This is a genomic window from Cytobacillus sp. MT66 (genome assembly GCF_058792595.1).
The window spans coordinates 1-57671 of record NZ_JBXAFB010000006.1 but is presented as its reverse complement, the minus strand read 5'-3'; the positions used below and the strand labels follow the sequence as shown (position 1 = coordinate 57671).

The window sequence follows — 57671 nt, the reverse complement described above, 5'->3', positions numbered from 1 at the left end:
CTGGGTGAACATGCCGCGGCGGGCCGTTTCAAGCCCCATAAAGGTTGAACGCATGTGGGTGTTCCTCCGTTCTGTTACGCTTTCGAATTAAACATGCCTAAAGGGCTTGCCACAGATGTCTGTTTGCTTTTTGAAGGCGGGCCGTAGTTGATTTCTGTTGGCTGTGGTCTCAGTAAGTCCATGGAAAGATGCACAAATTTTAGTGAATGATGAACAAGCTGTTGGTTTAGGTGGTTTTGTTCTTTTAATTGAAGCACCACTTTTGCTAGCTCGTCAGCTAATTTGACGAGGTGGTTTTGTTCAGGTTCATCAAGGTGTTTGATGCAATCCGAGATTGCTGGATGCTCCACCTCTGGTGCTATCGCCTTCGCTGCCTTTTGCCGTCCCTTTTCCATCTGTTCAATGGCAGCGATATGGGTCTGCTCGTCCTTTAAGATTTGATTGAGGGCGTCCATGTCCCCGTTCTTGATGATGTCGGTTTTCCTGACAGCTAGCTCATACAGGCTCTGATGGAGCTTTAACAGCTTATCAAGTGTTGTGATTAATACGTCAGCTGACATTGGCGGGCCCCTCCTGTCTTACTTTTTATAAAAGTTGAGAATGCTCTTGGCAACCTCATTTGGGTTGATTTGATATGTTCCATTTTCAACCTGGAGCTTTAATTCCTCCACCTTCGCTTTTCGCTCATTGGCAAATTGGGAAACCTGCTGCATTTCCTTGGCGGCTGAGGAGATTTCCACACGGTCTGCGGATTTGCCCGGTGTTTTAGCTGCATTGTCCATTTTGTTCATCTGACGCTGATACGGATTCATCCCAGATGGTCCAATGTTATTAATTTTCATTGCTAACCCTCACTTTCTGCCGATCTTTTTTCTCTATTTTTATTATCGGTTAAAAGTGTCGATTTTTTAACAGTATTTTTGGACTAGATTTTTTTCCTATTTTCGCGGCCGGATTTTATCCTCCACAGCAAAGTAAGTAATGGCTTTCTCGCGGTTTTCAATTTCCTTTTTACGCTCTTCCTCTTTATGATAGGTATCCAGCTCTTGGCGAAGCTCGTCCGCACAATTTTCACAGAGCTTACCCTCGCGGATGATGGCACCGCATTTATCACACGGATAGCCAAGATTAGGAAACTGCGTTAATTTGAGGCGGCCCGTTCTGATGAATTTTAATAGAAGCTCCTCTTCCACTCCTGTCGCTTCAACAACCTGCGTGATTGTTGCCGCACGGTTTTCTCTTTTTCTAATAAACTTGTAAACCGTATCGAACGCGGTTTCCTCCTCTTTCCAGCAGTTTTCACATATATCTCGGAATTGAGTTTTTACAAAGATTCCGTTGCATTTTGGACAGTTTGACAGTTCAGGCATTTGCGTTGCCTCCTTATGTAAAATTTTCTACTTCAATTATAGCCCGAGTTTTCATTTTGTCATATGTCAGATTGGTTAACCTCTCGCAAGTGTTAATGAGCTGACTGTTTTGGCACCCGCTTCCTTTAATTGCTTGGCTGCATGCCGGAGGGTGGATCCTGTTGTGTAAATATCATCAATGAGGAGGATACTTTTTGCTGTGGCTTCTCCTTGTATTTGAAAAACCTGCGGGAGGTGAATCCGCTCGGAACGGGATTTTTTTGATTGTTTTTCTGTGTGGGTTCTTGTGAGTAGATGGGCGGGTTCAAGCCCGCATGCATGGATTAACGCTTCTGATTGGTTGAAGCCTCGTTCGTAGAGGCGCTCCTCACTTAGAGGGATGGGGACAATGGCGTCGAAAGTGAGGGAATGCAGTTTGTTTTTTATAAGGGGCGCGAACGCATGGGCAAGGACATAATCCCCTCGGAATTTGAAGCGCGCAATGACCTCTTGGGCAAAGTCGTTATAGGTGAATAGAGAGTGGTTTTTTTCTAGAACACCTGCCCATTCGGGTTCTTTTTCCCAGCGGACGCAGTCTAAGCATTGGTCCTGGACCTTAAATTTTGGATCTACGTTGGTTAACGGTCTGTCACAGGTGCGGCATGTTTCACCGTCTATTTTTGAAAAATTCGCTTGGCAGACTGCACAGATTTGGGCTTGGCTTTCTTTTGAAAATAAAGTAGTCCAGCTAAGTTGCGATGATATTTCTGCATGGCAAATCAAACAATGGTCAATAATCGATCAGTCCCTTCTTTTTCGCTTCTTCGTTCATTTTTTGGATTTGCTTTCTCGCTTTGAGCATTGCTTCCGTTTTTCCATAGTGAAAAAAGGTGATGTCACCGCTTGGCGCTTGGGCGCTCCTGCCGACACGGCCAGCAATTTGCACAAGGGCACTTTCCGTAAATATTCGATCCTCCGCTCCAAGGACAGCCACATCTATATTTGGAAAAGTGACACCTCTTTCGAGAATGGTTGTTGTGAGCAGCATTGGCGTTTCCTTGTTTCGCATGGCCTGGACCTTTTCTTTCCGTTGCGGGTCTTCGGCATGTACGGCCTCTATTTTTGGATGGAGTGTGCGGAGAATCGGAAGGATTTTTTCCATTTTATTGATCTTTGGAAGAAACAGCAGACACTGCTTGTTTGCGTTGATGCGGGTTTGGATCCATTGGAGCACGTTTGCTGGGAGGCGGTTCTTTTTCAGCCGCTTTTCCCAATTTCCGCACCACTGGAATTTCGGTACTGGCAAGGGATGGCCGTGGTATCTTGCCGGGATCGTGACGTAGTCTCTTTTTCCTCGGCGGAAATCGGCCTGCCAGTTGGTGTTTGGCGTAGCGGTGAGGTAGATCATGGATGAGGTTGGCTTTCTCGCTTGGGTGACGGCATATTGGAGGGATTCATCGACGGAGTACGGGAATGCATCAACTTCATCTAGGATGATTGTGTCAAAGGCTTGGTAGAAGCGGAGAAGCTGATGTGTGGTTGCGATGGTGAGCGTTGCGTTGAGATGTCTGTCTTCGCTACCGCCATATAGGGAGGCGACCTGAATTTTTGGAAAAACTGCTCTGAGCCTTGGGGTTAATTCTAGGACGACATCTGTTCTTGGGGTTGCCAGGCAGACTCGCTTTCCATTGGTGAGTGCGTGGTCGATTCCTTGGAAGAGTACTTCGGTTTTTCCCGCTCCGCATACCGCCCAGACGGTTAGCTCTTTGTTGTCTTGGATGGCTTGTACTACTCTGTTGGAGGCGGTTTGCTGGCCTGGGGATAGGGTGCCGGTCCATTGGAGTTGGGTGATTGCAGGGTGCTTTGGGATCTTTGAGACTGCACATTCAAGAACGGATCGTTTTGATTCCGGGGCCGGGCTTTGAGGATCGATGTTTGCAGATAGCCACTGGAGTTCTGGGCCGGTCCAGCTGACTAGCGGTGTGCACTCGCTGATTCTGCCCATCATGATGCAGTTCCGGCAGTACAGGCAATCCTCGCCGCAACGAGCACACGGGAATTTAGCAAAAAGATGGTGGCTCCTATTGCCGCATCGAGTACAGGTAGGTTTGTTTTTTTCGGTGATAATTCCTTTTCTATATATGAGATAGCCATTTTCGTAGTGTTCTTGAATTTCGGATAAAGGGACAGGGAGTTCATCGATGAGTAGCTGTTTTCCGGAGAGCTGGTATTGTAGATCGGTGTTAAATGGGTAATGTTTGTTTAGTGGCTGCTGTGGAAGCTGTTCAATGGAGGAAATGCGAGTTGTTTTAGCTGGGTTTTCTAGCAGTTTGTCGGGGACTATTTTATTTTCGAATACAGCAAATCTCATTGGATCACCTTTTTCTTTGTTTTTTTAATCGATGCTGGTGCTAAGATTTCATATCATGGACTCAACTCTCTGATTCTTGCTAATCTTTGTTTATTAGAACCTTGCTCATGGACACTTTGCTTTCGTTCTTGCTAAACCTTGTCCATTAGAACCTATCTCATGGACTCTTAACTCTGATTCTTGCCCATCTTGTCCATTAGAACCTCGGTCATGGACAATCCGCTCTGATTTTTGCTCAATCTTGTCCATTAGAAACCCCCTCATGGACAATCCACTCTGATTTTTGCTAAACCTTGTCCATTAGAAACCCGCTCATGGACAACCCGCTCTGATTTTTGCTAAACCTTGTCCATTAGAAACCCACTCATGGACAATCCGCTCTTATTCTTGCTCAATCTTGTCCATTAGAAACCCGCTTATGAACAATCCACTCTGATTCTTGCTCAATCCTGTCCATTAATCCTCTTTCATAGACGTTATCGCTTTAAAGCACCGGGGGTCAGGCCCCCGCTGCTTTAAAGTGCTAAACAAAAATCATTTTTTCACCCAGCCAAGCCCCATAGCGCCTTCGCCCAGATGAGTCCCGATGACTGGCCCAAAGTAGCTGATCATAAATTCTACATTCGGAAATTTGGCTTCGAGCTCGGCTTTCCATTCCATTGCCTCTTCTTCGCGATTGGCATGAATAATTGCCGCTCTGTAGGGCTCGCCGCTCTTTGCATCTTCTTCTAGCAAGTCAACGATTCGTTTCATTGCTTTTTTACGAGTGCGGATTTTTTCAAATGGAACGATGACTTTGTCTACAAAATGGAGAAGCGGTTTAACTTGAAGCAGGCTGCCAATCAAAGCTTGCGCACTTGATAAGCGGCCGCCACGCTGCAGATGGGATAGATCATCAACCATAAAGTAGGCGCGGACGGATTTCTTCATTTCCTCGAGGCGCTCTAAAATCTCTTGCGGAGTTTTTCCGGCAGCTGCCATCTCTGCCGCCTCAATAACATAGAATCCCTGCACGATGCAGCTAATTTCTGAATCAAACGGGTAAACGTCAATCCCCTCAACCATATCTCCTGCAGTTACGGATCCCTGGTAAGTGCCGCTGATTCCGCTCGATAAATGGATGCTGATCACCGCATCGTAATCCTGTGAAAGCACCCCGAATAACTCAACAAACTGGCCAACTGGCGGCTGTGAGGTGGTTGGCAAATCTTTATGCTTTACCTCTTCATAAAACTGTGAAGCGGTAATTTCCACTTCCTCCTGGTACGTCTCGTTCCCGAAAATGACGCTAAGAGGGATCATATGTATATTTAGCTTTTCACGCAATTCCTTCGTAATATAGGCCGTACTGTCCGTGACTACTGCCGTTTTTACCATATATGTACCATCCTTATTTTTCTACTAATGTTCGTTTCCATTTTATATGAAATTAGGAAGAAATGCATTCTTTTTGGAGATTAAAAGAGGCAGGACAAGGTGCCTGTCCCTCTGTCCGCACCAGGACAAAGTGCCTGTCCACAAAAAAAGCTGCCGCAATAGAGCGACAGCTTATTCAAACAGGACAAAGTGCCTTTCCCCCTGTCCCTGCCACTTGGACAAAGAACAGGACAAGGTGCCTGTCCCCTTGTCCATTATCTTACTTCAACCCAGCCATTCTTGATTGCTACTACTACGGCTTGGGTACGGTCGTTTACGTTCATTTTTTGCAGGATGTTGCTGACATGGTTTTTGACTGTTTTTTCGCTGATGAAGATGGCTTCGCCAATTCCACGGTTGCTCTTTCCGTCAGCTAGGAGCTGAAGGACTTCACATTCACGGCGAGTAAGCAGGTGCAGTGGACGGCGTACATCCACGCGCTGTGTATAGTCACGGCCTTGTCCAGCTTCTGCCAATGCCAAACGGCGGTATTCATTAACTAGATTGTGCGTCACTTTTGGATGCAGGTATGATCCGCCATCAGCCACAACCTTTACGGCTTCGATTAATGCTTCTGCATCCATTTCTTTTAGCAGATAGCCGCTCGCGCCTGTTTTTAATGCGTGTGACACGTAATTTTCGTCATCGTGGATTGATAGGATGATGACCTTTGATTCTGGATATTTTTCAATTAATTGACGGGTTGCTTCCACACCGTTTATGTTCGGCATGTTGATATCCATGATCACGACATCTGGCTGATATTTTTCTACTAATTCAACCGCTTCGCTGCCGTCATCACCTTCAGCTACCACTTCAAATGATTTTTCAAAGTCAAGGATCCGTTTGACGCCCTCTCTGAACAACTGATGATCATCAATGATAACAATCTTTGTAGTCATTGTTTCCCCTCCAATAGTCAACTGCAGTAATCTCTGTCTTTATGTAGATCGTTTTTCCAACTATAACATGTCCAAATAGGCTAAACGACACTCAATGCTGACAAATTTTTATCAATTATTTAGAGGCACTTGAATGATAACAATCGTACCTCTGCCTGGTTTTGAATCAATCGAAAGCTGGCCCTCGAGCAGCTCTATTCGTTCTCTCATTCCCATAATGCCGAAAGAGTTCTGTTTCTTTTCGTTAATATCGAAGCCTTTGCCGTCATCTTTAATAATGGCTGTTACACCTTCATGGTCAATTTCTAATTTCACTGTAATTTCATTGGCATCTGCATGTTTAATCGCGTTTTGCACAGATTCCTGTACAAGCCTGAATAGAGCAACTTCATAATTAGAGGGAAGCCGTTTTTCTTCCTTCATATTTATAAAGCGAATCGTTAATGACTTATGATATTCTTCGGTTGTCAGCAGATATTTTCTGAGGGTAGGGACTAGTCCCAAATCGTCAAGAGCCATCGGACGCAGGTCATAAATAATCCTCCGTACTTCATAGAGGGCATTTCTGACCATTTTCTTCAGGCTTTTAATTTCCTGAAGGGCTTCAGCCCCGCCACGCTCCTTGTATACCCGTTCAATCAAATCAGACCGCATCATGACGTTGGCCATCATCTGTGCCGGACCATCATGAATTTCTCTGGACAGCCGTTTCCGCTCATCCTCTTGGGCTTCAATGATTTTCAACCCAAATTCCTGTTTTAGCCTAGCATCTTCAAGAACTTCCCCAACCTGCCGGAGGTCGCTCATTAAATAATTCATGACAACCGTAATCTGTGAGATCAGATGCTCTGCACGGTCAATCGTTTCATTTAAACCAACAAGTCTGCGCTCAATTTCATCCCGGCGGTCTCTCATCTGCTTTTCCCGCTGCTGATTCATCGTATGATCCATTTGCAGCTGATGCGCTCTCTCGTATGCCTCGCGTACCTGCTCTTCGGTATAATCCTGGAAGTGCATACTCACCTCAGAAAGGCGTTTCCTTGCAAATCGTGCCTTAACGTCTAATTTGTCTCCATCCTCTATACATTGTTTCACTTGTTCTTTGATTATTTTTAGTTCATCCGTTAATGCAAGATGATCTTGACGGCATTGCTCCTCAATGCGAAAAATTTCGTCCTTGCTCGTTCCAACCGTATCAATCATTTTTTGTAAAATAAAATCCAGTGCTTTTGTATCGAATTTTTTTATTTTGCTCATGGTTTACCCTCCATAATCGCATAGTGACTGGAGTTTTCTCTTTAATAGAACCCATCCTCTATTTAGTATCATTTTAGCTTGAATTGGCCCAATATACTATCTGCCAACCAGCTAAATTATACCATTTTCATAAAAATTCGATAAAAAGGCATAGACTTGAGCGTTCAACATAAGTCTAATATCCTATATAAAACACCTTCAAATAAGCAGGAACCAGCCTGATGCCACTAAACACCATCAAGATAGTGATATTATATCATGAGCTCAAAACAGCAGTATTAAAATTCCATTACAAAAATATTATGTTATACCAACACTTTACATTTATTTTAAACAATGGGTATGTAAATTGAAGTTTTCATGCATGTCGAATTATAATGAATAAAGGCGATTAGCCTCTTGCGGATATTTTTCCCTTTTGAAAGGAAAAAAATGAGCGTTATTTGTTAATTATTTGTCAAAAGAATAAAAAATGATTCCACTTTTAAAAAAGTGAATTTCAGCGAGGTCCAATTGGAATTTTTTATAGCCTGTTTTTCATAAGCTAAGAAAGGAGCGGTTTGTATGCTGCCCCGTTATTATACGGTTAAAGAATATGGTGAACATGAAATTGTCATTCAAAAATCACGCTTCATCGCCCATGTGGCAAGAGCGGAAACAGAGGAAAAAGCGCAGGATTTTATCCAGCAAATCAAAAAGAAGCATTGGGATGCCACACATAATTGCTCCGCCTATATGATTGGCGAGAATGATCAGATTCAAAAAGCCAATGATGACGGCGAGCCAAGCGGCACTGCTGGCGTGCCCATTCTAGAGGTGCTAAAGAAAAAGCATTTAAAAGACACCGTCGTTGTTGTCACAAGATACTTTGGCGGAATTAAGCTAGGTGCCGGCGGTTTGATCCGTGCATACGGAAAATCAGCTTCTGAAGGCATCAACGAGACAGGTATTGTTAAAAGAAAACTTATGAGAGTCATGCACACTAAAGTGGACTACACCTGGCTTGGAAAGCTTGAAAATGAATTGAGGTCATCTGTTTACAGCATCAAAGAGATCCATTATCTTGAGTCTGTTGAGATTGAAACCTTCGTTGAAGAGGAGCAAACAGAGAACTTTACCAATTGGATGGTAGAACTTACAAATGGACAGGCAGAAATTTCTGCCGGCGATCAGTTGTATTTGGAGGAAGAAGTGGCAAAATAATTATATTTACGATTGACAATAATTTAGGTAAAATTAACATCAAGGTTTGTCTCGAATATCGTTCTTTTTTGTCGAGAAACCCAGATTATTGAAAACCTTAAAAGAGATAGAAATCCGATTTTTTCATATTATATATAAAAAGTGGGGATAGAATGTCTAAATCCAGAACAAATAGGAGGAAAAAGGGCCGAAAAAAGCGTTTCTTGCGTAATTTTGTACTTTTTTTCCTGCTTATTGCCTTAGGTGGCGGAGGGTATTATGCCTATAATATCTTTTACCATGCAAAGCAAGCTTCTGATAATATTTATCAAGAAATAGACCGCGATAAAATAGCAAGTCACCGTGAAGAAGAAGTACAAGTAACGAAAGATCCGTTTAATGTGCTGCTGCTCGGAATTGAAGAGCAAGGCGGCGGAAAGCGTTCAGACGTTATTTTATTAGTAACCGTTAATCCGCAGACAGAACAGATTTATATGCTCAGCATTCCGCGTGACACAAGGACATATATTGAATCAGCGGGCTTTAAAACGAAAATAACTGAGTCCTATAGCTACGGCGGGCTGGAATCAACTATTCAGACGGTACAAGATCTGATCGATGTGCCAATCGATTATTATATTACAACCAACTTCGACGGATTCGAAGATATTGTCGATACTCTGGGCGGAGTTAGCGTGGATGTGCCATTTACATTTAAAGCCCAGCTCACTGGCAGCTTGAAATGGAAAACCTACCACCAAGGCGAAATGGAGCTTAATGGTAACGAAGCACTTGCGTACGTAAGAATGAGAAAAACAGATCCAAATGGCGATGCAGGCCGAAACGAGAGACAAAAGCAAGTCATCAGAGCAATCATCGACAAAGGGACATCCTTCAGCTCAATTACAAAGATTGATGATGTGATGGATGATCTAGGGGGAAATGTAAAGACCAACATCCCTCCATCCAAATTTGCTAGTTTCGTAAAATTATATACAAAGGTGAAAAACTCCGAAGTGCAAAACCTGACACTTGATGGATACAATCAGTATATAAATAACATTTCATACTTCATTCCAAATGAAGAATCCATTAACGAAATTAATCTCACCTTGAACAACACCCTGCAAAACAAAACAGAGCTAACTTCTGATGACCAGTCATCATCAGTTGATTATACGGAATCAGCGCAGGGTTATGAAAGTAATTAAGATAGTGAAGCCGTTTCTTGGAACGGCTTCTTTTTTTTGTGTTTTTTCGGCGGGGCTTTCAGTTCCCAGGACACGCTAGCTCCTTTCTCGTTCCCTCTTTAGCAATTTCCTCCGCTCCTCGGGCACGCTAGCACCCTTCTCGTTCCCTCATTAACAATTTCCACTGCTTCTTGGGCACGCAAACTCCTCTCCCGTTCCCTCTTTGGCAATTTACACCGCTTCTCGGGAACGCGAGCCCCTTTCCCGTTCCCGCAATAGCTCATCCCCCTACACCCCGGGCACGTAAACTCTATTTTCATTCCTTCAGCCCATTCTTCCGCTCAACAGACACTAGCCGCCAACCCCATTACAATATATCCCAATCATCATGGGGCACATAACCTACGTTTAAAATCGGTATCCTCCCGTCCACCCATGTCAAGCCCTTTCCCTTTCCCTGCTTAAGTGTATTTTTCCATTTTTTTATTAGTAATGTACTATATTTACATTTACGGGTTGGAACATCCAACAAATTTCGCTAAAATAGATAAGTGAGTGAAAAAGTCATGTCGACGGAGGGAAAATTGTGAAGAAAATTATCGCGACATCAGTTCTAGCCGCTGCGGCTTTGTTTCCTGCCATCGCACAAGCGGAAGGCCCGAATCTCCCAGCCAATATGTCTGCAGACCAAACGGTTGAGATCAGAAAAGGGGCAACCACCGCCTACCCTATCGTAACTTCTATTAAACAAGGACAAAGTGTCAAAATTATAGATGAATTCACGAATGCTGCCGGACAAAAGTGGTACCGGGTCGACTTGGGGAACGTGAAAGGATGGGGCCTCGCCGAACTATTTTCTGCTAGCCAGGCCACCGGAACGATTGAGACAGGAAAAATGGCAGTCATTACGGCTGACCAGGTAAATGTCAGAAAAGGGGCAACCACTGCCTATGATGTAGCTATAAAGCTTTCAAAAGGAAACGCTGTTAAAGTCCTAGATAGCTTTACTAATAGCTTAGGAGAATTATGGTATCGCATTGAATTTGGTTCGACAAAGGGATGGGTTATTCAAGACTACATAAGCCCTTCAGACGATTACAAACCGGCGCCACCGGTTCAAACACAAACAAAGACTGTTCAGGTGGACCGCTCGCCTGTCAGAAAAGGGGCAACTGATTCTTATCAGGTCGTCACATACGTCTCTAAGAATCAAAAACTTACGATTATTGATACTTTTAAAAATTCACAAGGCGAGACATGGTACCGCGCGGATCTTGGAAAAATCAAAGGATGGATTCACGAAAAAGCATTTGATGCCACGCAGAATCCAAAACCGCCAAGTCCTCCAGCCGAACTTCCTGAAATCGGCAGTCTCGTATACAGTCAAGTAGACGGACTAGATGTACGTAAAGGCGCACTGCCTACCTATCCATCAGTTATTAAATTATCGGCTAACCAGCAGGTTAAGGTCATTGATCATTTTGTGCACAAAGATGGCACAGCCTGGTTGAGACTGGAAGTCAATCCTTCATTAATGGGCTGGGTTCCTGCAGCATCTGTCAGCAAGGAAAAAGCTTTAAATATTACCTTGTTTGTTAATGTGGATGTAGCTAATTTACGAAGCGGCCCTTCCTTAAATGATTCTGTCGTCGATCAAGCCAAAAGAGGCGAACAGCTGCAAGCTGTTGAATCCCAGACAGACCTGGATGGACGCATTTGGTATCACGTCATGACATCCAGCGGCCAGCTTGCATGGGTCAGTGAAACGGTTGTATCAGAAGACTCAGTATTCGAACCTGGTGCTATCTTTATCGTAGGGGCATCCAATATCTCCCTTCGCTCCGGAGCAACTAATTCTTATCCGGTAAGGGAAGTACTTAAGAAGGGCACGAAGGCAACCCTTTTAGGCGATTTCACCAACGCTGCGGGAGAAAAGTGGTTTAATATTAAGAGTTCCTCTGGAAAAGCCGGGTGGATCTCGAATTCAAGCATGAATTCTCTTCAATTGCTGAAAAAAGAACTTGTGGCCCCAAGTGTTTCCACAGTAGATGGAAATCAAATGATCACTTGGAAAAAAGCTAGCAAGTTCGATATCTCCTATTCAACCCTGTCTTCCAATCGGTTAAAGATTTCAGGCGGGTTAACGGGTATTGATATTCCAAGTGGAAAAGTCAAAGGTATTCAATCCATTGAACCGGCTGGACAATCTGTCATCGTCACCTTTGAGCCTGGCTACTCTTTTACAATCCGTGACTACTCGGACAAGGTGACTGTGAAAGCTGTACCTTACGGGCTAGCTGGAAAAACGATTATTGTTGATGCTGGTCATGGCGGCAAAGATACCGGGGCCATTGGACCAAAAGGTACAAGAGAAAAAGATGTGGTTCTTGCAACAGCCATTCTTCTTGGACAGGAATTAGAGAAGTACGGTGCTAACGTTGTATTAACACGCAGCACTGATATCTTCTTGGAGCTATCTGAACGAACACAAATTTCCAATGCTTCACAGGCAGATGCTTTTATCAGTGTTCATGCGGATTCATTCTCTTCTACTTCAAAGGGATCCACTACGTATTTAAACACGACCGTTAATTTTAACGGACCTAGAAGCCAAACAATGGCCGAATCTGTTCAGAAAAACATGGTCTCTTCACTTAAGACGTATAATAGAGGCGTCAAAGAGCAAAACTTCTATGTGAATCGCATGAATGAGCTTCCTAGTATTCTCGTTGAACTAGCATTTATCTCCAATCCAAATGAAGAAGCACTGCTTCGTTCAGACGAATTCCGCCGTAAAGCCGCTGTGGGCATTACAAAGGGATTAGAGGAATACTTTAACAAATTTTAATAAATGGAAAACTATTTCCTAATAAAAAATAATATGGTAATCTACTATTGGTTCTAGTAATTACTAAAATAGGGCTTTGTTAATAGACTTGGTAATAACATGCTGCATTAGCAGCAAACTCCATGTTGGTTAACAAAGCCTTTCATTTACATATAAGGGGGAAAAAAGATGAACCGTTCGAAAAAGATAATTGCTGCCGGAGCATTAGCTATCGGTATTGGCGCAGGCGCCGTTATTTCTTCACCACAAGCAATGAATGCATCAAGCAATGTAGTTTTAGCAAGCGTGGACTGGGTAACTTCCCAGATCAATCCTATGAAAACTAAAATCTCTGACCTTGAGGCAAAAATTAATAGCCAGCAGCAAGAGATTAATAGCTTAAAAGCACAGCTATCTCAACCAGGCACGACACCGCCGCCTGTAACAACTCCACCAGTAACCACACCGCCAGCTAGCGGCGACCTTCCTTCTACTGTGTATGCGGCAAAAGGAACCGTTAAAGTCCATTCCGGTGCAACAACAAGCTATAAAGTCGTTGCAACAAAGGCGAACGGTGCTGCTTTAAAGGTTATTGACTCCTTCAACTCTGCAACAGGTCTCTGGTACCGCGTTGAAATTTCTTCTACTGTCAAAGGCTGGGTATTCTCTGGCGATGTAACGGTCAGCAAATCTTCTGCAAGCGCGCCTTCAAGCGTGGTTACATTCGGCGAAGTTCATTTACGCAAAGGAGCAACAACAAGCTACGATGTTATTCAGACCCTTCCAAAGGGAGCTAGCTTAAAATATATCTCAACCTTTACAAACGCTAAAGGCGAAGTCTGGTACAATGTCCAAACCTCATCTGGCATCAAAGGATGGGTATCCGGCACCCTCAGTGAGGTGAGATAACATTGAAAAAGGCTTTAGCGATAGTTAGCAGTCTTATCTTGCTGCTGATCTATCTTCCTAGTTATACAGAAGCAGCCGAAACGGCTCAATATCCCAATCAAGTTAAGGTTTCTATTTTTCTAAAGAATAGCGTGACCTTAACATTAAGCGGAAACTATCAGCTTAACAATCTAGATACAGGTGAGATTACCCCACTGGTAAAAGGGTCCTCATTAACAGCGGTAAAAGATGGATCCAATGTATCGGTGAGTTTCAGCGGAGAAACAAAAACGTCTGTCAAAGGATTTAATGTAGAAGAACTTGCAGATGGTAGCACATCTTTAACACGCGTCAGCAATGGAGTAACTTACCGAGGAAGCTTCTTTTTAAAACCAAACGGAACCCAAATTGAAGTTATAAATATCCTTGACATGGAAGACTACCTCAAAGGTGTCGTGCCAAGCGAAATGCCTGCATCCTGGCATAAAGAAGCGCTTAAAGCGCAAGCTATCTCTGCCAGAAGCTATGCTGCAAACATGATCATGCTGACAAGCACAGCGTCCAGCCAGGTATACCGCGGCTATTCAGGTGAGGATGCTAGAACGAATGCGGCGATTGAAGAAACGAGAGGTCTACTTGTGAAACATAACGGGAAGCCAATCCAAACCTTCTTCTTCTCAACATCCGGCGGAAAAACAGCCAATGTGAGCGATGTCTGGAATTCGAATCAAACGTACTTCCCATATTTAGTAGCGGTGGACGATCCTTATGAGTCTTCACCTTACAGCAACTGGACCGAAACCTTCTCGGCAGCAACGATTTTAAACTCTTTTAAAATGCCAGCCGATGCACAAATTTTAGATATGAAGGTTTCTAAAACTGGGGCTAACGGCGAAGTTCGCGGGATTACACTTAAAACAACCAAAGGGGATAAAACGATAAACGGAAACGAATCAGAAATCCGTAACCTATTCCCGATCAACAACCCAAATCTTTATAACAAACTGCAATCCAACTGGTTCACAATTGAAACTAGTGGTTCAGCGGCTGTTGTTGGACAGGAAGTATCTGTTCAAACCTCAAACGGAGTAACAACCATTAGCGATCTGAAAGGGCAAAAGGTCCAAACCGCCAGCGGCGAAATGACCCTTTCCGATTCCAACGTATCAATTCAAACAGCTACTGGAGTCGTTACTAACGAAGGAACTGGAACAGGGACTGGCATCACCACCATTACCCTTAAAGGAAAAGGCTGGGGCCACCGCGTCGGCATGAGCCAATACGGAGCCAAAGGATACGCCGAAAAAGGCTGGACAGCCGAGAAAATCTTAACGCATTACTTCCAGGGAACCACGATTTCGAGATAACTAATAGTAATGGGAATCTTACTAGGCCTTTGCGAGCCCAGGGGGTTCCCTTTTTTGTGCTGGTGAATGGGAATGATGCCCTTAGGTTGATAAAATACTATTGTTCGGGCATTGTTCTTCCTCTTCGATTCCCTCAAACTAGTAAAATCATGGCTCTCGGGCATCGTTCCACCCCTTCGATTCCCTCAAACCATTAAAATCATGAGGCTCGGGCATCGTTCTATCCCTTCGATTCCCTTTAGCCAGCAAAGTCATAATTCTTGGGCATCGTTCCACCCCTTCGATTCCCTTAAACTAGCAAAATCATGACCCAAGGGCATCGTTCCACCCCTTCGATTCCCTTAAACTAGCAAAGTCATGACCCAAGGGCATCGTTCAGTGCCCTTGCGTTCCCTCTTCACTCTAAAAATGGTAATCTCGAGCACGATTCCTGCCCTTGCGTTCCCTCCTCATTCTAAAAATCGTAATCTCGGGCACGATTCCTGCCCTTGCGTTCCCTCCTCATTCTAAAAATCGTAATCTCGGGCACGATACGCACCCTAGCGTTCCCTCCACCCTTTATAAACTCGTAACCTCGGGCACGCTCCGCACCCTTGCGTGCCCGAAACACCAAAAATCCATCACTCAAAGGAACGATTCCCAACAGCAACCGTACCGCACCACCACCCATTACCCAATAGAAAAAAGCCAATCCGCTCTACGAATTGGCTCTCTCAACTATTCTCTTTTTCTCATCTATATTATCCAAAATATCATCCACAATGCTCTTCCAAGAGTACTGGTCAATGGCTAGCTTGCGGCCGTTTTCGCCCATCACACGATACTCTTCGTCTGAAACCTTGGCAAGCTCAGCAACAGCTTCTGAAATCGCAACCGGGTTCTCCGGCAGCGCAATCTTTCCGCAGGTATGCTCTTCAAGAATCGCCGCACTCTCGCCGCTCCCGCAATACAGCACGGGCACACCAGACGAAATCGCCGGGAAAATTTTCGAAGGTCTAGCCCCTTTAAATAAATCAATATCCCGCAAGGAAACGACGCTGTAATCGGCAATCGAAAACATTCGAGGCATTTCCGAAACAGGAACAGACCCGTAAAAGGTGACGTTATCAAGCCCCAATTCCTCTTTCATCGCCAACAGCTTCTCCCGCTCCTGGCCATCTCCAACAAAAAGGAAATGAACATCAGGCAGCTTGTCCTTCAAAAGCTCGGCCGCTTTCAATACAGAATCTAATCCTTGCGCATAACCAAGAGCACCTGCATACATAAAGACCTTTTTCCCATCAATGCCGATTTCCTGCAACAAACCATGGTCCTTCGGCAATGGCGTAAACGTATCTGTGTTTACCCCATTCGGAAGCAGGAACACATCCTCCCGCTTTTTCCCTTTGCGGACCATGTATTCTAAAATCCCTTCAGTCGCCGTTGCAATCTTCCACGATTTCTTATAAAGGAACCTTTCAAGAATCTCAGCCAGCTTAATAAACTGTTTATTCTTCAAAATCCCAAGCTCAACCGCAGATTCCGGCCAAATATCCGCTACATTAAACACAAATTTAGCTCGCTTCATTTTCGCACCGATATACCCGGTAATCCCGAGAAACAGCGGCGGCGAATTCGTGATAATCACATCGGTCGGCTTTGATTTCATAATCGAATAAAAGGCACTAAAGGTAAAAGAAAAATACGAAGCGAGACGCTTCCAGAAGCTGCCCTTTGGAGATGGGTAAATCCATGACCGATGAACGGGAATTCCATCCCAGTTTTCAAACATATAAAACTTTCCCCGATATTCCTCTGGGATAATCCCGTGCGGATGATGAGGAAACGCTGTTATGACTTCCACCTGATGTCCTCTGTTGATAAGCTCCTTGCTCACTTCGTAGACACGAATCTGCGGAGCACCCGTTTCAGGGGGAAAATGCTGGCATAAGTAAATGACTCTCATTTTCCCATCTCCATTATTTCGCAATTTGTTTAATATAGGCTTCTAATTTATCCTTCAAATCCGGACGCTTCAGTGCAAAATCGATTGATGCCTGCAAGAAGCCGAATTTATCCCCTACATCATAGCGCTTGCCTTTTAAAATATAGGAGTAAATATCTTCTTTTTCCAATAAAAGATCAATCGCATCTGTCAGTTGAATTTCACCTTTTTTATCAGGCTTTCCTTGTTCAAGCAAATCAAAGATCGCTGGTGATAAAATGTATCTTCCGACAATCGCTTGCGTGGATGGCGCTTCTTCAATCGCAGGCTTTTCAACCAGGCTTTCCACCTTAAACAGCTCATCTACACTCTCGGAATACTGAACGATTCCATATTTATTCACTTCGGAACGCGGAACTTCATTACAGCCTAAAATGCTTGATTGTACTTTGTCGTACTGATCAATCATCTGCCGCAATGCCGGTACCTCGCTGTCGACAATATCATCGCCAAGCAGTACCGCAAACGGCTCATTGCCGATGAATTTCTTCGCGCATAATACCGCATGCCCAAGGCCAAGCGGCTCTTTCTGTCTAACATAATGGATATCCACTAAATTAGAAATCTGCTCAACAACCTCAAGCATCTCATGCTTGCCTGTTCTCTCTAAAAGCATCTCAAGTTCTACGGATTTATCAAAATGGTCCTCAATGGCCCGTTTATTTCTTCCTGTTACAATGATAATATCTTCAATTCCTGATTCCACAGCTTCTTCAATGATATATTGAATCGTTGGCTTATCAACGATTGGAAGCATTTCCTTCGGCTGTGCCTTTGTCGCAGGCAAAAATCTTGTGCCCAGTCCTGCAGCAGGAATCACTGCCTTTTTAATCATGATCTCATCCCCTTATTCAAGGTCTGATCGTAAAGCTCTAACATACCGTTTGCATTATCGATCCAGTTATAATTTTCCTTCACATGTTCTATTCCGGCAAGACCCATTGTCTTGCGTTTTTCCTCATCCTCAACCAAAGCCATCATCGCTTTAGCAAGTTCCTCCGGGTTCTCTTTTGGAACGACAAATCCTGTCTTTCCTTCAATAACAACCTCTGGAAGACCGCCAACATTTGAGACAACTACAGGCACCCCGCAGGCCATTGACTCAACCGCCGCGACCCCGAAGCTCTCACTGTCCTCTGTCGATGGCACGCCGAATACATCCATTTTATTTATGTATTCCGGAACCTTATCATTGGGAACCCTTCCGGTAAAAGTGGTTACGTGATCAATTCCCAAGTCTTTTGTCAGCTGTTCATACTCATTACGCTGCGGGCCGTCCCCGACGATCAGCAGCTTTGCATTCTTCTTTTCTGAAAAAATAGCCGCAAAGGCTTTAATCAAATCGCCAATTCCGTATTTATCTGACAGGGCCTTCACTGTTCCGATGGTCAGATCCTCATCAGACTTCAATCCTGGAATTGGTTTGAACTTATTCATATCCACACCAAACGGCGTGACAAAAACTTTTTTTCCGGTATACTTATTTGTCTCTTTAGCCATGATATGACTTGTAGAACAAACGACAGTGGCTTTCCCTAGTGTATACTCGACCATTTTTCGATTCATGCCGCCCTTTTGCGGAAACTGGAAGACATCTCTTCCCCAAACGGAAACATAAAAAGGCCGTCCGTCATTTGCCAGCGCGCCAACTAATCCATAGCTTGATACATAGTGGGCATGAAGAATGTCAGGCTGATACTCTTTCAGCACCTTCTTCAGCGCAAAAACACTGGAGATATAAGACAGCTTCCCTGGCAAAAGCTTTGGAAGCGTAACTGTATCAACTTCCTTGGCATTTTCCTCAGAATAATGATCAAAAAAGGTGACAACCTTCACATCAATGCCCTTATTTTGATAAAATAAAGCCCACTTATGTGTGTGTATCGATTTACTTGGAGCTAAAATTAATACCTTCATAGTTCCTCCTTGACCAAACTGCCCTTTACCTTCTCCACTCTTGCCATCCATGAATGTTTTTCTAAAAAGGTTTGTTGAATATTTTTCAAATAGCGGTCCGTATCTTTTGCCATTTCCGTGATCGCTCGCGCCATATCATAAGGGTTATCCTCACAAATAATTCCATAACCGTCTTTCTCTATTATTTCTTTCTGTGCCGCACAATATGTGGCAACAACAGGAAGTTCATTGGAAAGATACTCGACAAGCTTAACGGGAACAGCAAAATCATTGTACGTGCTGCGGTATCTTGGAATAAAGGCGAAGTCCGTCTCCCGATAAAGCTCGTTCAGCGCTTCTCCGCTTACATGCTTCACCTTCACACTAAGCTCCTGCAAACGGCGCTTCTTCTCTTCTGGCACTCCTGCATATTCATCCTCACGGCAGACCACAGTTAATTCACAAACAGCGCCTCCTCGGTTAGCAATGGCCAGAGCATCCAGCAACAAAAATAACCCATAATCTTCATTATTAATACCGCCAACGTATAGACCCTGTGAAACGGTTCCTGGTTTTTCTTTTCTCACAATGTCTTTCTTGCTTCCCCCAGGCGGAAGGGCAACCATTTTTTTATTAATATCAACGTAAATCCCCATTGCATCACTAGGCAGGAAAATCACGTCACAATATTTGTTGTAAAAATTCTCTTCCATGCGGTAGACGGTCTTCATGACTGTTTTCTTAATTCCCTTAAGCGGATACAGCTCATCAAACTTCCAATACACATCACGATAGAAGACGCCAACAGGGACATTTCGCTCTTTTAAAAACGACATCACCTTTTTATCAACAAACGGCTTTTTCGGCATATGTCCCGGGTCTGTCATCCAGAAAGGAATCGTTTGATTTTCCATATAGCAAAACCAGATATGATCCAGTTTCCCGGCCGCTTTCCATTCTTCAAAAAGGGCATCCCTGGCAGCAGAGTTTCCTGACAGAAGAAGAATTTCCACATTCTCGCGGTCACCCCACTGCTGAAATGCTTTATGAATTTCCTTTGGACGAAGCTTCGAGCCGCTATTGGCATTTTCCGCTACTTCAAATGGGTAGTATAGCAAAACTGATTTCATTTTGATTTCTCCTTATCATTACTGTACAGCTTTCCTTTTCGAAAGGTAGGCAAAGAAATCGATCCGAAGTCTGATGAACAGCAGAATTCCCACGAATAAGCAAGTGATGAAAATCCAGATCGGATTAAAGAGAAAATCAGCAAAGCCACCTACTAATGTCCGAGGAATATTGATTGCAAAATAGATAAACAAGCACAAGAATACCGGGTTTTTTGGCAGTCTGATAAAAATAATGTAAAGCAGCTGTACAAGCACCCCAACGTATATTACAGCTAGAATAATGCCTAAATACCCGAAATTGGCATAGGCTTCAGCGATGAAAAGGGTATTCAGCACCCCGCCCGTTCCATCTTCGATTCTGTTTGGAAAGGCGTTAGCCATAACAAGTCTCGCTGACCGCACCTGATCCATATCGAGCCAGCTGATAAATAAGGACGGCAAACTGCGGCCATTCAAATATGGCAGCGCATCTCCGAAGATATCGATGTGCAAAAAGGTCGGTGAAATCTGCGCCAGGATAATCCGGCCAATCGGCCCGGAGTTATAAGATAGAAACGATCCCAGATCCTTAACACCTTGGATAAACACATACATGAAGATGATTAGCCATACTCCGCTGATCAAATATCCATAGACCTTCCGCGTGCTGAGCTTCAATTTGCCGGCATAGATCCGCACAAAAATAAACATGATAATGTAAAAAATGATCGGAGATTTTGCCAGGTCATAGACACTGATAAGCACCGAACAGCCGAATAAGGCTAAGAATAAAAGCACCCACTTCGGCCGATGTGTTTTTGCTGCATATATATAGGCAATTAATGAGAGCAGCGGCGTCAAGGCAATCGCAAAGATATTTCTTATATACACATTCCCATGGAAGTTGCGTGCTGCCTCAATTCGCAGTCTGCCAAGCTCGGAAAAATTCCCCTTTAACAGTTCAATCAGCGGGACCTGGTTTGTTTTTAACAGCGTGTACGCAACCGCTAGCATACAAACAAGGGAAAGCCCCAGGAAAATCAGATAGAACTCATTTTTTTCCTTAAAAGGCTCTTCCACTGGTTTTTTCAGATAGCTGTTGAATTCCTGTTTCGCATCAAAGCCTGCTAGCTTGCTGACAATGTACATAGTTAATGGCATCATAACCATTACAAATGAAACGGCAGCAAAACCAATATATCTTGAGGACTCATGATCAAGCTTGTTGATCATATAGTAATGATCAATATCAAGCGCAATCAACAGGCTTCCGATATAGCAAGACACAAATAAGGAATAATAGAAAATCAGCGAATTAAGATTCGGTTTTAATAGAGAAAGGCTTCCAGATACTTTTTGAAAAAGAATAATGGAAAGCGTGGTGACGACAATCCAAACGACTAATGCCAGCATCTGTTAGCACCTACTTTTGGCTAATATATTCAGCAATTTTTTCAGAGGCCTTGCCATCGCCAAATACCTCTTGATATTCAGGGTTCACATCTTTTTTAACAGCCGCTAAGATCTTCTCTGTATCGGTTCCTGTTAAAATGTTCGCTTCGCCGTTCAGTGTTTCCACCCATTCAGTCTGCTCGCGAACCGTTACACAAGGTACCTTCATGAAATAAGCTTCCTTCTGAACGCCGCCTGAATCAGTAATAATTTTCTTCGCGCTTGCTTCAAGTGTCAGCATATCTAAATAGCCGACAGGTTCGATCACCTTTAAGTTTGGAATATCCTCAAGGCTTATGCCGTAGCTAGATAATTTGTTCTTCGTTCTTGGGTGAATCGGCCAAACCTTTGTATCTTCAATGTTGGCAAACGCATTAAGGATGTTTTTCATATTATCGATGTCATCGGTATTTTCGGCACGATGAATCGTGATTAAATGATAGTTTTTCTCTGTCAAGCCAGCCTCGCTAAGGATGTTGGACTTTTCTTTAGCCAGCTCACGATTGTAAAGAACAGCATCGTACATGACATCGCCAATATTAAAAACATTGTGCGTGATGTTTTCATTTGTTAAATTCTCCACGGCTGTGTCCGTTGGGCAGAATAAGAATTCAGACACGTGGTCTGTCATAATGCGATTGATTTCTTCTGGCATTTTTTTATTAAAGCTTCTAAGGCCTGCTTCAATATGAATAACTGGAACATGTAGCTTGGCTGCAACAAGCGCACCCGCTAATGTGGAGTTTGTATCTCCGTAGACCATAAGATAATCTGGCTGTTCGCTTAGGACGATGTCTTCAATCTTTGCCATCATTTCGCCTGTCTGCTTGCCATGGCTGCCTGAACCGACGCCAAGATTGTAATCTGGCTTTGGAATATGCAATTCTTCAAAGAAGATATCAGACATATTCGCATCATAGTGCTGGCCGGTGTGAACAATGATCTCTTCCACATGCTTTTGGAATGCTCTTGATACGGGTGCTGCTTTAATAAATTGCGGTCTTGCTCCGAGAATCGTTAGTACTTTCATTGCGAATCCCCCTTCAAGCTTTGAATATAGTCTTTTGCCAAAAATGAATTAATATTATATGGCTGATAATATTTTAGGCCGTTATGTTTAAAAGACAATGCCTTTAAGTATTCAGGATAGCTCTTATAGATCCCATACCATTCCATTGGCTCGGTATAATATTGCTGGTACAGTTTCTTTTTGTTGTATACCTTTTTCATGATTTTATAAAAAGGTCCGTACTTTTCTTTTAAGGAAGCAACTTTACCCGCAGGCTTTGCTGGCTCTGGGAAAAAGTCTGGATACATTTGATGCAAAGTGTAATCATAAAGATATTTTTTAAACCGAAGCTCGACAGGAACGGTTTTGAAAAATTCCATCATGCGGTCATCCCAAAGCGGAATCTCCCAGCCCTTTTGATAAAACTCATACACCCGTACAGAATTGATGATGAACTTTGCCTGTCTTTCTTTCCAGTCCCAATACTCAAACAAGGCGCTAGCCTGTTCGTTCGTTTGGAATTGCAGATCGTTAAAAGATCTTTTAATTTCTGCAAGCAGATCTGGAGCTGCCGTGTGGAGGCCATTAGCAACTTCCCACAGCTTATGGTGTTTTTGCAGAATGAATTGCACGACATCGTCGTCTGAGAATTGGCGATCAACAGTTATCTCGTAGGCTAAGTGGCTGCCTGCGACGAAATCACCGGAATGCCCTGGGATAAAGACAAAATCCTTATCCTGCTTGCTGACGATTTCTCGTACAGCCGGCCAATCCTGAAGGTGAGCCATCGAAGAACCATTAACAGCAAAATCCACGTACTGCTTCCATTCAGCGGAATGATACCATTTATGCCAGTCTTCCTTTTTGTACTCAATGAAGTCCCATTGGATGCCAAGGCGATTGGCGATATCCTTGCTGACCATGGCTTCTTTATTTTCTCTTTTTCCATATGTAAAAGACTGCATGTTGGTAATGCCGTATTCTTTTAGCATGAGCGCGATGATTCGGGAATCGTAGCCCCCGCTCAGCGGCAGGATCGGCGTTTTATTTTCTAGGCGCTTTACTAAATCAGCGAAAACGGCTTCAAAGATCCCCTTAAGTTCTGTGCTGAAATCGTCGAGCGATTTTTCCTGAGGATGATGATAAAACTGATAATATTCATTGGTTATAACTTTTCCATCCGGTAAAATTTTGATCCGGGAACCTGCTTCAATCTGATAAACCTCATCGTAAAGAGTTTTCTCATTAGCCGTGAATCCTGTAATGAGAAATTCCTTCACTGCCGTCTTGTTGAATTTTTTATCAGCAGTATGTTTGATTTTATCTGTTATGATCCAGTTGGAGCCGCTGCGATAATAAAACAATGGCATGCTGCGTTTTCGATCAACGATCGCCGATAGACAGTTGGCAGTATTTTTTATAAAGACAAATTCACCGATGAGGTTATCGAGATTATTTTCAAAGAAGTCCTCTGTTTGCAGGACCTCCTCGATATTTTTTTCGTTAAAAAGCTGCCCGTTGTAGAGGATATAACCGCCAAAGTATACCTTCCCATATGGCAGTGTCCATTCATTTATCAAGTTTTTGTCGTTGATTATGACTTCGTTCAAAAAAATCACCTATTTTCCCCATCTTAACGGGCAGTAGGCTCCCTTACTCAAGAATAGAGTAAGCAAGTAAGTGAAATGGGGGATCAACTGCCCGTAAAGATCCGATTGGTTCAACTAACCATCCGTGGGGATAAAGCCCCACAGATGGAAGTTTCACCTTATTTTGAAGTGCCCTTTGATCGCTTTTTCAGCAAATCTTTATCGACACGCGATAAAAGGATCATTAGGATATAACCAAGCCAAGCAAAGATAATGTTGAAATCTGATAGGCTGCTTTCCTGTATATACACAATGGCCGCGACCGCGATGAGCGCAGTGACAAATAAAAAGGCCATTTTGCCAAATGACACGGGAACATGGTAAAGCTTCTGGCTTTTATAAAAAATGTACGTGATCGCGATGACATAAGATACCAAGTAGGCCGCGACACTTCCCCAAATATTGAATTGCGGGATTAGGACAATGTTTAAAATAATATTGATAACAGCGGCAAATCCGAAGGCATATGAAATCAGCTTTGTTTGCTTCGTGAAAAAGATGCCGACTGAAATGATCATATAATAGAAGTTCAAGAATGTGACAGCCGATAAAATCGCTACATATTTATAGGCCTCATGATAACTATCGCTTAACAGCGTGATAATCCACGGCATCAAGGTAGCAACAAACAGCACGCCAAGCGTTCCGACTAGCAGAATCGCATAATACAGCTTCGCAAATAGTTTGGTGCTGTCCGGTTTGTCTTTCAGTGACATAGAAAAAGGCCGCCACGCCATTTGTACGCCGCTTGTTAGTAAGGTAATTAAGGTTGCGAATTTCACGGCTGTTCCATAGATACCCACTTCTGTAAAGGATGTGAATCTCTCCAGCAAAAGTGAGTTAGCGTTCACAATGACCCAAAAGGCAAGCGAAGCCGGCACGAGTGGCGCCGCATATGCCATTAATTCTTTTAAAAGCTTTTTATTAAATGTAAATCTCGTGTATTTTAATACCGGTTTTAAAAGTAATACGACTATGATTACTCCGCTTATGATTCTGCCGTATAAAATACTTTCAATTGTCGGAGCGAAAAATTTTAATAGCCCATACGAGAAAATAGCAATCAGCAGCATTTTTAAAACGGTTAAAGTAACTACCTTTTTCGTTACAAAATCATATCGGAGTACCGTTAGGATTAAAGCAACAACGGTATCTAATGCGAGAACTCCGATTGAAATATAAAACAAATGCGTTAAATTAGGATTGTGCAAGATTAGCTGCGCTAGCCATGGACCACCCAAAAGAAAGATGAGTGCAATAACTAATACAATAATAAGGCGGAAGGTCATGACTGAACGGACATAATCTAGCTTCTTCTTCTTATCTTCCGTATCAAAATAGTAAAAGGCCAAGGCCGAATCTGTCCCAAAAATAACGACAAATGCCAGCATGGATGTGATCCGGTCTAAATAATCCAGTACCCCGTAGTCTGCAGGGTCTGGCAAAAAGGATGTATAAATCGGAAGCATAATAAATGCAATCAGCTTCGTACCGACATTCATAAATGCGTAAAGGAGCGAATCCGCTCCTAAACGCTTAATTTGGGCGAACACCCTATAACAGCTCCCGCTCGTCTACCATTTTGGAGAATTTTGCAGGAACACCTTTGACTAATGTTTTTGGTTCTGTGTCTTTTGTGACTAGAGCACCTGCTGCAACAAAAGTTTCTTCTTCGATGGTGATGCCAGGAAGAATAATTGAAGCTCCGCCGACACGGGCGCCTTTTTTCACATGAGCACCTTTAATCTTGTCAAAACGCTCTTCAGTACGGCCCATGAAGTTATCGTTCGTTGTTGTCACGCATGGTGCGATGAACACGCGTTCTTCAAGAGTTGTATAAGCAGTAATGTATGAGTTAGATTGGATCTTCGTACGTTCGCCAATCTTGACATAGTTTTCCACGGTAACGCCTCTGCCGACAATGACATAATCGCCAATTTCCACATTTTCTCTAACGCTTGCAAGGTCTGCAATCAATGTGCTTGAACCGATTTTAGCGCCTCTGTAGATGACAGCGTTAGCGCCAACAGTTACCTCTTCCCCGATTTCAAGTGCAGGGATGGAATCAGCTAGCTTAACAGTACTTGTTTTCGCAGGCTTTGGCGGCTTGCCGACAACTGCACCATCAGCAATGGTCGTGTTGTCGCCAATGACTGTTCCTTCATGAATTGTCACACGGTTACCGATAATGACGTTTTTGCCGATCTTTGCATCTTTTTCAATAACAGAAAAATGACCAACTTTTACAGAATCGTCTATTTGAACGGAAGGATCAATAAAATTCATAAAAATAATCTCCCTTTTACCTTGAATTATGGATGAGTGGTTTTTGGTTGATTTTTTGACTTTTTTTTGCTGGGATTAGTGACCGGTTTGCGACTGGGTTGCGGCGTTTGGGTACTAAGTTTGTGTGTTAGTTACCGGATTGTGCAGTGCCGCTTTTTTAGGGAACTGACTTTGTATGTTAGTGACCATATTGTACCCTGGCGGCATTTTTCGGGAACTAATCTCCGATATTAGTGACCGTTTACTTTATATAGCCTGGCTTTCCGGCACTAATTTGGCATGTTAGTTACCTTTTTCAGCAGGTTTCCGCTTTTTCGGGAACTAACTTAGCAACTTAGTGACCGTTTTGCACCTTGTTGGCGTTTTTTTGGCACTAGTTGGGCTATCTAGTTACCTTTTTCAGGCCCCAAGTCCTTTTTTGGGCACTAGTTGCCCTAACTAGTGACCTTTTTCTAGCCCTGAGTGAAGTTTTGGTCACTAGTTGCCTAATCTAGTTACCTTTTTCGTCCACATTGTACATTTTTCGTCACTAGTTGCTTTAACTAGTGACGCTTTTCTAGCTCTAAGCTCTTGTTTGGTAACTAGTTTCCCTAACTAGTTACCGTCTAAGAGTCTTAACGCTTTTTCCGGCACTAGTTTCAGGACAAAGTGCCTGTCCCTGTGTCCCGCTGGACAAGGTGCCTGTCCCCATGTCCGCACACGCGTCCACTATTACAGCTTGATATATTTGTTTGGCTTTTCGATATCTTTCATTGCGTTACGGGTGTCAAAGATGACTTTGCTTTCTTTGGCGATCATGTTGTAGTCGAAGTCGCTGTGGTCGGTTGTGATCATGACTAGGTCGGCTTCGTTTAGTAGTTCTTTTGTTAACCCTACTGTTTCTACTGATGCGCCGCAAGATCTGAATGAAGACACATATGGGTCAACGACTGTGTAATCTGCACCATGTTGTTCTAATAGCTCAACGATTTTAAGAACTGGAGATTCTCTGACGTCGTCGATGTCTTTTTTGTAAGCTACGCCAAGGACCGCTACTTTTGCTCCGCGAAGGGCTTTGCCGTCTTCGTTAAGCACTTGCATGGAACGAGTGATGACATATTCAGGCATGCTGTTGTTGATTTCGCCAGCAAGCTCGATTAGTTTTGTATGGTAATTGTATTCGCGTGCTTTCCATGTTAAGTAGAATGGATCGATTGGAATACAGTGACCGCCTAGGCCTGGGCCTGGGTAGAATGCCATGAATCCGTATGGCTTTGTTTTCGCTGCATCGATTACTTCCCAAACATCGATACCCATCTTCTCGCATAAAATCGCCATTTCATTGGCTAATGCGATATTGATATGACGGAAAGTGTTTTCGAAGATTTTCTCCATTTCCGCAATTGCTGGAGATGAAACTTCGTGCACATCGCCTTCAAGGACGTTGCGGTAAAGAGCGGCTGCTACTTTTGTACAATTTTCGGTGATACCGCCGACTACCTTTGGAGTGTTCTTTGTTTTGAATTGCTTGTTACCTGGGTCAACGCGCTCTGGTGAATACGCGATGAATACAGATTCGCCGACTTTAAGGCCTTTTGCCTCAAGAGCTGGACGAACGATTTCTTCAGTTGTTCCAGGGTAAGTAGTTGATTCTAAAACAACAAGCATTCCTTCATGGGCAAATTTCGCAATTTCTGTTGCGGAGCTTTTTACATATGAAGTATCTGGCTGCTGATAAATATCAAGCGGTGTTGGCACACAGATTGCTACTGCATCCACTTCTGCAATGCGAGCGTAATCTGTTGTTGCCTGTAAATGACCGTCTTTAATCATGTCAGCTAGATCTTGGTCGACAACGTCGCCAATATAGTTAATTCCCATGTTAACTTGTTCAACACGCGCAGCCTGTACGTCAAAGCCAATTACTTTGTAGCCAGCCTTTGCTTTTTCTACTGCCAATGGAAGGCCAACATAGCCAAGGCCTACCACACCGATTACTGCTTCTTTATTGTTAATTTTGTTAATTAATGATGTATATGCGTCCATTTTTTTATTTCTCCTTTTACAACACGACTTTTTTGCCGGTTTCTGCAGACTCTAAAATTGCCAGTATCAATTTTACAGGAGCAAGACCGTCTTCGCCAGTTACAATTGGGTTACGATTATCTTTCACTGCTAAAACCATATCTTCGATGATGCATTGGTGTCCTGGCTTGCCGAATGGATCTTCTTTTATTTCATTTTTTATTTTGTCCGCATCCTCTTCGGATACTCCCTCGATATCCCATGTTTCAATATAAATGGCATTTCTTCCGCTTACTTTAGCGGATGCTGTCTCACCAAAAATAGCAATGGATTCTTCAAGGTTTTTCGGATAAATGGTTGTTGCCGCTTCGATAACGCCTAGCGCGCCATTTTTAAACTGAACAACTGCTGCAGCAACGTCTTCTGTTTCAATCTTACGCAAACGAGTCGCTGCCATTGCCTGTACAGATTCAACTGGGCCCATGAGCCAAAGCATTAAATCTAGATCGTGGATAGCCTGATTCATTAGCACGCCGCCATCAAATTCCTTGGTTCCTCTCCAAGCGGCCTGGTCATAATATTCCTGATTGCGGTTCCAGCGGACTGTAGCATTCGCATGACTCAGCTTGCCGAAAGAACCTTTATCCATCTGCTCTCTAAGCTTTTGAATAGCAGGTCTGAAGCGGTTTGGATGGACAACTGCAAGCTTCACGCCGTTATCTTCCGCATATTTAATAATTTCTTCGGCATCCTCTAGTTTTAAGGACATTGGTTTCTCCACAATGATATGACGCTTATGTTCCGCGACAATTTTTGCAAGCGGAGCATGCAGTCCTGATGGAACACAAATATTAACAACGTGGATATCTGGATTTTCCTCCAGCATTACGTTTAAATCCGTATATTTCTTCACATTAGGAAGGTCAATTTCTAAACGGGCTGGGTTTGTATCGCAAATCGCAAACAGATTAGCACCTTCAGCGTTATTAACGGCTTCAATATGCTTGTTCGCAATATGCCCCATGCCAACGATGGCAAAATTAATCATGATTGTAGTACCTCCTGGCTTCGTTCATGTATTTCCAAAGCATTAGGAATAAAACAGCTGCAATAATTCCTAGAATAAGTCCCGCTAATGTTAGCTCCATTTTATGAGTGTCCACAGCATTCACATCCTGGCGGACAATGGATGGCGGTTCGAAGAAAGATAAATCTCCTTTAACCCTATTAATGGTAGCAACTACATCAGCAATCTCGGACTCGGTCCACTCAGTAACACTAGTAACATCTCGATATTCTTCGGTTGCAAGGTTGCCGTTTTCTATCTTGTCATTGTATACCTTTAGAACATCTTTCAATTCGTCACGACGATCCTTATTTAGTTCTATATATTCCTCAGTGATTTTATATCTTTCTTCATAGCTATCTAAAAGCGCCTTTTCCAGATCACCTGTCATTTTCGCCAGATCACTTTCCAGCTGGGCTTTATCATCATTATAAATTTTGATCTTCACATAACTTTCACTAGTTACATCTGCCTCGATATCACCCTCAATACCTTCACCAAAGGTAGCCATGATATTAGAAGGATTCGTTAAAGCCTTTAACTTAACCGAACCGGTAAAAACCGTTCCGCTCCCCACATAATCAGCCTTTTTCGGCACAAGATAAGAAGCGCCAAAACCAAGCAATGCAAATATCAGCGGAATAATAATAAAAAATTGCTTCTTCTTCCAAAAGAAAATTAAATATTCATAAAGAGCAAACCTTTTCTGTTCTGCCACAGGACCACCATTCCTTTTAAAGTTTACATTTCTTTAAAACCGAAAAGAAACGTCCCCATTACCGGCGACGTTTAAAAACATGGGGACGGTTTTTCCACAAAGAGAAACCGTCCAAATGAAGTCCGCGCGGTTGTTCATCGCCTCGCGTTCTCTTGCTTACTTATTAAAGAACTCTTTAATTTTCTCCACAATGTAATCCTGTTGCTCTTTCTTCAGCTCTGGGAACATCGGAAGCGATAATGCTTCTTTTGCAGCCTTTTCAGCGATTGGAAGATCGCCTTCCTTATAGCCTAAGTCCTTAAATACAGGCTGAACATGCAATGGAAGCGGATAGTAGATCATTGTTTGCACGCCATTTTCTTTTAAGAAAGCTTGCAGTTCATCACGTTTTTCCACACGGATTGTGTACTGATGGAACACATGATAATTTCCTTCTTTTTCAACAGGCGTTGTTACATGTTCACCAACTTGCTCATTAAGCAGGTGTGTGTAATATTCAGCATGCTCTCTTCTTTGTTCACTCCACTCATTTAAATGAGGGAATTTCACATTTAATACAGCAGCCTGCAATTCATCCAAACGGCTATTCACACCAAGAACATGGTGATAGTATTTTGGCTTGCTTCCGTGCACACGAATGACACGGCTTTTTTCAGCGATATCATCATTATTCGTTACAACCATACCAGCATCGCCATAGGCACCTAAGTTCTTTGTTGGGAAAAAGCTGTAAGTTGCTGCATCGCCAAGCTCGCCGACAGTTTTGCCATTTCGTATCGCACCGATCGCTTGAGCACCATCTTCTACAATAATAAGGTTATGCGCGTCCGCAATTTTGCGAAGCTCTTCCATATCAGCCATTTGGCCATATAAATGAACAGGAATAATCGCTTTCGTCTTATCTGTAATTGCATCCTTAACCTTAGCAGGGTCAATATTAAAAGTTACAGGATCAATATCGACAAAAACAGGTGTAGCACCCGCACGAACGATCGATCCGCCAGTTGCAAAGAAAGTGAAGGCTGTTGTAATAACTTCATCTCCAGCTTTTACGCCAGCAGCCTGAAGGGCAATATGTATCGCATCGCTTCCGTTTGCCACTCCTACTCCATGGCTTACATTACTGAATTCAGCAATATCTGCTTCAAGCTTTTTCACATTGTCTCCTAAGATAAAACGTGATGAACTCATCACCTCATCCAATGCAGCAAGGATTTCGTCCTTAAGCCCTTGATATTGTTCACTTAAATCTAACATAGGAATATTCATACCAATTTCCTCCAACGTCATAGATGAAATACTAAATTATTTTAACACAAAACCTTTGACAAACAGACATATTTCGATGTGGCATCGACAGAAATTGCACCTTTTTGCCTAAAAAAAGCCGCTTGCGGAAACCACAAACGGCCGGATGTTATTGTCTCCCGGTTACTTTCCGGTAAATTTTAATCATAGGTTTGTACTTTTCGTGAACTAACCCAATGGTCTCAGCCAGCAATTCAAGCAGAAGCAAAAGACCAAAAATAATAAAGATACTTACCCATAATGTAGCCGTTGAGAATAGTATGGCACTCGCACTGAAAACAATTCCAAAACCGTAAATACATAAAACGGTTTTTCTGTGCGAAAGGCCAAGGGCTAGCAGTCTGTGATGCAAATGTGACTTATCTGGCGCCGAGATCGGTTTTTTATTAGCAATCCGACGAATGATTGCATAAGTTGTATCGAAAACAGGCACACCTAATATGATGATCGGAACGATAAAGCTAAATAATGTAACACTTTTGTAAAGACCCAGCAGCGAAAGAACGGAAATGGAGTAGCCTAAGAAAAGCGCTCCGGTATCTCCCATAAAAATTTTCGCTGGGTGAAAATTATGGTACAAGAACCCTAATGTACTTCCCAATAAGATGAGAGAAAGCATTAAAATCAATGATTTCCCGCCAATTCCAGCCATGAACGCAATCGTCGCAATAACAATGGCTGAGATCCCGGCAGAGAGTCCATCCAATCCATCAATAAGGTTAATGGCATTCGTTATGGCTACAATCCAGAATACTGTGATTGGGTAGGTCCAGAATCCAAGATCAAATGTACCTACAAACGGAATCGTTAAAAAGTCAATCGTTAGGCCACTTCCTACAACAGCTCCTGCTGCTAAAAGCTGGCCAGCTAATTTATATTTTGCGGATAATTCATATTTATCATCAAGCATCCCGGTGATAATAATGACGATGGCTCCAACGGAAATTCCAGTGATTTTCTCGTTGTACAGGCCGCCAGCAAAATAACCGGCAATCACCCCAGCGAAGATCGCAAGGCCACCCAGCCTTGGCATGATCTTTGTATGCACTTTTCTTTGGTTTGGCTTGTCAATTGCACCAAACTTAATGGCAAACTTAATGACTAAGGGTGTAATAAGTAAGGACGTAATTAAAGCAACCAAAAATGCAGCTAAAAATTTAATATCCAATCGTATCACCTTAGTTTGTGTATTTGGTCAGGTCATTTAGCCATACTGAATTAGGCTACATCAATCCTAACATATATTATCAAGAATTCAATTAATTTCACTATTTTGAAACATTACAGTTTTACGTGCTTTGTTACTGAATTTTTACCCTTTCCATATTTATTGCTTCTAATTGATATTATCACCTCTTTTTTCAGAAAGTCTTTATAACATTTCGACCTAAATTGGAAGGTTCCTCTAATGTTGACGAATTTTATCGAAAAAGGTTTCAAAAAAGATAGATTCATAGATTATCTTGCAGTTTTCTGTTAAAAATTAACTGCGGTAATTCGACCAAAATATATTATACTACATTATATGTTATAATTTAGCTAGAAATAAAGTTTTAGGGGAGAACTGCATGCTATCTTTAATGAAGCGGATTTTTAATGAAGATTCAGCCGAGCTAAAACGTCTTTACAAACACGTTACAAATATAAATCAATTAGAAGAAAAAGTTTCTTCTTTAAGCGACGAAGAGCTTAAAGAGACGACACAATACTTAAAAAATAAATTAGCCGAAGGTGCTTCTGTTTTAGATATTAAAGAAGAAGCTTTTGCAGTTGTAAGAGAAGCATCTAAGCGCGTACTTAACCTCCGCCACTATGATGTGCAACTTTTAGGCGGCCTTGTTCTGCTTGAAGGCGGCATTGCTCAAATGAACACAGGTGAAGGAAAAACACTTGTCGCCACCCTGCCAAGCTACACAAGAGCTCTTGAAGGAAAAGGCGTTCATGTCATTACGGCGAATGAATACTTAGCCAAGCGTGACTTCGAACAAATGGGACAAGTATTTCAATTCCTTGGCCTCACTGTCGGATTAAACATTTCACAAATCCCTGAAAATGAAAAGAAAGCAGCCTATAATGCTGATATTACTTATGGTACAGGGACAGAATTCGGCTTTGACTTTTTGCGCGACAATATGACAACGTCTTTTGAAGACCGCGTACAAAGACCTCACCATTTTGCGATTATCGATGAAGTTGATAGTATTTTAATAGATGAAGCGAGAACACCGCTGATTATTGCCAGCAAGTCTGATGTAGCTACAGAACTTTATTACATCACAGCTGAAATTGTCAAAGGCTTTGAAGATGGCAACCAATATGAATTTTTCCCAGAAACAAAGCAAATCATCTTAACAGACAATGGCGCCAATGAATTAGAAAAGGTCTTTGACTTGAAAAATTTATATGATGCCGAGCATCGCGAACTTCTTCATGTCGTTATGCAGTCACTGCGTGCAGAAGTAGTTATGAGGAAAGACGTTGACTATATTGTTAAAAATGATTCCATCATGCTTGTCGACCAGTTCACAGGCAGAATCATGGAAGGACGCACCTTCAGCGACGGTCTTCACCAGGCAATTGAAGCCAAAGAAGGCGTGACCGTAAAAGATGAGAATAAAACACAGGCATCGATCACTGTGCAAAACTATTTCAGATTGTATGATGTTCTTTCAGGTATGACTGGAAGTGCAACGCCATCTAAAAATGAGTTTTTCCAAACTTATAATCTAAGAGTTGTCACCGTGCCGACAAATAAGCCAAATGCCCGCGAGGATATGGAAATTTTGGTTTATAAGGATTATGAGTCAAAGGTGAAAAAGATTGTTTCTGAAGTTGCTGAGCTCCATGAGATTGACAGACCGGTATTGATCGGAACAACCTCGATCGCCCAATCTGAAAAGCTTTCAGCCGCGTTAACAGAAGCTGGCATCACTCACCGTGTTCTTAATGCGAAAACAGAAGAAGATGAGGCCGGAATTATTTCACAAGCTGGGCAAAAAGGTCAGGTTATGCTGGCAACCAACATGGCTGGCCGCGGTACTGACATCCTTTTAGGAGAAGGAGTTAAGGAACTTGGCGGTCTTCATATCATCGGAACGGAATTGCATGAGAGTGCAAGAATCGATATGCAGCTAAGAGGCCGTGCAGGCAGACAAGGCGATCCAGGTTCAACGCAATTTATCATTGCGATTACGGATGATATTTTTAACTACTATGATCAAGACGAGCTGGAAAAGTGGAAAAAGAAGATGAAAACCGATGAAACCGGGCTAATCATTTCTCCTAATCCGGAAAAATTCGTTACTAAAGTTCAGCAGATTGTCGAAGGCAGCCACTTCTCTGCCAGAAACCATCTATTAAAGTTAGATGATGTTTTAAATGAACAGCGCCAAATTATTTATAAAAAGCGGGATGACCTGCTAGCTCAAGAAGATTTGACTGACATAGTCCTATCATCCTTAAAGGATCATATAGATCTGCTAGTAAATACCCATTGTCCAGATGAATTGTTGACGGAGGACGCTCCAATTGATAGCCTTTATGAAGAGCTATCACTTTTGTTCGGCGACCTTCCATTCTCTAAGGTAGACCTCAAGGATATTGAAAGACCTGCTGTGGAAGAAAAGGTCCATGCACTCTATGAAGAATATAAAGAGAAGATTCTTGATCTTCGCGAGCAAGAAGCCTTTAGAAACCAGGTCAAATTGATGTATCTGCAAACATTGGATCATTCATGGGTCGTTCATATGGACGTGATGAATCAAATGAAAGAGGGCACTGGTATCCGCAGCTACGGTCAAGAAGATCCATATCGGTTATATGCCTTGGAAGGATTTGAAGAATTTAAAAATTACTTTGCTGAATTGGATGCGCAAATCAGTAAACAATTGAGATGGATTGTTCAGCATTTTTTGGATGAAGGACAAGAAAAATCTCTATAAGGGGGATTTGTACATGGGCATTTTTAATAAGAAGAAAAACGAAGCAGAACAAGAAGAAAACCTGTCACTAGAGGTCCAAGGAAACGAAAATAACGAAGACGGCATTAAAACAGAGTTATCGTATCACCCTGATTGGGACATTAGCGTTCAGGAAAAGTATGTGTTCCAATATAACCATCAAAAGCTACCTGCCTTGCAGCCAAACCAAATTGCCATCAACGGAATCAATCTTTACACATATGATGATGGCTTTGTTATTACTGCTTTCTTAAGAAGCTCATTGCCGCAAACGATTAGCTTTGAGGTTGTGGATCTTGTTATTGTCGATGGCGATAACAAACCGCTTGCTAGAAAAAGCTTTGAAATGGATCTTTTCGGAGAGCTTCCGCCAAACGCTTGCCGCCCTTGGCGCTTCCTGTTTGAAAATGAATACAAGCTTGAGGAAGAAATTCCAAGAAACAACTGGAAGGTTGTTTTTGAGCTAAAGCAAAAAGGTGTGCCTGCTCAGGAGCTTGATTTGGAGGATAGCTGGAAAGAAAGTTTAAGCGACGAACAAAAAGCTTATCTTGAAAAAGTGGTAAAGGGCTTGAAACCTTTACGTGAAGGCGAAGTTAATTTCATGGGCCTTGAAGCTAAGATGGTCTCTGGACGAGGCTTAGCGGTGACACTGCTCATTCGCAACGGCAGCAACCGCAGCTTAACCATTGAAAATATCCCGCTAGCTTTCGAAGACGCCTCCCAAGAGGTTGTTGCTCAAGCAGGATTCCAGCTTAACAATTTAGAGGTCAAAGCATTTACTTGCAAACCATGGACATTCGTGTTCCCGGAATCGGCGATTAAAAAGGAGCAGCTAGACCTTTCTAAGTGGAGAACCTATGTGCCGCAGAATGCACAGGTTAATGTGAATGAGTAATATGTTAGTTAGATGAAGCAAGGGCTTGGTGGCCCTTGCTTTTTTTGTTTGTTGTTTCTGGTGGGAGAGCATTTGGGCGATGAGGTTGAGGAATTAAAGAATAGTTTGCAATTGTGGTTTTTGGAGGTGGCGTTTCGCTGTTACGGGATGCCTTATGGACACGCAGGTTGAAATTAGGAGCGAACTTGTCCGTTAGAAGTGTTCTCATGGACAATTGGGTTGACTTTTTTGTGTGTGATGTCCATTAGAGGCTTTCTCATGGACACTTCAGCCCATTTTTCTGTGTGCACTGTCTATGAGAAGCTTCCTCATGGACAAATAGGTTCCTTTTTCTGTGCGCACCGTCCATGAGGGGCATCCTCATGGACACTTCGACTCATTTTTCTGTGTGTACTGTCTATGAGAAGCTTCCTCATGGACAACTAGGCTCCTTTTTCTGTGCGCACCGTCCATGAGTGGCCTTCTCATGGACACTTCGACCCATTTTTCTGTGTGCGCTGTCCATGAGAGGCATCCTCATGGACAACTCGGCTCTTTTTTCCCTGTGCTCTGTCCATGAGAGCCTTCTTCACGGACAACTAGACTCTTTTTTCTCTGTGCTCTATCCATTAGAACCTATCTAACAGACACCTCTCCTATTTTTTAACAAGTGCCATCTGCCAGAGGCACTTTAGCATGTTATCATAGTATACACATTCCACTACAAACTATCCCCCGTTTAAAAAAACAAAAATGCCCAAAGGCTTAATCACCTTTGGACATCTTCTCATCTACTACTTATTTAATTCATGATACTCAATATAGCCTTCCATATTGGTAATGAATGTGCCGCCAAGTCCGTATTGGCCGCCGTAGTTTTGATCATATGTATAAACGCGGTACTTCTCTCCAGGATTCAGGATTCTAACCATTTCTAACTTGTTATTGCTGTCTCTTTTCCATAGATTAATAGGTTTCTTGACTTCAATAACCCCAATTTGACCTGACTTAATGTCAATGCCCATGAACTTGCCATCATTTAAATCTGGTGGTGGCGGTGTTGTGCCTAAGTCCTTGTATCTTTTCGCCCCAACATAACGCGGGCTCCAATATCTCTCACTTAAGCTGCTTACTTTAACGCCGCTTGAAGTGGCAGAATGGATAAATTGATTATTTCCAATATAAATTCCTGCGTGAGAAACGCCAGATCCGCTAGTATTAAAGAAAACCGCATCGCCAATCTGTAAATCAGCTTTAGCTACTGGAGTTCCTGTTCCAAATTGATCTCTAGAAATACGAGGAAGGTCAATATCATAATGACTATACACATATCTAATAAATCCAGAACAATCAAAACCGTTTGTTGTAGTTCCCCCATATACATAAGGAGTTCCTACTAATTTTTTACTATAATTAACAATATTATCATTGGCACTTGCTTCTGTTGTTTGGCTCATTCCAAAAAGTGCTGGAAAAACCAAAGATGCTGATAGTACTACTTTCGCTAATCTTTTCATCGAAATCCTCCTGAAATTAAGGAAAAATGTCAAAATTTATCGTTAAATTGATTCTACCTTATTTTTCAGGTTCATAGCATTTCAATTCTATTAAATAAAATGACCTTATATTACAAAAGTATTACAAAAATACGGTTATTAGGGTAAATTTTGTCACAAACGGTGTTTTTTTGTAGAAACTATCCTTCCAAAACCATACGAAAAAAGACCTCCTTTTAAAAAGAAGGTCTAGGAGAAGTCCGGCCAATTCTTTTGGAATTGGTCGCCTTTTATTTTTGCAAGGGTTCTATATCGAAAAGGCATCAGTTCTTCTTTGTCTTTGCCAATATAATCAAGTGCCAGCTCTAATGGGATTAGGTTAAATTGATCATCCGTCTCCGAAAGGAAGAAGGCATCCTTAATTCTCCCGCTTTTTTTCGTATCGATTAATAGAAACGCCGGATAATAGCTGCCATCTTTAGCCTCTAAGATTGCTTTAGCCGTCACAAAGCCCTTCGGCTCCTTTTCAAGGTCGCTATTTTCTGTCTTCTCCAGTGCCTTTTGGGCCCATCCCTGGCGTTTATATCCTCCGATAATTTTTGGAGGCTCTTTCTCAAACTGTTTTCTTACTTGATCGATATCATGATTTGAACTAAATGACATTCTTTTCCCTCCAACGAAAAGGGTTTACAAATTAACATAGCCAATTTGAGTCGCTTTTACAAGCGTACCATAACACAAATGACAAATCAAACCAATACAAACAGGAAATTTTGAACAATCAGAAGAGGGCCAGACTCCTATTTTAGCTTGAAAGCCGAAAAACTTTCAACTAAAAAGGAGTTTGACCCTAATTTTTTCACTCAAATACACTAAATTTACTTTTTCGCAAAGGTTTTACTTCAGCGGGACAAGGTACCTGTCCCTCTGTCCATTTCTCTGTCAATTAATAAACTGCCTGGATTTGGTCAATATAAATAGTACCGCTGTTTTTATTGGCGTTGTCGACTTCCATGTAGCGGACTGGTACATCGATGGAAAGCGGTGTTGTCAGGTTCTGTGGAACGTTTGCTTCGATGTATTTCCAGCCTGTCCAGTCAAGACTTTTTGTAAAATCAAGCTGGGCTGCGTTTCCGTTTCCGTCTTTGACTTGCATTCTTAGCCAATGTCCCTGGCCGTCACCGTATACCCACATGCCAATTTTTTTCGGATGGCCTTTGATTGCCAGCGGTTTTACTGCATCGATATAGGCACCGGAAGTTCCGCTTTGACCAGTGAAGTCATAGTTGAGCTTCACTGACTGCTTGCCAGTTTTGCTGATTGAATTACTTGCTTCAATGCTTACATTCGTATATCTGGCTCCAGATGCTTTGTAATTGCCAATGCCGCTTTCGAAGCCTTCGAGTAAAATTGGATCTGGAGTTCCAATGATCACGTTAATTTTTGCAGAAACATTTCCGTGAGAAACTGTAATCGTACCTGTTCCATTCGCTGCTCCTGCGGTAAATTCGCCTTTGCTGTTAATCGTTCCAATGTTAGGTGTGACAGACCATTTAAATAAAGATGGATCTGTAATAACTGTTTTTCCTTTATAAATACCTTTTGGCACAATTTTATAAACGGAGTTGTTTTCCACAATAATATCTTTTTCAGCGATATCGATACGCTCTAGTGTATTGATGATGTTTAGCTTAATCTTGCTTGAAATGCTGCCGGATGAAACGACAACATCACTGCTAGTTACACCTGTAGAAACCGTATAGCTGCCATCGGCGTTTTTCTTCAGAGCTGGCGAAGAAAAGGCAGGATTTGAAACTTTAACAGGGTTGTAATACTGGTCCATTCCTTTAACCGTAATGCCTAAATCTTTATAGGTCGCTCCTGCAAAAAGCGTGAGCTCCTGAGGACCGACAATAAGCTGATGTAATGGCCCTGTCAGCCATTTGCTGATAAATAATAAGGAGTTAGAAACTGAACGCTCTGTGCCATCAGATGGCTTATTAACTAAGGATGCATTATCATCCCCATGGTCTCTGACAACCAGCGTAGAAGAACCCCCGCCGTCAAAGGTAAATGCCTGGACAGCGCCTAAATCCTTCATTAAGCTACCCATTTCAGCTAAGGTCAAACCGACACTGTACTGGTTTCGGCGTCCATCAACAACAGCCGTAACAACGCCGCCGTCTGCTTTAATACCAATAGCTGATCTTGGGTGTACGCCAGGAACATCCTGCGGAAGGACAGCGCCATTTCTAACTAGGTGATAGCGTCCGCTCACTGCTTCAATAACATTATTCCATTCTGCTGGGAGAAATTCTGCCTTCACTTCAACTTTGTCCCCAACCTTTACTGTCTGTAAAAATTGGCTGGCAAAATTATGGCCGGATAGAACAAATTCGCCCTCATTTAGTTTTTCATCACCGACATTTGCAACAACTTTCGTTACTGTTCCCGTTAAAACACTGTGTCCATTTAATTGGCCGGCGTCAATTTTTACAACCGCTTCTGTTCCAAGCTCGTTCGTTCTAGTTGAACTTGCAAAGCTAGGTGTGTAAAGAACAAGATGGTTAGCTGATCTGATTCTGTTGACTGAGTTAATTTTATAAGGATCTTGGCCATTAATTTGCACGGAAAGCTTTAGCTCTGGATTTCCAATAAGCGGCTTCCCATCCTTTGTTACACCAAACACAGCAAGTTCATTTAATGGCGTCTGGCTTGTAGAAACGATATTTCCTTGCTGAATCATCATGTCAACTGGATGACCGTTTTTATCAAAATAGTCTGCGTTTATTCCAGCGACAACATGCTTGTCCGCTGTCTGAGCATTCTTCGCTTGTGATGAAACAGGCTCAAATCCGTACATCTGACCCTTGCCTAGCGCTGTTTCCAGACTGATATTTTCTGTTTTTCCGTCATATTCAACAGTATAGATTTCCTGTTTCCCGCTGTTGCTGTTCACAGATAGCTGACGTTCTGTTACCCCGGGAGCAATCGTTTTCGACTCTTGCTTTGTTATGCTGCCAATAGAAAGCTTACCAACTGGTTTAGCAGGTTCGCTGCTTCCGCCGCCGTTGCCATAGATCGCATTAAGTTCGGCAAGTTTCTTCTTCGATGGTGTGCGGTAATCTACGTAACCAGGTATTTTTGTAATATAATATCCGCCGCCAAGACCATACTGGCCGCCATAAAGATTATCATAGCGATATACCCGGTACTGTTCACCTGGCTTTAAAATTCGGGAAAAAACAAGCTTGTCCCCGTCTCTTTTCCATAGGTTAATAGGCTTTATAACTTTAATTTTCCCGACCTGACCCTTAACCATCATGAGTCCATCCCAATAAACCTTGCCATTAGTGGCGGCATCGGCCTGGGACTGCAAACCAAAAACCAGTGCTGCTGCAAGTACTACATTCACTAACCATTTTTTCCCCATATTCCCTCTCCTTCTTCATACTATTCTACTATTATATGACATTTTCTATGAAAATTGGACAGATAACTACATAAACTTACTTTTGCCCTAGGCGGGACGCAGGGACAGGCACCTTGTCCGACATCGGGGCGCTTGTGAAGCACGGGACGAGGGGACAGGCACCTTGTCCACCTGCAAGGCCCTAGGACAGGTGCTTTGCCCGCTCCCCCAAAAAAGACAGTACAGGAACCTAATCTGTTCTCCGTTCCACCCAACCAAAAAGGACAGAGTGCCTGTCCCCTTGTCCACACACAGTTGACGTGAACCCTGCCCACCACACAAAAAAAGGACAGGGGCCCCTGTCCTTTAATTCATATTCTTAATGATTTGATAGGTTTTTGGTGCTTTGGTTTGCAATTTATTGCGCGAGGTTTCGTCACGGTAGTATAGGGCGAATGCCTCGGCTAGGTATTCTTCTGGGTATTTGTAGAAGTAGTCTTCACCTGGGAATAGTTTTGATTTTTCTTCATTCCAGATGGCTAGAAAAGCTTGCGAGTAGGAGATGTGGCCTTCTAATAGGTTATCAATGGAATGAGCCAGTTCGTGCAGCTCGAGATTCACTGAGCCATGCCCGCTCCCCTGTTCGCTGTAGCCAATTCGGACAACCACGGTTTTGCCGCCGCCAATGCCTGGAACATCATCCCATGTTTTGTGTGTCTTCTCCCATCCGCGCGGTGCAACACCTTTCAAATGCGCATACTCTGCCGTATCGGTCACGGGGCCGTTTGTCAGCTTAATCTTAATCGGATGATTGCTTAGCTTAGAAAGCAGCGATTCCGGCAAGACAGCAAGCCTGTTCTTAATTTTATTCACGGACGCTTCGTTATACTCTTTTGGGAGAACAACAATGCTATCAACTAGACAGGCTTGTCCGCAGTCGAGAAGCTTCCTTTTAGCCGCAGAAGGGGTTTCATACTTCACTAGCTTAGGAATTTTCGTGATATAAAGATTCCCGCCAACTCCGTATTGACCTCCGTATAGGTCATCTATTCGGTACACACGATATTTTTCTCCAGGCTGGAGCACTCTTTCAAACTCAAGGCCGCTTTCTGTTCTTTTCCATAGATTTATAGGCTTCATGACCGTGACCCGGCCAATTTGTCCTTTTTTCAGCTCGACTCCATCCCAATATACGGTGGCTGCTTGGGACTGTTCGGGATATATGGTTAAAAAAAGAATTATCGCTGCAAAAAATAATAAAATTCTCTTCAAGATGCATTCCCTCCTTGTCTTATTTTATGCCGGATACTGGGAAAAAGATAGAGGCCAGACAGGAATCTGGCCGCAAAATTTTTACTTGTAAACATCTAAAATATATGGGGTTAATGTTGCATTACCAAAGGTATCTTTCACCTTAATATGATAGGTTCCTTTTGCTAGATCGAACGGCAGAATTTCCTTATCTCCGCCAGGATAATAGTCTGCAGATGCAACGAGTTTTCCATTTTTGTATAACGAGATGACGCCATCCACTTCGATTCCAGCTGTGAATTCAATTTTTCCTTTTGAAGCTTTATCGAGCTTCAGTACATACCAGTCCTCATCACCGTAAGGGACGCCCGCGTTCAAATAGCCTGTTGCCTGATAGTGGCCTGGCGCTTTCTTGTTAATCGGAAGTGGCTTGGATGGGATATTATTTTTCACAACCGAATCTTTATCCTCATCATTTTTGTTCACCGGTGCCACCTTCAATTGGTATGGAAGCAAAGAGAATGAGTTTGGCCAATCAAAATAGGCTGATGCGATAATAATGTAATTTTTCCCCTTAGCTGCGTTAAAGGAGCCGTATGCTTTGCCGCTCATGGTGCCCCTTTCAATGTACTGAACATTAACAAGCTCATCGTCATCCAGTTTCCGATTCTTATTGGTGTCCTCCACAATTTGCAGGTATCCGTAATACTTACCGAGGAATTCCTTTGGATATTTCTTTTTAAGAGCATCAGTGGCTTGCTTGCTTTCTAGCGTGATGCCGTAAATGTCATCCTGCTTGCTTTCAAAGTAGAAAACATCGCGATCGTATGGCATGGAAAAATTGCCTTCGATTGCCGGGCCGGCCAGATTTTTAATATTTTCCGTTTCATCATTATCCTCATACTTATCCTGAGGATTTTTCACAACAAGCCCTGCGGTAAATTCGTACGGATCAAAGGAAATGCTTCCGTTATAGTAATTGGCATTCACCTTGATAAAATAGGTCTCGTTTGCCTTTAAACCAGTCGCTGCCTTGTCTAAAAACTCGCCATACTGCCAGAACGAGTACTCGTTGGAGGCAACCATTTCTAAATAGGAATATTCCTTCCCTTTGTAATCCTTATCTGTCTTCACCTGATAAACACCGAACATTGGGGCAGCAGCTTTATTTTTTGATAAATTAAACTCATAGATGCCTGTTTCCGCCGGTGTTACCTGGAACCAGTCTTCATCATCCATGGATTGAATGTAGCCTGTAGCCTTGTCGCCAATATTGTAGGCTTGCGAGCCGTCCCTGATGGTTTGAACATAGTCAAATTCCTCAACCGTTTCTTCCTTAGCGATGATTTCACGCTGCATGTCCAAAGTTACTTCTTCCTGGACAGGTCCGCCAAACGGCAATGAATCCTCATCAGGCGGCATCACTTTGCCTTCAACCTTCAGCTCATAAGGGATGGCTGACGACTCAGGGGTTTGTTCTTCCTCCATCAAGCCAACATTCATGTAAAAATCATATATGCCAAAGTAGTTCTCTGCTTTATTTGATATTTTAATAGTGTAATCGTTCCCTGGCTGGGCACTAAAAGTTAGGCTCTCTGCTTCGCCTTTCCCTTTATTATTTGCATAGAATGAAGGCTCCATTTCATCCAGGGATGGCTGTTTTATTGGCTCTTCTGGCAGTTCTACCGGTTCTTCAGACTCTGGTGTCCTAAACTGCTGATAAACACCAATGCTTGTATCAACTCCGGGAATGGCGGAAAGATCAATTTTAACAACCTGCTCTTCTTCGACTGTAAAGCTGTAGTAGTCATTATCGCCTTCTTTGCCAATTAAGAAATATTGGTCCTTAGGCAGATTGGATGGAAGTTCAATTTTAACAGGTGTATCTGATGTTGATTCATCATTTGGCAGCTCAGTATATTTTTTTACAGAAAGATGATAGTTCGATAGCTTGCTATTTGAATCATCGTAGCTTCCGTTAACATCCTTCACGCCGAAAAATAACTTGCCAGATTTCTTTACTTGATACAACTTCCCTTCAACTTTTCCCTCTTTTACCTTATTAATATCAAGGGTTTCTTCCCCTTCATGGATCATCAGCTTGTAATCGAACTGCGGTGCGCCCTCTAAGGAAAACTGGATGTACTCGCCAGCCTTGGCCTCAATTTGGTACCATTTTTGTTCAAACGGCTTGGTGATTTCACCATTTAGAGTGGAGGTTTTTGTTAGGTCTACCTCTTGCGCTTTTTCTGCGATTTCTTTTTCTGTCAGTTTTTTAGCTGGGAGCGCAGGCAGCTTTTTCAGATCAAACTGCAGGGCCTTGACTGGATTAATGAGCCCATTGCCGTACTTTATATCAAACCCCTTTGTCCCAAGGTCATCTGCACTATGTTCTAAGATGTACTCGACCTGTGAAGGCGTTAAATTCGGATATTTTGATAAAAGTAAGGACGCAACGCCGGCAACCATTGGCGATGCCATCGAGGTTCCGCTCATCGTCTGGAAGCTTGATTTTTTCTCATAATCATAAAGCGTGCTGTAGATTTCCTCACCCGGTGCAACAACATCTATCGCTGAACCATATGTAGAGGTTTCCGCTAAGCTTTTGTCCTTGCCGACAGAACCAACACTGATGACCCCTTCATAAGAGGCCGGGTAATTGGCAAGGGCCATTCCGTCATTGCCGGCGGCAGCTACGAGGGTAATGTTTTTCTCCAGCGCTTTATTAATCGCTTCTTCGACAAGTGGCGATTTCATTGGGCCGCCAAAGCTCATGTTGATGACCTTTACCCCTTTATCAACAGCATGAAGAATCGCATCTGCCACTGCAAAGTCGTACACTCCCCAGCCTCGTTCGGCGATATCAATCGGGAGAATTTTGACATTCGGGTTAACACCAAAGCCGCCGATTCCGTTGCCTTTATTACCGGCGATAATTCCCGCGACATGGGTACCATGGAAATCGGGCAGACCCTGATTCATTGGGTTAACTGCATTATAGCCTGGGAGGAGGCGGCCTTTTAATTCCGGGTGCCCCATATCAATCCCCTGGTCAATAACGGCAACGGTTACTGGGTTTTTCCCGGCAAGGCTTTGCGCTTTTTCTATACTTAACATCTGGTGATAATATTGCTCACTTATCTTAGGATCCGGTGTGGCGAAGGGTTTATAGAGGGCGCTTGGGTAGACAGAAGTTACTTGGCCAAGGCTCTTGTATTTGCCCATTACCTTTTGGAAATTGCGTTTGTCTTTCACTTTGACGACAGCATAATTGAGTCCCGAAAATTGCCTTAACAGCGTCCCGCCTGCTCGCTTGTGATCGTTCAGCGAGAGGGGTTTTGTATATTTAATGACAAGCGTATCTTCACTTAAAAATTTTTCATTTCCCTTATCGATTCTCTGCTGCAGCTGCGGCTGATCGATGGTGATCGCTGATACTGAGTTATTTAAGGTATCGGCAGAAACCGTATTGTAAGGAACTAGATTACTAGAGAACAGGCCAAGTCCAACTGATACCGTCAAGGCGTTTCTAACCCACTTTTTCATAGAATCCCCCTATCTATTCATATAACCATCTTACCTATTATTGGTAATCAGTAGCAAGGACAACCGTCCCCAAACTTTTTATGAAATTCGACAATTGGGTGACATGGGGGTAGGGGGTGGAGCAAATGATTATTTTTGTTAATTAAGCGTTTGATTGGCCGGTTTGGCGGGTAAAATCTTTTAAACAAACATTTGATTAGTGGATTTTGCGTGTGGGGGGTTATTAATTAATTGTTTGATTAGTAGAGTTTGTGGGGAAGTTTTATTAATTAATCGTTTGATTAGTTGATTTTGGGAAGGATTTCCGTTGATCAAACGTTTGATTAAGGAGATTTTGAAGCTAGTTTTATTGATCAAATGTTTGATTAAGAGGATGGAAGGCGGTTTTTTGATCAATCGTTTGATTAGAGGAGGAATTGGGCTTAATCTAATTTAATAATTGATTGAGCACGGAAAACTAGTTACCAGTTTAGGGGATTTTAATGGCAAACAGGCGCCAGTTGAGCAAACTAGTTACCCTTTTTCAGCTTTTCCTTGGCAAATGGGTACTAGTTCGGCTATCTAGTTACCTTTTTCAGGCTTTCCGTTGGCAAATGGGCACTAGTTCGGCTATCTAGTTACCTTTTTCAGGCTTTCCATTGGCAAATGGGCACTAGTTGCGCTATCTAGTTACCTCTTTCAGGCTTTCCTTTTGAAATCGGGCACTAGTTCGACTATCTAGTTACCTTTTTAAAAGAGTCCGTGGTTTTTCCGGTACCAGTCGCTTCAACTAGTTTCGCTTTTTACTATTAATCTGTTATTTGCGGCACTAATATCTTAAGTTAGTTACCGTTTCAGCTCCCCTGCTCTTTTTTCAGGCATTAACATTCAATATTAGTTCCCGTCCTGACTTCCCCTCTCTTCTTTCCGGCACTAACATTCAATGTTAGTTCCCGTCCTGACTTCCCCTCTCTTCTTTCCGGCACTAACATTCAATGTTAGTTCCCGTTCTGACTTCCCCTCCACTTTTTCCGGCACTAACATCCAATATTAGTTCCCATTCCATACACCCTGCACCTTCTTCCGGCACTAACCCGCTCCCAACAGCCCAACCACCCGCCAGCACTCCACACAAAATAAAAAGAGCCGTCCCCCACAAAAGGTTCCAGCTCTCCTACTCCCAATTTGCAATTTTGCTTGAGATAAAATCTATGTATTTTTCGTCCTCCTGGAGTTCGAAGATGATCAATGCCTTTTCCATGTAGCTTTTGGCCTCTTTGATTCTCTTCAGGAGCTCGTAGTTATAGCCAATATGATAGTGAAACTCGCCGATTAAATAGAGGTTATCTTTTTGAATGCAGCCTCGAATGGCTTCGCGGCAGTATTTGATGGATTCGTCGTATCTGCCAAGGCGTGTCAGCGAGCGCGCCATATTATAAGAAATACGGCTGAACAGGGTCTGATCGTTTATGTATGGTAGCAATGAGAGATTTTCTCTTGCGTCTAGGCAGATCTTCATCGTATTTTCATATTCATGCTCTTCGAAAAAAATGGCACCGATGCTTAGTTGCATCTCGATTTCCCGCTCCGACCAAACTTTTGTTGTTTTTTTCGTTAAGCAAATAGCTTTCTGAATCAATTCGATGGCTTTCTTTTTATTGCGGTTTGCTGCGTGTTCATAAATTCCCTGGTACCATAATAGGATTTGCTGGTTTCTATTATTTTGCGTGAATAATGGGTTAGCTTTTTCCGCATCAATTATTTGCTTAATGGTCCTGTAATCCGAATTTCTTCTTGCCTGCTTTAGCTGTTCCGTCACTTCCTGAACATATTCAAATCTTGGTGTCATGCCAATATCAAAAAAATAGTTTACATCCACACCAAGTCTTTGCGAAATTAGATATAATGTAGAGGCATACGGATAGACGTCTCCATTTTCAATTTTACTGATCTGTGCCTGGGTGCAGATTCCTTCTGCTAATTCCCCCTGCGACATTCCTAGAAGCTTTCTTAATTCCTTTATCTTTTTTCCAATCGCTGAGAAGTCCATAACCAACACTCCAAAAATATTCCTATAGTTATATTCTATCAAAGAAAGCCAAGGAAAATGGAAATTTACCCGTATTTTTATGCAAAAAGGGCTAAATATAGCAAATGTCCGAAAATTTAAATTATGATTTAATAGAGATAAGCAAATTCAACTAATCAAAAAGGAGGATAACTGATGAAAAAGTTGCTAAGCCTTATCCTTGTCTGCGGGCTGCTTGTCAGCTTTAGCGTGTTAAGCGGTGCACCTGCAACTGATGGTGATTCCGTTCGTACCCAAGAGCTTCCAACTATTTACTAATCCTTAACTGAATCCTATCCTCTATTTCTGAGCACTTTACGATCGAAAGTGCTCTTTTTTTATTCCTAAAAAAAGTTTTTCAACTTAGGCAATTAGTTCCTAGACAGAAAATAATAGACCAGATACCCTATATAAGGAGCTAAAGCACCAAGGAGCAATAAATACAGCTGAAAATATGCCTAAAGTTATATTTTTATAGATTTTAAGATAAAACCAGCGATTTTCCCGCCATTTTGCTCAAATTTGCCGGTTTTTAAGGAATACAGGGTATTTTCCTTTATGTTTAAATAAGGCTATAAGATTTTATTACTGGTATTCCCTACCAACCCTAATGTGTCCTTAAACGTTAGGAGTAATATCTTTCAATCTCTTTATCACCTCATTTTATGGGGTGATCTTTTTTTGTAAAGGCTGTGTTAAATCTTAATGTTGATAACGCATAAAAATTATAGGAAACCCTATTTTTTTGAGTTTCCTCCATTCTTGTTTAACTAACGTGCCGTTAACTCAATTGGAGATATTTTCAAGTTTTTTATTAAACACACTAATTGAGTGGAAGTTCTCTTTTAGGAGGTTATCAATTATTTGCTTCATTACATTTGGTTCTCGTAAGTCCTCATTTTCAAATGTTACAAGTTCATTTATTTTTATCCATTTACTGTCTGTAATTTCATCTTCTTCGAGATTTAAAGAGCCTCCAGTAACTTCACCAATAAAATGAAATAAGATAACTTGATTGTTCGAACTACTTATAAAATTATAAACACCAGTAGTCCCAATCAGGTTGACATCAAACCCTGTCTCCTCTTTAACTTCCCTTCTAGCTGAATAGAGAATGTCTTCACCATATTCGATATGTCCACTCGGAAAATTCCACTTATTAAAAGCAGTAGGTTTATTCTCTCTAATAATCAAGACTTTATCATCACTAAAGATTGAGACACTTGCTACTAAAACAATTCCATTTTGTGACATCCATTTCTCCCCAATTCTTTTCGTATAATTATCAAGATATTTCGTAGCCACACCTTTAAAGCGGTCTATCCATTTCTTCAAACGAGAATGGAGACCATTGACATTTTGAATGTGATACAAGCCCTTGATAACGTGTTTGCCCTTTGCTCACCTTGATAATCAACCAGAACATTTGTTCCAATACTCATTATATCAAGAATTCAGGGGGTATCAAATATGAACATTTACCTTTCACAGAGCCTTTGTAAAAAAAACCGGGACAAGCATTTGTCCCGATTAATGATTCCAATAATTCTGTTTGGTTTTATCGTAGTTAATAAAATACCCGCCGCCAAGGTCAAGCTTATTGCCGCTAATATTGTACACGCGGTAGTGCTCGCCCTTTTTCAGCGTTCTGGATACGCTGCCGTTTCGGTCATATAGCGGGGTGTCACCTTCAATATTGATGGTCCCTTTGTAAAAAGAAACATCAGCATCTCTAGTAATATAGTAGCCGCCGCCCACATAGTAGGCCTTGTCATCAATGCTGTACACTTTTACCAGGTCTCCCGGTACAATCAGACGATGGACGGTACCATCTGGTCTGTATAGCTTAACTCCCGGGCTCTTGATATGAATCCGTCCGATATAGACACTCATCTTGCTGCTGTTGGCTTCAATATAGTAATTGCCGCCGAGATTGTAGTTATTGCCAATTGTTCCGTACACTTGATAGGAGTATCCTCTTTTTAAAATCTTTGCTGTTTTTCCATCCGGGCTGATCAACGGCATATCCGCTTTAAGATACACGGCTGCAGCCGGCAGCTTGGAGTTCCATCCATCTGGTACGTTCGGAATGGACAGGCCAATTTGTGACATTTGGTTGTAATAATCGAGAATCTTCTCTCCGTATCCAGTTCCTGGCACCGCCCAGCGGCCATTCAAATCTGTCCAATAGGGGGCAATCCCTCTTGTTACAAGGTCAAACCGCGGATCGATCTTTTCTGTGACAAGCGGTTCTTTATTGGCGTAGGCCTTAAGATGCTGGATCTGCGCGCGAACTCCCTCTTCAGGTGTATTAAAATAAGCTCCCCGTACGCCGCCGCCAACTGTGCCAATTCCTGCATAGTTATTCTGCTCTGGAACAACATCATTGCCATATTGAAAATAGCCTGTTTCATGAATCGCCTGGGCAAAGGCAATGTCCCCGCGAATTCCTTCCGCTGCCCCAATCCACAAATATAATTCTGCCAATCTATAAATATCGACACCATTTAATTTAGGATCCGAGTTTCTTAATAAAACAAAGTCCCCCATTTGCTTGGAAGTTAATACTGAACTCCCTGAAATTGGCAGCTTGCCATCAGCTGCTTTTGCAGGTAACACAGGAGCTAGTCCTAAAAGCAATGCAAACATAAAAACAAATACCTTTCTCATTTTTCTCTCCTTTGTCCCAATTATTATTCTGTTATTCTATTCTTACATACCTATACCCGTGTCAACAACAAATAAAAATAGGGAACCCTAAAATGGGCCCCCCAATTTTACGAAGATTTAACTTTTGTAACAAAACAGGTAATCACCTTTAAACCGCATGAATACACAGGTTTTGTCCAAAGTATAGTTTACGGATGAGTATATTTTCCATAATTTTTACATTTTCATTACGAGATTTCTAGTTTACAATAAGTAGTGTACACAAGCAATTGAACCCAATCGGTTTGTTGTCTCGTGTGCTTACCTAACTTTTGGAATTGGATGTCACTTAGGTGATGTCTAATTCCTTTTTTATTTTACGTTAAACTTGGCCGTTGATATCCGTTCCAGGCGCTTCGCGCACCTTAGGACGGTTCGGGAGCCTCCGCACAGCGACGCTCCTGCGGGTCTCCCCTGAACACGCTTTTCCCGCAGGAGTCTACGCGCCCTCCACTCCAATCAACTGGTTGTTAAATCAACATTGACCTTTAAACAGTCTTTTATAAAATCACACCCTGAACTTGGTGACGATTTCCTGCAATTCTTGAGCAAGTCGGCTCAAGGACTCCGTGGATGCTGTAATTTCCTCAAAGGAGGCCAGCTGTTCTTCCGATGATGCAGCAACGCTTTGTGATTCATTGGAAGCTTCTTTAGCAACAAGCGATAATTGCTCGACGGCCACTGCCACCTGCTGGGTATTGGCAGAAATCTGCTCAATGGTAGCGGATACTTCTTGAACCTGCTCATTGACGGTGTCAATCGCTGTTGTAATTTTTCCAAAGGCTTCGCCTGTTTGATGGATTACTGTCTTCCCAACAGCTACCTCGTTGGAATTCTTCGTCATGTCCTTATTGACTGTTTCCGTATCGTTTCTAATTTCTTGGATGAGTCCAACAATCTGATCGGCTGATTTCCGTGATTCTTCGGCAAGCTTTCTTACTTCATCAGCAACCACGGCAAAACCTTTACCGTGCTCACCAGCTCTTGCTGCTTCAATCGCAGCGTTTAGCGCCAATAGGTTGGTTTGATCGGCGATACCAGTAATGACGCCGACAATTTTTGAAATCTCTTGTGATCGGATATTGAGCTGCTTGATGGCTGTCATGGTGTTTTGCGTGACATCATCAATGGTATCCATTTGCTGGATTGCCTTTTGCAAGGATTGATTTCCTTCCTCGGACAAAGCCGTGGCTTCTAAGGCAGAATCCCTTACCATCCGTGAAGATTCAGCAATATGAGCAATCCCCTGAGAGATGTCCTCCATGGCAAGGGCATTTTCGTGAGATTTACTCACCTGTGTCTCAGCTCCGCTAGCTACTTCTTGAATAGATGAAGAAATTGTCTCAGTTGCTTCAGTTGCTTGTTCAACTGTCGCATGTAGCTGTTCCGATGCTGCGGCAACCTGTTCGGCACTTCCATTCATTTGCTGAACAATCTGGCGCAAGTTACTCGCCATTCCATTAAATGCTCTAGCCAAGTCGCCAATTTCATCCTTTGATTTCACCTTAATCTCATCCTGGGTTAAATCTCCATTTGCAATTTTTTCCGCCACAATGGCCAGCTTTTTCACCGGTCTAGAAATGATGCGGCTGATGTAATAGGCGATGACAGCCCCGATGATTAAGGCAATTCCAATCAGTACCCCCTGCTGAGTTTGCGTAGCCTTCACAAGCTGATCAGTCTGGCTTCGCACGTAATTTAACTGATCTGTTTGATAATCAATCATTTTTTGCGCCGTTATTTGAAATCCCGTAATAATCGGAGGATCCTCTAATTTAAGGACATGAATATAGTTTTCATTGTTTCTATCCTTTAGATCAATCATGGTCTCTGAAATTTTAATATATCTTTCACTAAATAGACTAAGCTCATTCAGCAGCTGCTTGTCCTCTCTGCTGGTCATCAGCTTCGAAAGCTCTTTGTTCTTTTTGTCATACTCACTCTTAGCCTCATAATAAGCCGTAATTGACTCCTTGTTGCTAAGAAGCAAATAACCCCTTGTTGAAAGCTGAATATTCTTTGACTCCTCGATCAATTCACGGATAAGATTGATTTTCTTCACCTGATCATTCAGCAAATCCTCATATGTATTTTTCGTTGCATTCAGCGAGTATAAAGAAAACCCGGACATGAGCAACAATAAGATGAGAACCGAGCCAAAGCCCAGATACATTTTCTTAATGACGGTAAACTTGAACTTTCCTTTTGAGGCTTTAACAGGCTTTTCTTTCTTTTTGGATTTAACCTGTTTTTTCTTTTTAATAATGGCCATAGGTACACTCCTTCTAATTCATTACGACAAAATTCATCATCTATTACTATTATTTTATATAATTTTACAAAAATTTTATATATTATAGTTAAATTTTACTAAAAAAATTTCAAACTGCCTTCATTCATTTTTATATGCATGAAAAAAGAGCTACCGCAAATTGCGGTAGCTCTTTTGAAGTACAATATATTATTTTGCAACTACGCCATCTTTAACTTGGTTGTTTTTAGCATCTACAAGGTTTGCAGATTTGAATTCAACAGAGATTGCATCAGTTAAGTTGAAGTCTTTAGTTGTTGTGATTGTTAATTTACTGTTTTCTACTTTTGCAGTAGCTGCAACAGCTGTTCCGTTAACTTTTACTGTTACACCGGAAACATCAGCAGCATTTTCTTTAGTAGCAATCGCTTCTGAGAACGCTACTGTGAATTGCTTGCTGTTTACTACAGAAATGCTGTCAGCAACTGGTGCCACATTTTCAGTTAGGCTAATAGTTTTAGATACTTTACCATTTTCAAGAGTATTTGAATCTTTATCAAGTAAAGATGTTGCTTCAAGTACATAAGTACCATCAGCAGCTACAGAACCTTCTGGTAATGTGATTTCAACTGTTGTTCTTGAGTCAACAAATCTTAACTTAGCATTTTCAGACAAAACTTTACCGCCAAGTGTATAGTTAGCTGCAACTAATGCTGAGTCACTCATTTCTTTGTTGAAAGTAACAGTTAGGACATTTCCTGCAACTTCAACTTTAGAAATATTAACGATTGCTTCAGGCTTTACAGGAGTTTGTGCTACTTCAGGAGCAGTTACATTGAAAGTTAAAGTATCTGCTACTTTATTACCGTAAACATCAGCAACTACTTTACCTGCTAGTTCAAACTTATAAGAAGATTTAGCAGTAAAGTTATAGTCAACTGCAAGAACGTTTTCTTCAGTTCCTTCAACTTTGCCGTTGCCATCAACGTCATAACCAAATGTAGTATTATCATCAGTTAAGTTTACTGCTTCTGAAGTTTGGTGTACATTGTCTTTAACTTTTAAAACAAGTTCATCGTCACCTGTTAAGTCTCCAGCTTCTACTTCGTCATTGAAAGAAACTAGAAGTTGTTTGTTATCTTTACTAACAGATGCTGAAACAAATGCTGGAGCTGTTGAATCAGCAGTTAAAGTTGCTTGAGCTTCCACTTTTTCACCTGCATTATTGGCTTTATCTTTAAAGCCTTCAACTGCAACTGTTGCATTTAAGAAGCTAACTCCTTTAAGAACATCTTCTTTTTGTGCATCTAAAACATACTTAGTTTTCTCATTTTCATCTTGAACAAATTTGTCAGCATAGTCTTTTCCATTAATTTTAACTGTTCCTAAAGTAACTTCTTCAGAGAAGTGAAGAGTAACTTTATTGCCAGAAACATTGATAGAAGCAACTGGTTTCACTTCATCTTTCGCTTGTGCAGGGACAGTTACGCTTTGAGAAATAGGGTTAGCTACGTTATCCGCTTTATCAGTTGCACCTACGATATCAACTTTGTATGTTTTGCCAACTTCAAGACCTGAAATTGAAACTGTGTCATTAGAGAATTGAACATCAGTTGCCACACCATTAACTGAAACTGTTCCAGCAGATTTTAGAGGCTCGCTGAATTTAATTACAGCAGTTGCTGTAGTTGCGCCATACTCATAAGTTACATCTGCTACAGCTGGTACTACTGTATCTTTATAAGTGATTGAAGAAACATATTTTGTTGTTTTTACTTTGTTATCTGCTTTTGTTTCGATTGGCTCAACTGTAAAAACTAACTTGTCACCATTAATTACTGTATCATAAGTTAACGTTACAGATTTATTGTCATCTGCAACAGCAACAGCTGGCGCTTGAGTTTGGCCTTCTAAGCTGAATTTTCCTGCAGTTGCATCTTCTTTATTGATTTCTTTATTGAAAGCAACAACTACTTGAGTTGCATTAACCGCACTCACAGACTTAACCTTAGGAGTCAACTGTGCTTCCACTTCTTCAAGGGCCTTAGAAAGCTCAGCTTTCATTTCTTTGTTTTGAACTTCGTTGATGTATTTGTTAGCTTCAGCAACGTGCTTTTCTACTTCTGCTTCGTTGTTCGCTTCTAGAGCTTTGTTAGCAAGGTCTAGTTCGATTTTTACTGTTACTGCATATTTTACGCTGTCGCGAAGATTTTCAGCAGATTTTTTGTAGTTTGCACGGATTTCGTCACGTGTTGTTTTACCGTATACGCGGTCTAATAGGATCGCTTGCTTACGGATTTCTGTAGAAAGGGCATGGTAAGCAGCTTCTGTATCATCATTGATTAGGTTAGCATCAATTTGTTTTTGAAGGTCTGCTTTTTTCACATTGATCTTTTCGCCAGCAGTGATGGCATCGATGTAGTGCATTGTACGATCAATATGAAGATTTACGTTTTGTTCTATGTCAGCTAGGTAGCCAGCTTTTTGTGCTGCTGGTAATTTGTTGATTGCTGCTACAGCGGCATCACGTGCTGCTTTAGCTGCATTGTATTGAGCCCATGGACGTGTAGTTCCATCTGCAGAACCTTCTGTAGAAATAGCCCATTTAAGTACAGTACCAGCGTCTTTAGCTTTTTTCACTAAAGATTGTACGTCGTTAGCCGCAGCGTCAGCGCCTGCAGGAGTTGTTACTACAAATGCGGATGCTGCAATTGCTGATGCACCTAAAACTTTGATTGCTTTCTTTTTATTCAATGGAAAATCCCCCTATAAAAATATTTCATTATTAATCTCTTTTAGTTATGTAAGGATTGTTGTTCATGGCCCCTACGAATATTATCTTAAAATATAATAGAATCTTGTTAAATGCTAAAATTCTTCCAAGGTATCAGCAATATGGATATGCATGTTAATTTTTCCAACATAATTTCCTGAAACCATATTGGTGTATGCGTTTGTTAATAACTGGTTATTCCAGATTTTATAAATTCCTATAACGACGGTGAAAATAATAGACATAACGATCACTAAATTAGTATAATCTTCCTACTAATATAATTAGGTACAAAGATAGACAAGAAGGGTGATCGTATGACAAAGAGCCTAAAGTTTAAAATTTTGCTGATCTTTTCGATGCTGCTTTTGATTTCATGCCTTTTGATTAGTTTGTTTTTTTATCAATCCTCATTTCAGTTAGTGAAGGATTCCGTTGGGAAACAGGAGTCAAGGATTGTCGAACAAGCCGTCTCGATGATTGATATCGGCCGCTATGAAAAAATCACAGTGGATTCCGGTGAAAACGAGTATTACAGAGAATTGCGGGAAAGACTAAACAACTTAAGAGAAATGAACGGCATGACCTATTTGTACACCATGGCACGAGAAAAAAATGGAGATACCTATGACTACTATTATGTTGTAGATGGCATGCCTCTTGATTCCGATGACGCTTCAGCATTAGGGGAAAAAGAAGAGATGATTGATTACTATCCGGAAATGAAGAGAGTTTTTGAAACTGGCGAAACCGAATATCAATTATCTAACGATGAAGAATACGGAGCATTAATATCTATCTATACCCCTATTAAAAATCATTCCGGCGAAGTCATTGGTATAGTAGGTGCTGATATGGATGCTACAGCGGTATACCAAGTGATGGACAAGAATAAGCTGAATATTATTTTGATCACCCTTTCGATTCTAGCAGTCGGGCTCATTGTTGTTTATCTTTTCTCTGTCTATTTAACAAAGCCTTTAATGACATTGACATCACAGGTTAAAAAAGTAGGAAAAGGCGATTTAACCGTAGCCATTCAATCACAACGGAAGGATGAAATCGGTGTATTAACTCAAGCCTTTCAGCAAATGCTGGCTGAATTGAAGTCGGTCATCCAAGCAATCCAAACGATATCAGGTCAGCTGACAGGAACTTCTGATTTGCTGTTAAAAAATAGCGAATGGGCTGGAAAAGCCAGCAATGAAATCGCTGCTTCCATGATGGAAATTTCCGAAGGTTCCTATACACAATACAAAAGTTCAGAGGAAGGAGCTGCGACATTAGAGCAGATGTCCAATGGTCTACAGAACATTGCCGAATCATCCGCTAATGTCTCTAACCTGTCTTCGATCAGCTCCGGACATGCACACGCGGGTAATCAGTGCATTGAAAAAGCAATTGAACAAATGAATGTCATCAATCTATCGGTTGAGAGATCTTCTTATGACATTAAGACACTGGAGCACCAATCGAATGAAATTTCATCCATCATTAATATTATAAGTGACATCTCTTCGCAAACGAATTTACTCGCATTAAATGCAGCGATTGAAGCGGCGCGGGCCGGCGAATCCGGAAGAGGGTTTGCCGTGGTTGCTGAAGAGGTAAGAAAGCTCGCTGAGCAATCTGAGAAATCAGCCAACAGCATTTCAGCTTTGATTACAAAGATGAGAGAGGATACCAAACAGACCGTATCTTCGATGAATGTAGTTGCTGAAAATGTAAAGGAAGGGATTGATGTCGTCTCTGAGGCTGGCAAGTCATTTGCCAGTATTGTAGAGTCCATTCAAAGTGTAGCTTCACATATGAAAGAGGTATCGGTGACATCTGAAGAATTATCGGCCTTTTCAGAGGAAGTAACAGCGGCGGTGATGGAAACAACCGCGATTGCCAGCAAAGCGGCAGAGAGCACCAAACACGCTGCTGATCAAACCGCCGAACAAGAAGGCTATATCACAAATATATCAGGCAATATTTCAGAATTAACGAGCATGGCTAATCAATTAGATCAGCTGGTAAAAAAATTTACTATATAAGAAAAGTAAGAGGCTGGGACAAAACCCTCCTCTGAAATGAAAAAGCCTGTGAAATTTTACAACGAGTAAAATTTCACAGGCTTT

The 57671-nt window shown here is 42.1% G+C and carries 43 protein-coding genes and 2 pseudogenes (1 of these 45 running past the window's edge); 9 read left to right on the top strand and 36 right to left on the bottom strand.

Annotated elements, in window-relative coordinates; genetic code table 11:
* The 10 genes from flgK to AC1Q59_RS12310 all read right to left on the bottom strand — a co-directional run.
* Positions 1–54: the beginning of a flagellar hook-associated protein FlgK gene (flgK, locus tag AC1Q59_RS12355; protein ID WP_492366140.1), read on the bottom strand. 1461 nt of this gene lie to the left of the window's left edge; only the first 54 of its 1515 coding nucleotides appear in the window; the start codon lies at positions 52–54; its stop codon lies off the left edge, out of view.
* A 20-nt stretch (positions 55–74) separates the two neighbouring features.
* Positions 75–560 (bottom strand): flagellar protein FlgN, encoded by a 486-nt coding sequence (locus tag AC1Q59_RS12350; RefSeq protein WP_492366139.1) that lies wholly within the window; start codon positions 558–560, stop codon positions 75–77.
* An 18-nt stretch (positions 561–578) separates the two neighbouring features.
* Positions 579–842, bottom strand: a complete 264-nt coding sequence (flgM, locus tag AC1Q59_RS12345) for a flagellar biosynthesis anti-sigma factor FlgM (protein ID WP_492366138.1) — start codon at positions 840–842, stop codon at positions 579–581.
* Positions 843–938: 96 nt separating this feature from the next.
* Positions 939–1370 (bottom strand): TIGR03826 family flagellar region protein, encoded by a 432-nt coding sequence (locus AC1Q59_RS12340; RefSeq protein ID WP_492366137.1) that lies wholly within the window; start codon positions 1368–1370, stop codon positions 939–941.
* 75 nt (positions 1371–1445) lie between these two features.
* A complete protein-coding gene (locus tag AC1Q59_RS12335) occupies positions 1446–2147 on the bottom strand; it encodes a ComF family protein (RefSeq protein WP_492366415.1) in 702 nt (233 codons plus the stop codon).
* The gene (locus AC1Q59_RS12330; RefSeq protein ID WP_492366136.1) at positions 2140–3720 is read right to left on the bottom strand and encodes an ATP-dependent helicase ComFA; all 1581 of its coding nucleotides are present in this window, start codon (positions 3718–3720) and stop codon (positions 2140–2142) included. The genes AC1Q59_RS12335 and AC1Q59_RS12330 overlap by 8 nt, the downstream gene beginning before the upstream one ends.
* Before the next feature lie 105 nt (positions 3721–3825).
* Positions 3826–3969 carry a hypothetical protein gene (locus tag AC1Q59_RS12325; RefSeq protein WP_492366135.1) on the bottom strand — a complete coding sequence of 48 codons (144 nt, stop codon included), beginning with the start codon at positions 3967–3969 and terminating at the stop codon, positions 3826–3828.
* A gap of 285 nt (positions 3970–4254) precedes the next feature.
* The gene (locus AC1Q59_RS12320; protein WP_492366134.1) at positions 4255–5097 is read right to left on the bottom strand and encodes a DegV family protein; all 843 of its coding nucleotides are present in this window, start codon (positions 5095–5097) and stop codon (positions 4255–4257) included.
* 254 nt (positions 5098–5351) lie between these two features.
* Positions 5352–6038, bottom strand: coding sequence for a response regulator (locus tag AC1Q59_RS12315; protein ID WP_492366133.1), 687 nt, complete (start codon positions 6036–6038; stop codon positions 5352–5354).
* A gap of 111 nt (positions 6039–6149) precedes the next feature.
* A complete protein-coding gene (locus AC1Q59_RS12310; protein ID WP_492366132.1) occupies positions 6150–7295 on the bottom strand; it encodes a sensor histidine kinase in 1146 nt (381 codons plus the stop codon).
* A gap of 564 nt (positions 7296–7859) precedes the next feature.
* Here AC1Q59_RS12310 and AC1Q59_RS12305 point away from each other — a divergent pair.
* The 5 genes from AC1Q59_RS12305 (at position 7860) to AC1Q59_RS12285 (ending at position 14749) form a co-directional block, all read left to right on the top strand.
* Positions 7860–8498: a YigZ family protein gene (locus tag AC1Q59_RS12305; RefSeq protein WP_492366131.1), complete on the top strand. Its 639-nt coding sequence runs from the start codon at positions 7860–7862 to the stop codon at positions 8496–8498.
* Positions 8499–8650: 152 nt separating this feature from the next.
* Positions 8651–9688, top strand: coding sequence for an LCP family protein (locus AC1Q59_RS12300; RefSeq protein WP_492366130.1), 1038 nt, complete (start codon positions 8651–8653; stop codon positions 9686–9688).
* A gap of 565 nt (positions 9689–10253) precedes the next feature.
* Complete coding sequence (locus AC1Q59_RS12295; protein ID WP_492366129.1) at positions 10254–12515, top strand: N-acetylmuramoyl-L-alanine amidase family protein; 2262 nt, start codon at positions 10254–10256, stop codon at positions 12513–12515.
* A 168-nt stretch (positions 12516–12683) separates the two neighbouring features.
* Positions 12684–13403 carry an SH3 domain-containing protein gene (locus tag AC1Q59_RS12290; RefSeq protein WP_492366128.1) on the top strand — a complete coding sequence of 240 codons (720 nt, stop codon included), beginning with the start codon at positions 12684–12686 and terminating at the stop codon, positions 13401–13403.
* A gap of 2 nt (positions 13404–13405) precedes the next feature.
* Positions 13406–14749: a SpoIID/LytB domain-containing protein gene (locus AC1Q59_RS12285; protein ID WP_492366127.1), complete on the top strand. Its 1344-nt coding sequence runs from the start codon at positions 13406–13408 to the stop codon at positions 14747–14749.
* Positions 14750–15446: 697 nt separating this feature from the next.
* On the opposite strand, the gene AC1Q59_RS12280 is transcribed toward AC1Q59_RS12285, so the two are convergent.
* From AC1Q59_RS12280 to AC1Q59_RS12215, 14 genes are all read right to left on the bottom strand, one after another.
* Positions 15447–16694: a glycosyltransferase family 4 protein gene (locus AC1Q59_RS12280; RefSeq protein WP_492366126.1), complete on the bottom strand. Its 1248-nt coding sequence runs from the start codon at positions 16692–16694 to the stop codon at positions 15447–15449.
* Between the two features lie 13 nt (positions 16695–16707).
* Positions 16708–17568 (bottom strand): UTP--glucose-1-phosphate uridylyltransferase GalU, encoded by an 861-nt coding sequence (gene galU / locus AC1Q59_RS12275; RefSeq protein ID WP_492366125.1) that lies wholly within the window; start codon positions 17566–17568, stop codon positions 16708–16710.
* Positions 17565–18650, bottom strand: coding sequence for a glycosyltransferase (locus AC1Q59_RS12270; RefSeq protein ID WP_492366124.1), 1086 nt, complete (start codon positions 18648–18650; stop codon positions 17565–17567). Before AC1Q59_RS12270 ends, galU begins: the two co-directional genes overlap by 4 nt.
* Positions 18647–19759: a glycosyltransferase family 4 protein gene (locus AC1Q59_RS12265; RefSeq protein WP_492366123.1), complete on the bottom strand. Its 1113-nt coding sequence runs from the start codon at positions 19757–19759 to the stop codon at positions 18647–18649. The genes AC1Q59_RS12270 and AC1Q59_RS12265 overlap by 4 nt, the downstream gene beginning before the upstream one ends.
* An 18-nt stretch (positions 19760–19777) precedes the next feature.
* Positions 19778–21151 (bottom strand): O-antigen polymerase, encoded by a 1374-nt coding sequence (locus tag AC1Q59_RS12260; RefSeq protein WP_492366122.1) that lies wholly within the window; start codon positions 21149–21151, stop codon positions 19778–19780.
* A 10-nt stretch (positions 21152–21161) separates the two neighbouring features.
* Positions 21162–22220: a non-hydrolyzing UDP-N-acetylglucosamine 2-epimerase gene (wecB, locus tag AC1Q59_RS12255; protein WP_492366121.1), complete on the bottom strand. Its 1059-nt coding sequence runs from the start codon at positions 22218–22220 to the stop codon at positions 21162–21164.
* On the bottom strand, positions 22217–23809 hold the full coding sequence (locus AC1Q59_RS12250; protein ID WP_492366120.1) for an asparagine synthase-related protein: 1593 nt from the start codon (positions 23807–23809) through the stop codon (positions 22217–22219). Before AC1Q59_RS12250 ends, wecB begins: the two co-directional genes overlap by 4 nt.
* Before the next feature lie 158 nt (positions 23810–23967).
* Entirely contained in the window at positions 23968–25401 is a 1434-nt protein-coding gene (locus AC1Q59_RS12245; protein WP_492366119.1) for a lipopolysaccharide biosynthesis protein, read from the bottom strand.
* 1 nt (position 25402) lies between these two features.
* A complete protein-coding gene (locus AC1Q59_RS12240) occupies positions 25403–26134 on the bottom strand; it encodes an acyltransferase (RefSeq protein ID WP_492366118.1) in 732 nt (243 codons plus the stop codon).
* 711 nt (positions 26135–26845) lie between these two features.
* Positions 26846–28159, bottom strand: a complete 1314-nt coding sequence (locus tag AC1Q59_RS12235) for a nucleotide sugar dehydrogenase (RefSeq protein WP_492366117.1) — start codon at positions 28157–28159, stop codon at positions 26846–26848.
* Between the two features lie 16 nt (positions 28160–28175).
* Positions 28176–29186: a Gfo/Idh/MocA family protein gene (locus AC1Q59_RS12230; RefSeq protein ID WP_492366116.1), complete on the bottom strand. Its 1011-nt coding sequence runs from the start codon at positions 29184–29186 to the stop codon at positions 28176–28178.
* Positions 29179–29922 (bottom strand): hypothetical protein, encoded by a 744-nt coding sequence (locus AC1Q59_RS12225; RefSeq protein ID WP_492366115.1) that lies wholly within the window; start codon positions 29920–29922, stop codon positions 29179–29181. The genes AC1Q59_RS12230 and AC1Q59_RS12225 overlap by 8 nt, the downstream gene beginning before the upstream one ends.
* 156 nt (positions 29923–30078) lie before the next feature.
* Complete coding sequence (locus AC1Q59_RS12220) at positions 30079–31191, bottom strand: DegT/DnrJ/EryC1/StrS family aminotransferase (RefSeq protein ID WP_492366114.1); 1113 nt, start codon at positions 31189–31191, stop codon at positions 30079–30081.
* Positions 31192–31339: 148 nt separating this feature from the next.
* Positions 31340–32398, bottom strand: coding sequence for a glycosyltransferase family 4 protein (locus AC1Q59_RS12215; RefSeq protein ID WP_492366113.1), 1059 nt, complete (start codon positions 32396–32398; stop codon positions 31340–31342).
* A 400-nt stretch (positions 32399–32798) separates the two neighbouring features.
* On the opposite strand from AC1Q59_RS12215, the gene secA2 reads away from it, so the two are divergent.
* Both secA2 and AC1Q59_RS12205 read left to right on the top strand, forming a co-directional pair.
* Positions 32799–35171: an accessory Sec system translocase SecA2 gene (gene secA2 / locus AC1Q59_RS12210; protein ID WP_492366112.1), complete on the top strand. Its 2373-nt coding sequence runs from the start codon at positions 32799–32801 to the stop codon at positions 35169–35171.
* Positions 35172–35184: 13 nt separating this feature from the next.
* Positions 35185–36084, top strand: coding sequence for an accessory Sec system S-layer assembly protein (locus AC1Q59_RS12205; protein ID WP_492366111.1), 900 nt, complete (start codon positions 35185–35187; stop codon positions 36082–36084).
* A gap of 773 nt (positions 36085–36857) precedes the next feature.
* Here AC1Q59_RS12205 and AC1Q59_RS12200 read toward each other — a convergent pair.
* From AC1Q59_RS12200 to AC1Q59_RS12170, 7 genes and pseudogenes are all read right to left on the bottom strand, one after another.
* A complete protein-coding gene (locus tag AC1Q59_RS12200; protein ID WP_492366110.1) occupies positions 36858–37580 on the bottom strand; it encodes a C40 family peptidase in 723 nt (240 codons plus the stop codon).
* 228 nt (positions 37581–37808) lie between these two features.
* Positions 37809–38222: a hypothetical protein gene (locus AC1Q59_RS12195; protein WP_492366109.1), complete on the bottom strand. Its 414-nt coding sequence runs from the start codon at positions 38220–38222 to the stop codon at positions 37809–37811.
* A gap of 283 nt (positions 38223–38505) precedes the next feature.
* Entirely contained in the window at positions 38506–40992 is a 2487-nt protein-coding gene (locus tag AC1Q59_RS12190) for a phosphodiester glycosidase family protein (protein ID WP_492366108.1), read from the bottom strand.
* Between the two features lie 345 nt (positions 40993–41337).
* On the bottom strand, positions 41338–41880 hold the full coding sequence (locus AC1Q59_RS12185; RefSeq protein WP_492366414.1) for an anthrax toxin lethal factor-related metalloendopeptidase: 543 nt from the start codon (positions 41878–41880) through the stop codon (positions 41338–41340).
* A gap of 36 nt (positions 41881–41916) precedes the next feature.
* Positions 41917–42177: pseudogene (locus AC1Q59_RS12180) on the bottom strand (bifunctional 2',3'-cyclic-nucleotide 2'-phosphodiesterase/3'-nucleotidase); the annotation flags it as partial.
* Positions 42178–42324: 147 nt separating this feature from the next.
* Entirely contained in the window at positions 42325–45768 is a 3444-nt protein-coding gene (locus AC1Q59_RS12175) for a S8 family peptidase (protein WP_492366107.1), read from the bottom strand.
* A gap of 1153 nt (positions 45769–46921) precedes the next feature.
* Complete coding sequence (locus AC1Q59_RS12170; protein ID WP_492366106.1) at positions 46922–47797, bottom strand: helix-turn-helix domain-containing protein; 876 nt, start codon at positions 47795–47797, stop codon at positions 46922–46924.
* Positions 47798–47971: 174 nt separating this feature from the next.
* Between AC1Q59_RS12170 and AC1Q59_RS12165 the strand changes: the two genes are divergently transcribed.
* Entirely contained in the window at positions 47972–48094 is a 123-nt protein-coding gene (locus AC1Q59_RS12165; protein WP_492366105.1) for a hypothetical protein, read from the top strand.
* 507 nt (positions 48095–48601) lie between these two features.
* Here AC1Q59_RS12165 and AC1Q59_RS12160 read toward each other — a convergent pair.
* From AC1Q59_RS12160 to AC1Q59_RS12140, 5 genes and pseudogenes are all read right to left on the bottom strand, one after another.
* Positions 48602–49069 (bottom strand): NUDIX hydrolase, encoded by a 468-nt coding sequence (locus AC1Q59_RS12160; protein WP_492366104.1) that lies wholly within the window; start codon positions 49067–49069, stop codon positions 48602–48604.
* A gap of 24 nt (positions 49070–49093) precedes the next feature.
* Positions 49094–49210 (bottom strand): annotated as a pseudogene (locus tag AC1Q59_RS12155) (IS1595 family transposase); the annotation flags it as partial.
* A gap of 135 nt (positions 49211–49345) precedes the next feature.
* The gene (locus AC1Q59_RS12150) at positions 49346–50485 is read right to left on the bottom strand and encodes a glucosaminidase domain-containing protein (protein ID WP_492366103.1); all 1140 of its coding nucleotides are present in this window, start codon (positions 50483–50485) and stop codon (positions 49346–49348) included.
* 547 nt (positions 50486–51032) lie between these two features.
* The gene (locus AC1Q59_RS12145) at positions 51033–52796 is read right to left on the bottom strand and encodes a methyl-accepting chemotaxis protein (RefSeq protein ID WP_492366102.1); all 1764 of its coding nucleotides are present in this window, start codon (positions 52794–52796) and stop codon (positions 51033–51035) included.
* 189 nt (positions 52797–52985) lie between these two features.
* Positions 52986–55529, bottom strand: a complete 2544-nt coding sequence (locus tag AC1Q59_RS12140; RefSeq protein ID WP_492366101.1) for a hypothetical protein — start codon at positions 55527–55529, stop codon at positions 52986–52988.
* Positions 55530–55865: 336 nt separating this feature from the next.
* Between AC1Q59_RS12140 and AC1Q59_RS12135 the strand changes: the two genes are divergently transcribed.
* Positions 55866–57587, top strand: coding sequence for a methyl-accepting chemotaxis protein (locus AC1Q59_RS12135; protein WP_492366100.1), 1722 nt, complete (start codon positions 55866–55868; stop codon positions 57585–57587).
* Positions 57588–57671 lie beyond the last annotated feature (84 nt).

Coding starts and splice junctions, on each gene's coding strand:
- AC1Q59_RS12350 (WP_492366139.1), bottom strand. CDS start 560: ATGTCAGCTGACGTATTAATCACAACACTTGATAAGCTGTTAAAGCTC.
- galU (WP_492366125.1), bottom strand. CDS start 17,568: ATGATTAAAAAGGCAGTGATTCCTGCTGCAGGACTGGGCACAAGATTT.
- AC1Q59_RS12165 (WP_492366105.1), top strand. CDS start 47,972: ATGAAAAAGTTGCTAAGCCTTATCCTTGTCTGCGGGCTGCTTGTCAGC.
- secA2 (WP_492366112.1), top strand. CDS start 32,799: ATGCTATCTTTAATGAAGCGGATTTTTAATGAAGATTCAGCCGAGCTA.
- AC1Q59_RS12230 (WP_492366116.1), bottom strand. CDS start 29,186: ATGATTAATTTTGCCATCGTTGGCATGGGGCATATTGCGAACAAGCAT.
- AC1Q59_RS12190 (WP_492366108.1), bottom strand. CDS start 40,992: ATGGGGAAAAAATGGTTAGTGAATGTAGTACTTGCAGCAGCACTGGTT.
- AC1Q59_RS12315 (WP_492366133.1), bottom strand. CDS start 6,038: ATGACTACAAAGATTGTTATCATTGATGATCATCAGTTGTTCAGAGAG.
- AC1Q59_RS12235 (WP_492366117.1), bottom strand. CDS start 28,159: ATGGACGCATATACATCATTAATTAACAAAATTAACAATAAAGAAGCA.
- AC1Q59_RS12170 (WP_492366106.1), bottom strand. CDS start 47,797: ATGGACTTCTCAGCGATTGGAAAAAAGATAAAGGAATTAAGAAAGCTT.
- AC1Q59_RS12325 (WP_492366135.1), bottom strand. CDS start 3,969: ATGGACAAGATTGAGCAAAAATCAGAGCGGATTGTCCATGACCGAGGT.
- AC1Q59_RS12290 (WP_492366128.1), top strand. CDS start 12,684: ATGAACCGTTCGAAAAAGATAATTGCTGCCGGAGCATTAGCTATCGGT.
- AC1Q59_RS12330 (WP_492366136.1), bottom strand. CDS start 3,720: ATGAGATTTGCTGTATTCGAAAATAAAATAGTCCCCGACAAACTGCTA.
- AC1Q59_RS12145 (WP_492366102.1), bottom strand. CDS start 52,796: ATGGCCATTATTAAAAAGAAAAAACAGGTTAAATCCAAAAAGAAAGAA.
- AC1Q59_RS12200 (WP_492366110.1), bottom strand. CDS start 37,580: ATGAAAAGATTAGCGAAAGTAGTACTATCAGCATCTTTGGTTTTTCCA.
- AC1Q59_RS12340 (WP_492366137.1), bottom strand. CDS start 1,370: ATGCCTGAACTGTCAAACTGTCCAAAATGCAACGGAATCTTTGTAAAA.
- AC1Q59_RS12150 (WP_492366103.1), bottom strand. CDS start 50,485: ATGAGAAAGGTATTTGTTTTTATGTTTGCATTGCTTTTAGGACTAGCT.
- AC1Q59_RS12300 (WP_492366130.1), top strand. CDS start 8,651: ATGTCTAAATCCAGAACAAATAGGAGGAAAAAGGGCCGAAAAAAGCGT.
- AC1Q59_RS12270 (WP_492366124.1), bottom strand. CDS start 18,650: ATGAAGGTATTAATTTTAGCTCCAAGTAAATCGATACACACACATAAG.
- AC1Q59_RS12280 (WP_492366126.1), bottom strand. CDS start 16,694: ATGAGAGTCATTTACTTATGCCAGCATTTTCCCCCTGAAACGGGTGCT.
- AC1Q59_RS12195 (WP_492366109.1), bottom strand. CDS start 38,222: ATGTCATTTAGTTCAAATCATGATATCGATCAAGTAAGAAAACAGTTT.
- AC1Q59_RS12175 (WP_492366107.1), bottom strand. CDS start 45,768: ATGAAAAAGTGGGTTAGAAACGCCTTGACGGTATCAGTTGGACTTGGC.
- AC1Q59_RS12310 (WP_492366132.1), bottom strand. CDS start 7,295: ATGAGCAAAATAAAAAAATTCGATACAAAAGCACTGGATTTTATTTTA.
- AC1Q59_RS12320 (WP_492366134.1), bottom strand. CDS start 5,097: ATGGTAAAAACGGCAGTAGTCACGGACAGTACGGCCTATATTACGAAG.
- AC1Q59_RS12205 (WP_492366111.1), top strand. CDS start 35,185: ATGGGCATTTTTAATAAGAAGAAAAACGAAGCAGAACAAGAAGAAAAC.
- AC1Q59_RS12305 (WP_492366131.1), top strand. CDS start 7,860: ATGCTGCCCCGTTATTATACGGTTAAAGAATATGGTGAACATGAAATT.
- AC1Q59_RS12160 (WP_492366104.1), bottom strand. CDS start 49,069: ATGTCACAAAATGGAATTGTTTTAGTAGCAAGTGTCTCAATCTTTAGT.
- AC1Q59_RS12220 (WP_492366114.1), bottom strand. CDS start 31,191: ATGAATATTCCTATGTTAGATTTAAGTGAACAATATCAAGGGCTTAAG.
- wecB (WP_492366121.1), bottom strand. CDS start 22,220: ATGAAAGTACTAACGATTCTCGGAGCAAGACCGCAATTTATTAAAGCA.
- AC1Q59_RS12265 (WP_492366123.1), bottom strand. CDS start 19,759: ATGAAATCAGTTTTGCTATACTACCCATTTGAAGTAGCGGAAAATGCC.
- AC1Q59_RS12135 (WP_492366100.1), top strand. CDS start 55,866: ATGACAAAGAGCCTAAAGTTTAAAATTTTGCTGATCTTTTCGATGCTG.
- AC1Q59_RS12240 (WP_492366118.1), bottom strand. CDS start 26,134: ATGAATTTTATTGATCCTTCCGTTCAAATAGACGATTCTGTAAAAGTT.
- AC1Q59_RS12260 (WP_492366122.1), bottom strand. CDS start 21,151: ATGCTGGCATTAGTCGTTTGGATTGTCGTCACCACGCTTTCCATTATT.
- flgM (WP_492366138.1), bottom strand. CDS start 842: ATGAAAATTAATAACATTGGACCATCTGGGATGAATCCGTATCAGCGT.